Here is a 55,031-nt window from a genome sequence, read left to right on the forward strand (position 1 = left end):
ACATTTTTACAAGAATCAAAGCAGTAATTTCCTTGTATATTAAAGTCTTCTAGCCTTAAGTTTTCACTATGAAAAGCAAAATAATCGCCCCTAACACTAACTTTTTGCAAATTCACATCTTTACAATCCCAAAAACTCTCAAGCGCATTTGGCATATCAACATTAAAAAGCTTTATCTTGCTTGCTTTGCGAAAGCTTTTTGGTGCAGCTATGAAAGAGTTTTTAAGGCTTAAATTCTCTATATACCAAAGTCCGCTTCTTGCATTTTCAAGCAAGCAAATATGCTCAGCCTCAATATCTTTTGCATACCAAAGTGGGTATTTATACGCAAAGCTTGTTCCAGTTAAAACTATGTTTTTAGCATGCTTTAGAGGGGATTCTCCCTTATCAAAAGAGCAGTTTTTAAGCCTTGCATGCTCTAAGCCAAATAAAGCCCGCTCACTTTCAAAATATAAATCCGAAATGACTTTTAACATGATTTTTCCTTGTTTCAAGCCTTTTTAAGGCTTATGTATGCCAAGACTTGCTCTTAGATAAAGCTTGGGATCAAGGCAGATTTTTACTATAAGATCAGCTACGCTTGCTCTTGAGATGTATTTTTCAGGATTGATGAAATCTTGTCCTTTTTGAGTAAGAGCGTAGTTTATGCTGTTTTCATTGCTTAGCCAGCCTGGGCGTATTATGGTGTAATCAAGCTTTGAAGCCTCTATAAGCTCTACGCTTTTTTTATGCTCGCCTAACCAAGGACTTAGCCTTCTTAGCTCGTATTCACTGACTTCATTATACACGCCTACTGAGCTTATCCAGATGAGACGTTTAGTATTTGTATTTTGCATAGCTGTGATGATATTTTGCGCGTAAAGCTCAAGATCGCCACTTAAGTTTGCATAGACTATATCTACTCCTTGCATAGCTTGTTCTAAAGCCTTTTCATCGCTTGCATCGCCTTCAAAGAGTTCTACTCTAGCACTTTTTAGCTCATTTAGCCTAGAGGCTTTGCGTAAAAATAAACGCAAATTTACCTTACTTTCTGTAAGTAAGCGATCACTTACTAGCCTTGCTATGCGTCCATTTGCTCCAAGTATGAGTATGGTTTTTACTTCATTTAAATTTGCAAAAAGTTTTGTGCTTCCTAAGCTAGCAAAAGCGCCTAAGGCTAGCATTTTTCCCAAAAAATTTCTTCTTGAACTATTTTTCATTTTCTTTCCTTATTAAAAATATTTTTAGCATTATAAGGCTAGATACTTAGTATCTGTCAAGAGTGATGATAAAGAATTTGCAAATTTTTTAACTTGCAAATTCTTTTTTTAACTTAAATTTCAATCAAAGCTAAAGCATTTAAGCTTCTTGGATAGCCTATATAAGGAATGAGTGCTGTTATGGTAGCGATTAACACGCTTTTATCATTGCCTATGTTAAGATTGCCTGCAATGTGAGCTTTTACCTGAGCGTCTGCTCCTCCAAGAGCTGTTACAAAAACAAAGGTTAAAAGCTCTCTAAATTTAAGCTCAAGCCCCTTTCTTGTGTAAAAATCCCCAAAACAATGCGCGCTTAAAAAAGTTCTTATGTGTTTTACTTCAGCAGGAGCGGCGGCATTTCCTTTATCAATGGCTTCACCAAAAAATTTTCTTTGAATTTCAAGCCCTTTTTGAGCTCTATTTTCCCTTGTGGTGGTGCTTGCCGCAGCTAAAGGCATAGCGATATTTTCAGCCTTAAAAAGCTCATTTGTAGCAAGGATAAACTCAAGTGCTTTGCCTATACCTACATAAGGTGTGCTTTGATAGAGTATTTCTTTAATCTCAGCTGGGCTTATGCCTTGTTTGAGGCTGGCTTTGAGTATGATTTTGTATTCACTTAAGCCTCCTGAGGCTATTAAAGCACCAAGTATAAGCATGAGCTGTTCTTTTTGGCTAAGTTTAGTGTGAGCTTGCACCTCATCAAAGGCAAAATTGATATAAGCACTAAAAAATTCTGGATCGGTTTTGGCTAGCTCTGGAGTTTCTTTTCCAAAGAGTTTTTCAAAATTTTGTTTTGCAAGTTGTGTTAAGTTCATAAGTTTTCCTTTTAGATTTTGATAAGAGTTGGCTAATAATGAGCCTGAAAAGCTCAAAGCAAAGAGACTTAAGCCAAATTTAGCTGAGTTTGATAAAAATGATCTTCTTTTCATCACAGCACCTTTTTAATACGCACTTTAAAATCGCCCTTTTGAGCCTGAAATTTCTTATAGTCTTTGATTTTTGCTAAAAAGATTAAGCCACTATGAAAGGGCTGTTTTTCATAAAATACCCCCAAATTCCCCCAAGGCGCAAAATAAAAAAAGTCCCCAACACTTGGATCATAACCCTTTAAACCGCTAGTATCTAGCCTTTCTTTAAGAGCAGGGCTAATCTTTTCTTTACCCACATAATCACTAAATTCAAGTTCTAAAGGCAGCATCTCATAAAAATGCCTTGCAGCAACATTATCATCAAGCTCTGTGATGATAAGTTCATCATTAAATTCAAAAGAAATTTTCATATCCTCTCCTTGTGCAAAAACAAACAAGCTACATATTAATAAGCCTATTTGAATGATTTTTTTCATCTTTTCTCCTTTTATAAGCCAACACTTTTAGCCGCATCACTTCCTGGGGCAAAGCGTTCGCCAACTATGACTATCTTTTTTACTTCCTCATCGATTTTTGCAAGCTCATCTTGAGTAAAGCTAAACTCCACTGCTTTTAAATTCTCAATCAAATGCTTAGGATTTGTCGTTTCTGGTATAGGCACTATAAAATCATCTTGAGCCAAAAGCCAAGCAAGGGCAGTTTGAGTGATAGTGGCTCCTTTTTGCTTGCCAATACTGGCTACAAAATTAACTATAGCTTGATTTGCCTTTAAAGCTTGTGGGGTGTATCTTGGAAAGGCTAGACGCATATCCCCAGCTGCAAAGCGGTAGTTTTCATTCATCAGCCCTGTTAAAAGCCCCCTATCAAGTGGAGAATACGCCACAAAGCCTATACCAAGCCTTTTGCAAGTTGGTATCACCCCATCTTCTTCATGCTCTCTAAAACTGATAGAATACTGACTTTGCACGCTTACAGGCGCAAATACCTTGTGTGCTCGCTCTATAGTCTTAGCCCCAGCCTCACTTAAGCCCCAAGCCCTTATTTTTCCTTGCTTGACAAGCTCTTGCATGGTATCAGCCACCTCCTCAATAGGCGTATCAGTATCAACGCGGTGCTGAGTATAAATATCTATATAATCAGTTTGCAAGCGTTTTAAACTCGCGTCAATTGCTCTTATAATAGACTTTTTAGATGAATCTTGCATTTGCTTACCAAAAGGATAATAAAGCCCAAATTTAGTGCCTATAACAACCTTATCCCTAATAGGCTTTAAAGCAGGTCCAACAAGCTCTTCATTAGTATGTGGTCCATAAATTTCAGCCGTATCAAAAAAAGTAACGCCTAAATCATAAGCCTGCCTGATAAGCTTAGTCATCTCTTTAATATCACGAGCCGGACCATGTCCATGACTCATACCCATACAACCAAGCCCCAAAGCAGAAACTTCGATTTTGCCTCCCAAAATGCGTTTAGGCAAGCTTTTTGAAGGATTTTTAATCCTTGCTTGTGAATTTGCTTTCTTATCATTAGCCAAAGCCAAGCTCGCATTTAACATACTCAAAGCCAAGCCAGCCTTTAAACCGCGTTCTAAAAATGCTCTTCTTTGCATCCTAGCTCCTTTTTTAAAATAAAATATTTCATAATTATAAAAGATGATAGCTACTATCAGTCAAGAGTAAATTCAAAGAATTTGCAAATTTTTTGATATAATATGTTTTTTTAAATAATAAATTTAAACAAAAAAGCAAGGAAAAAGCATGTTTCACATAGTCTTTAATGCTGATGAAAATTACATCAAGTATTGTGCTGTTTTAATGACAAGCATAATCAAAAACACTGATACTTCAAAGAAATTTAAAGACTTTTTTGATGAAGAAACTTTAAATTCAGCTATGGGGGGGGGGCTTAATAAAAATTTAAGTTCAAACTATAAACTTTTAGACTACTCCTGCTTAAGTCCTGAAGAAAAAAGCGAGGGCTATGTTTTTCATATACTTACTGACTGCATTTCAACTCCTACCCAGCAAAAGCTTAATCAACTTCAAGATGAGCTTAGTCAAATTTATCCTTGTAAGATAGAAGTTCATTCGGTAAATGCAAAGCTTTTTATCGAAAATTGTAATGTAAAAGCATTTAGAGAAAACCATGCAACTTGTTACCGCCTTTTACTCGCAAGCACTTTGCCAAAAACATTAAAAACTTGTTTGTACTTAGATGTAGATATGCTCTGCTTAAAAGATTTAAGAATGTGTTTTGCGCTAGATACCAAAGACAAAATTATTGTTGCAAGCCTTATTAAATCTTCACCATACTCTTCATCTCTTAAAAGCTCAAAAGGCAAAAAAGATTATGTCTTTAATCCAAATTTTAATCATTTTAATTCTGGTTTTATGCTTATAAATTTGAAAAAATGGCGAAAATTTAAGGTTGAACAAAAAGCTCTTTGGCTGACTCAAAACTATATTATTGATGATATACCAGATGAAATGATATTGAATGCTATTTTACAGCCCAAACACAGATTAAACATGTCGCTTAAATTTAATTTTTATATAGGATTTGCTAAAAAGGAATTGAGAGCTCAAATTACTTGTCTTAATGAGTCAACAAAAAGACCGAGAGATTGGATTCTTCCTTTCACAGAAAATGAAATCGAAGAAGCTGATAAGCAAGCATTCATTTTACATTTCAATTGTGGAGCTACTAAACCTTGGGATAAAATTTTACTTCTTGATTGCAACAAGAAACAGCCACTTTTTATCTACTATCAAGCTTGGTGGAACACTGCCCTAACTACTCCTGTCTTTAAAGATAAACTCTTGCTTTTAAAAATAGAGTTAACAGATAAAAAACTTAAAGAAAATATGGAACAAGACAGGCAAGTTTTATTAAGCCAGATCTTAAATTTAAATCAAACCATTACTAAACTTGAAAATGAAAACAAAACCTTGCAAAATGAGATTACAAGTCTAAAACAAACAAAAGGAGCAGCTTTAAGAGCACAAAATCAACTTGCCTATAAATTAGGAACTACTCTTATGTCATACTCAAAATCAAAATTTTTCTATCTCAATCCTAAATTTTATCTTACTTTGCTCAGTATCAAATCAAGGCATAAAAAGTCTAAAAAAGCTTATGAAAATTTAATCTTTTCAAATCCTAGCTTTAAACTATCCTTGCTTGAAACTTATGCTGATTATGATGAGGCTTTAAAGGTGCAAAATTTCTTTTCTTATAGACTTGGACTTGAATTTATAAAAGCGAGTAAAACTTGGTATAAAGGTGGATATGTGAGATTTTGCTTTGAAGTAAAAAAGCTGAAAAATCAACAAAGCAAAACCAAATTTTCTCTTTAAAGCTATATATTAATTATATTTAGCTTGCTTTACTGCATCAAACGCTCAATCAAAGCTTTTTTATAATTTTCTAATTCAGCCCTATTTACACTCTCAAATACAAGCGGTTCTAAATACTCCATACCACAATGTAAAGCACTTGCTTTCATAGGCAAAAACACATCTTTAAGCTGGGCGCCTATCCTGCCATTTTTACCATAAGTTGAAGCCCCACCTGCTGCAGTTGAAACAACAAGCATTTGCTTGCCCTGCCACAGCCCAGGTCCCACGCTTCCCCAAGCTTCATTAAGATAAGCTTTCATCATAGGCGTGATATTAAACCAATGCGTAGGAAATAAAAATACCACTCTTTCATACTCACGCATGATTTCACGCTCTTTTGTCCCATCAATGGCGCGCGTATCATATCCATAAATGCTTTCTAAATTTCTTACTGCAACGCCTTTTACACTTCTTGCGGCTTGTTCTAAAGCTTTGATAAAAGTTGAGCGTTCAGGGTAAGGATGTGAAGCGATGACTAGAGTTTTAACTTTTGCTTCATTTGCAAAGACATTTACACTAAGCACAAAGGCTAGTAAGATAAGTAATTTTTTCATTTTGCTCCTTTTGATAAATTGGTATTAATATTATAAAAGATGAGAGCAGCTATCAGTCAAGAGTAAATTTAAAGAATTTGCGAATTTTTTGTGATTTAAAAGATAAAAAGGCTAAATCAAACTTACAATTTGATTTAGCAGAAGTTTAAAGTTTAAAAATTTTTTGCGTAGTCAAGATAAGCTTCAAGTGGCAAATTATTTGCATTTGCGCTAAAGATAACAAAAGGTTTTACTATTTTTGCATCTACACCCTCAAAGCTGGTATTTAGTGCAAACATTGTGCGTTCTATCCCACTTTCGCAGGCATTATCAAGTTCTTTAAAATCACTCACCGAGCCACCAGCTGTAACGACAAAGCCCACTTTTTTATCCTTTAAAAAATCAAGTTTTTGCTCGTAAATTGGCGTTAAAACCTCATCTTGCCATTCTTTAAAAATACTTGGTGTGCTATACCAAAAAAGTGGGAATTGCACCAAAATGCGATTAGCGTTTTGAAGCTTTTCAAATTCAGCTTTTATATTAATCTTGTCATTTGGATATACAAGGTTAAGGTTGTGAATTTCAAAGTCTTGTTCCTTGCTTAAAGCCTCTAAAAGTGCTTTATTGACGCTTGATTTGTCATAATAACTATGTGAAAATAGCACCAAAGTTTTCATTTGTTCTCCTTTTTGTTTTTTTATCATTATACAGCTTGACACTTGGTGTTTGTCAAGAGTAAAAAAGTAAAATTTAAATTTTTTCTTTCAAAAGCCTCGCTCTTAGGGCAAAGATGATAAGACTTAGCACCACCAAAGCTACGCTTGCTAAAACTGCAAAGCCTGAGCCTTCAAGCGAGATAAACAGCCCGCAAAGTGCTGTGCCAAGCGTGGTTCCTATATTTGCTGTGGAGATAAAAAGTCCATTTGCAAATTCTTTAGCCTGTGGTATGGGTTGAGTGAGCATAAAATGATCCCCACTATTGACTATACCTGCAAATATACCTAAGATGATTAAGATCAAGCTTGTTAAAAGCACATTTGTCCCAAAAACAAAAAGTAAGATATATAAAACAAGCATGATGAAAAGACTGATCCAAAGTGTAAGATTAGCTGATCTTACAAAGGCTTTTCCGGCGATGAAATTGCCTACAACATTACTGAGTCCATACGCAAGCAAAAGCAAGCTAATAAGAGTGAAGTCAATATGTGTAAAATTCAGCAAAAACTCGCTCATATAGCTATAAAAACCAAACATAGCTCCAGTTGCCACAACAACTAAGGCGATAGACGCCCAAACTACAGGCATTGCAAGCACTTTAAACTGCTCTTTTTGAGATTTTGTTTTCTCGCCTTTTAGACTTGGCACGAAAAAGATAGTCGCCACAAAAGCAAGGGCATTTAAAATCGCAAAAAAGATAAAAGAAAATTCTAAATTAATCTTGCTTGCTAGATAGCTTGCCAGCGGAATTCCAAGCGTCATACCAGCAGAAACTGCTGCAAAAATTTTACTTGTGCCTTTGATCTCCTGCCCTTTTGGCATAGCATTTGCTGCGACGCTAAAGGCTAAAGCGCAGTAGATTGGGTGAAAAAAGGCTGGAATTGCTCTAAGCACTAAAAGCAAGATAAAGCTCGTGCAAAAAGCTGCAAAAAGCGAAGTGATGGCAAATATACTAAGACAGACAAGCATTACTTTTTTGGTATCATACTTAGCCACTAAAAGCGGTAAAATAGGAGCTGAAAAAGCCACTATCAAAGCAAATATACTCACCACCCAGCCCGCATCGCTAACACTGACTTGATAAAAATCAGCGATAAGCGGTAAAAGTCCCATAGCGCCAAGCTCCATACTTAAAAGCGCAAATACTCCAAGCATAAGCGTTGGGATAAGAAAGGTGTTATTTTTTATCATTTTTTTTCCTTTAAATTTCGTTTTCATTCATTTATAAGTCTAGCTTTTAAGATAAAATCTTCCTTTTGCTCTTTTATTTGTAAAGGTGCATAATAGAAAAAATCCCCAATTTCTGGCTCGTAAGCCTTAAATTCTGGTGTTTTTAAAGCTTTTTTCAAGTGGCTTACCTTTTCTGTACGCCCGTGATCATTAAGCTTAAAGCTCATCGGCAAAAGGGCTATAAAATCTTTACTTGTTTCATTTTCTTGCATTTTTACCCTAAAGCTTTGCCCATTTTCAAAGCTAAACTCCACTATAAAATCCTCGCCCCTTAAGCTTAAAAAAGCAAATAATATAAGTGTTATTATCTTTTTCATCATTTAACCTTTGATTTTAAATTTAAAGTAAAAGCAAGGCTTTACTTAGCCCTGCTTGTTTGAAGTTTATTTTAAGTTTTTATTAAAAAATTCGCCAATTTTTGCAAAAGGGATTTTTTGAGTATCATGGTATAAATCCACATGGTTTGCTCCTTTTATATACATAAGCTCTTTTGGCTGGCTTGCTCTTTTATACGCTTCTTCGCTAAATTCTTTTGAATGTGCCTTATCTCCAGTGATGAAAAGCAAAGGACGCGGTGAAATAAGCTCAATATCGTTAAATGGATAGAAATTCATAAATTTCACATTTGAAGTTAAGCTTGGCTTGGTGGTTGTCTCTTTAGTTGCACCTTTTGGGGTAAATTCGCCAGTTGGCGTGCGATAATAGCTATAAAACTCCCTTTGTATAGGATCAGTATCAGCGTTTAGTTCTAAAGTTGTGCCACCGATTAAAGTTCTTTTTCCACCTTTAAACTCGTCCCACCTTGCATTTGCAGCTTCAGCGATGATGGCTTTTCTTGCTTCTAGGCTTAGTGATTTGTTAAGCCCGTCCCTATTTGCTGCGCCCATATCATACATGCTTGCTGTAACTATGGCTTTGATACGAGGATCGATTTTTGCGGCTGAAAGCACAAAGCTTCCACTTCCACAAATGCCTATAGCTCCTATTTTTTCACGATTAACATAGCTTAAAGAGCCTAGATAATCAACTGCTGCACTAAAATCCTCCGCATACACATCAGGTAAAACACTATTTCTTGGCTCGCCCTCACTTGCTCCCCAATAACTAAGATCAATTGCCAAAGCCACATAGCCCAGCTCAGCCATTTTAAAAGCGTAAAGACTAGCAGCTTGTTCTTTTACTGCTCCCATTGGGTGTCCTACGACTATGGCTGGGTAGGCTTTGCTTTTGTCTAAATTTTTTGGCACAAAAAGATTGCCCGCAACTTTCATATTGTATTGGTTTTTAAAGCTTACTTTTTTAAGCTCTATATTAGGGCTTTTTGGAAAAAGTCTTCCCTCGCCTGTATCAGCTGCATGAGCTGCAGCACCTAAAAGTAAAATTCCTAAAAAACAAGCTTTAAGCTTTGTGATTTTACTTAACATTGCTATTCTCCTTTTTTTAAATTTTTGGCGTTTTTGTTTCGCTTTTGAAATTATAAAAGCAGATACTTAGTATCTGTCAAGAGCAAATTTAAAAAATTTGTAATTTTTTTACCCAATGAGCGAAGATAAGCAAAAACTAGCATATTTTGTGCTAGTTTTTGTTAAATTGAAAGATTTTTATTTTGGTTTAGAAAAATCATAACGCAAATTAAGATAATAACTGCGTCCATCGCCTAATATATAATACCTTGAGCCAGATCGGTTTGGGTCAGTTATTTGCGGTCCTTGAAAGACTGTGTATTGTCTATCAAAGAGATTTTTCACTCCTAAAACTATCTTAAGTCCTTGAATTTGATAGCTCATACCTACATCAGTAAGTGAATAGCTTGGCATGTATTCTTGATCTTGAAAGCTTAAAATTTCACTTCCTGATATCCTAACCGTCGTTCCGCCATCAAGTGCTTTAGCTATATAAGTATAATCAGCAAAAAGAGTCAAATTTTTAAGCAGATCATATTCTACACCAAGGCTGACTTTGTTTTTTGGGATATAAGGCATGTGAGTATTATCATATATGCCTTTAGAGATTTTTGCGCTTACATGAGAAAAGCTTTGTCTTAAACGCAAATAACCAAAATCTTGGCGCAATGAAAGCTCAACTCCTAGTCTTTTTGTTTCATCTAAATTTCTATAAAACCACTCAACCGTTTGCGTAGAGCCATTTTCTGAGGCGAAGTGTGGATTACCAGAATTATAAATTTCGCCCTTTGTAATGGTATAAAATCCAGTCGCTTGCACGGATAAAAAGTTAAAAAAATCCTCGCTAAATCCAAGTTCATAGGTATCATAATGCTCTGAGCTAACATTTGAAGGTGAGTAAGGATTTTCTTGTGTATAAGGAGCTCCTGTGCTCCAATCTATAGTTGAGTAAGTATCGCGTCTATCAAAAAGCTGAGTTGGTAAAGGCGTGATGTAGCCTCGTTCAAATTTAACATAAATTTTACCTGTATCTGAGAATTTAAAAGTAGGTGTAAGCTCATAGGCTAAATTTTCTTCTTTGGTATCAATGGTATATCTTGGTGGAATGACATTGATTTGAAGCATAGGATTTGTAGATTCATCAAAAGTATATCTTTGCCCTGAATACAAAGCCACAGCATAACGCAAGCCATAATTTAAAATAAAATTCTCATAAAATAATGCGAATTAAAAGCGTAAAATGAATGACTATTTCTGGTTATATCAAGCATAGTATGGGTAAAACTATCAGCAAACATAGGTCTTTCATAGGTGTGTATGCCATTTCTTTTTGCTGTATGACTTTCAAAATCATATCCTAGCATCAAATAAGAACCAAAAGTAGAGTAATAATACCTACTATCAACTTTGCTTCCAAACATTATATCTTTATAATCACCCACAAGTTTTGGCTTTACGCCCGAATAGCCTTGATTTTTTATAAAATGCTGTTTAAGATGATGATAATACACCAAAGCATTCAGCTCAAGATTATCGCCAAAATAATGACTTAACTTCAAATCAAGTTCAGGACGGTTATACTTTACTATGCGTTCAGTGTCTGAAACTTGAGTCGGATCTTCTTCTATGCGTCGCTTTTCTAGATAACTTGCCTCGCTGTTTAAGGAGCTATACCATTTGTAGCCAAAACTCAGTTTAGTATCCTCGCTTGGCTCATAAAAAATTTTTGATTGGATTTGATAACCTCTTCTATAAATTCCTCTATTATAGCCTCTGATATTGAATTGATTTGCTCCAAAATTAAAGGCTAGCTTATCATCAATGCGTTTGGTTATGCTTGTATAAAGCTCACCGCCTTTTTGGATATTGCAGCTTACTGGGGCTCTTGGATCAATTGAGGTGTAGGGAGGTATGCTTACGCAGTTTGAGACTTTATCATACATTTGTCCATTTACGCCTATAGTAAAAGCATCTTCACTAGGCGTTTTTGTGATAATGTTTAATGCCCCCCCCCCTCGTGCCATCACCATAAAGCACGGCTGAGCCGCCCGGAACGACTTCTATATGATCAACATTTTCAAGCCAAATGGTATCAAAAGGCGTGTTTATATGTCCTGTGTCAAGGGTATTGATAATCTTACCATCAACCATAACTTTTACTGAATTTCCAGCTTTTTCACCTTGTCCTCTCATATCTATTGACTTACCAGAGCCATAATCCACAAAGCTCACACCCGGCGTGCGTTGCAACACTTCAGTAATGCTATCATCACCCCTATCATGGAGCTGTTCTTGCCCCACCACTTCGACATTACGCACATTTGTATCTGCTTCTATAAAACCTGCTTCAATATGTGTTTTCTCAAGCTCAAAGCTTTCTATACCGCCTATTTCATCAGCTTTTAGGCTTAAAACCACACAGCAAAGCAAACTTGAAAATACAAAGCGTTTTTTCATTGCTTTTCTCCTTGTTTTTTTTGTAAAAATAAAAAGTGAAATTATATCATAATAATAATAATTTTTAAAATTTAAATTTGATTAAAATGATGATATGTTTTGTCAATATGTGAAAATATATTAGGCTAGGGTATGTAAAAAGATGAATTTAAAAATAAAAGTAAATTTATCTTTTAAGCTTGTTTATATCACGCTTTGCCTAGATAAACTTAATCCAGCAAAGCGTAATTTAAGATATATTTTAAGCAAAAATTTTCTTTAAATGTGTCTCATAATCGTTGAGGTATTTTTCAACTTGAGGATTTTTCACTACATCAGTGCAGATGAAAGTTGGCAAAGCACTCATAGCACAAAACTCATGAGCTTTATGCAAATGCAAATACACTCCATCAACGCCTACACCACCAAAAAAGCCATCTTTATCTGTAAAGGCTTCAAGTGGAGCATTCCAAGTGAGGCTAAACATGTATTTTTTATCCTTTAAAAGTCCGCCTGTGCCATAGTTTTTGGTAGGATTGTCCCTGTGTCTGCCATCACTTGTGAAAAATTTCCCATATCCTGCAAGATAGACTTTATCGATATACTCCTTAACTATCCAAGGCTCGCCCATCCACCAGCCCGGCATTTGATAGATCAAAGCATCAGCATTGAGAATTTTTTGCACCTCTTCTTCTATATCATAACCTTTATCGATGTGTGTTTGAACTATGTTTAAGCCAAGCTCACTTAAAGTTTTAGCTGCAAGTTCTTGAAGTGTAGCACTTAACCTTGCTTCTGAGTTACCAAATTTTTTGCTTCCATTGATAAGCAAGACATTTTTCATTTTTTCTCCTTTAAATGTGTAAAATTTTCTAGCGTTTTTGTTTCGCTTTTGAAATTATAAACGCAGATACTTAGTATCTGTCAAGAGTAAAATGAAAAAATTTGTAAATTTTTTTAAATCAAGCCTTGACAAACACCAAGTGTAAGGCTTTATAATTCATTTAAGTTTTAAAAATAAGGAAAAAGATATGCAAACAGCACAGCTCAACACCAAAGATAAAGAAAACAAAATCCTCCTTTTTACCCTCACTCTTGGCGTTTTTGCTATCATCAGTTCTTCACTTGGCATTATGGGACTTGTGCCTATTATCGCTTTGAAATTTAGCATTTCAAGCACAAAAGCAGCTCATATAGTAAGTTATTTTGCCTTTGTTGTCATGCTTTTTGCCCCACTTACTCCGCTTATTTGTGAAAAGATCAAGCCTAAGCCTTTAATGCTTCTTATCTTAAGCCTTTTTTGTATAAGTGCTTTTGGAAGTATATTTGCAAGTAGTTTTGAAATTTTGCTCTTTTTTCGCCTCTTGCCAGCTTTTTTACACCCTGTATATATAGCCTTAGCTTTGAGCTTAGCCGCTCATAGCTCAAAAGATAAAAAGCAAAGTGCAAGGGCGATTTCTTTTGTGTTTATGGGTATGAGTATGGGCATGGTTTTAGGGGTGAGTATAGCGACTTTTTTAGGTTCTCATTTTTCTTTTGAATGGGCTATGGGCTTTTTCTTTGCTTTGAATTTGCTGTGTTTTTGCACGACTTTTTTCTTTGTCAAGCCTTTAAGCTTAGCTCAAAGTTCAAGTTTTAAAGCTCAAAGTTCTATACTTTCAAAGCCTCTTTTGTGGATCAGTGTTTTGGCTGTGTTTGTGTGCGTGGCAGCAATTTATGGTTTTTATAGCTTTTTATCTGATTTTTTGCATAATAGTGCTGGTTTTGATTTTGGCTTTATTAGCCTTGCCCTTTTTGTGTATGGGCTTTTTAGTGTCTTGGGAAATTTCTTAGCAGGCAAGGTTTTAAGTTATGAAAAAATGACTTCATTTGCTCTTGCTTTTTTGATGATAGGGCTTTATTTTTTGCTCTTTTTAGGCGAAAAACATAGTGCGTTGATGATTTTTATACTTGCCTTACTTGGCGTTTTATCAGGCATGGCAAACAATCTTACACAATTTCTCATCTCAAGTCCTTTTGAAAAAGCCAAAGAGCTAACAAATGGACTTTTTGTAAGCTTTTCAAATTTAGGTATAAGTTTTGGTGTTTTTGTTTGTGGGCTTTTTATAGAGTATTTTAGCCTTGATTTACTTGTCTTTGTGCCTATGATTTTACTTGGCTTTTTTTGTGTGATTTTATTTGTAAGGATATTTATACAAAAAAGTATGAATTTACCGCTATAAAAGAGCTTTTTTGAAAAAAATTTAAAAAATTTAAAATTTGCTCTTGACAGACACTAAGTGTCTGGTTGTATAATTTCATCATCATTACAAATTTAAAGGAGAAAAAATGCAAAATTACATTAGTGAAGCCCTTAGTGGCAAACGAATTTCAGCAAAAGGTTTTGCTGTGGCTGATAAAAATGCTAAATTTAAGCCTTATGATTTTTCACGTCACGCACTTGGAGAAAAAGATATCTTAATCGAAATCCTTTTTGCAGGCATTTGTCATAGCGACGTGCATAGTGCAAAAAGCGAATGGCATGAGGGAATTTATCCTATGGTGCCAGGACATGAAATCGCTGGTAGAGTGATCGCTGTGGGCTCACAGGTGAGTAAGTTTAAGGTGGGTGATTATGCTGGCGTTGGTTGTATGGTGAATTCTTGTGGAGAATGTGAAGCTTGCAAAAAAAGTCAAGAGCAATTTTGTATGAATGGCAAAACAACTTTTACTTATGATTGCAAAGATAGCTTTCATAATAATGAACCAACTTATGGTGGATATAGTAACAATATAGTCGTTCATGAGCATTTTGCAGTATGTGTGCCAAGTGATGCTCCACTTGAAAAAGTTGCGCCTTTGCTTTGTGCTGGCATTACGACATATTCACCTTTGAAATTTAGCCAAATTAAAGCTGGAGATAAAGTTGGCGTAGCTGGCTTTGGTGGGCTTGGTTCTATGGCAGTAAAATATGCTGTAAAAATGGGCGCAGAAGTATATGTTTTTGCAAGAAATGATAAGAAAAAAGAAGAAGCTTTAAAAATGGGCGCAAAGGCTCTTTATACCTCAACAAAGCCAAGTGAGGTAAAAGAACGTTTTGATCTTATCATCTCAACTATACCAACAGCTTATAAGGTAAGTGAATATATCGATCTTTTAAAATACGGCGGCGAACTTGCAATAGTAGGCTTACCACCAGCTGAAGTAATGCCACAAATCAGCATAGATACACTTGTATTTAAGGCTGGTAAAAAAGTGTATGGCTCTTTAATCGGCGGTATGAAAGAAACTCAAGAAATGCTTGATTTTTCTTTGCAGCATAAAATTTATCCAGAAACTGAGATCATCACAGCAGATAAGATAGATGAAGCTTATGACAATCTTACAAGTGGCAAGGCTAAATTCCGCTATGTGATTGATATGAAAAAATCTTTTAGTTAAGATAATTTCATAAAAGTTTTGTTATGAATTTGCAAATACCATTTAATATTTTTAAAATATTTTTTAAATGGTATTTGCTCTTTGATTTGCTTTTAACCGATACAATCCCCTCAAATAGACTTCGCTAAAATGTGTAAATTCCACTCAAAACATTGTCGCAGTCTTGATTATCAAAATGGCTTAATTAACTTTTAAGAAAATAAATAGTATCCTAAACGGCATAACACAAAAACAACCCTACAAAAAAGAAAGGAATTCATTATGGCTAAAAAAATGAAAACTATGGACGGCAACGAAGCAGCCGCATATGCTTCTTATGCTTTTACTGAAGTTGCCGGGATTTATCCTATCACGCCAAGTTCGCCTATGGCCGATCATGTCGATGCTTGGGCAGCAGCTGGGAAAAAGAATCTTTTTGGAACACCGGTTAAAGTTGTAGAAATGCAAAGTGAAGCAGGAGCTGCTGGAACCGTGCATGGCTCGCTTCAAGCTGGAGCACTAACCACTACTTTTACAGCTTCTCAAGGACTTTTGCTTAAAATTCCAAATATGTATAAAATCGCCGGACAACTCCTCCCCTGTGTAATCCATGTCGCAGCACGATCAATTGCTTCTCAAGCCTTGTCTATCTTTGGGGATCATCAAGATGTATATGCAGCTAGACAAACCGGCTTTGCTATGCTTTGCTCGCATTCTGTGCAAGAAACTATGGATTTAGCAGGCTTGGCTCATCTTGCAGCTATCAAAGGTCGTGTGCCATTTATGCACTTTTTTGACGGCTTTAGAACAAGCCATGAAATTCAAAAAATCGAGCTTATGGATTATGCTGATTTTGATCGCTTGCTTGATAAAGACGCGGTGCGTGAATTTAAAAACTCCTGTCTTACACCTGAAAATCCAAAGACAAGAGGAACAGCACAAAATGATGATATTTACTTTCAAACTAGAGAATTATCAAACCGCTTTTATGATGCCTTGCCTGATGTTGTAAATGAATATATGGTCGAGTTTTCAAAGATTACCGGTAGAGAGTATAAACCTTTTGTGTATTATGGTGCGCCTGATGCTGAAAGGATAGTTATTGCTATGGGTTCTGTGACTCAAACTTTAGAGCAAGTTGTGGATTATCTTAACAAAAAAGGCGAAAAAGTAGGGCTTTTAAAAGTCTATCTTTACCGCCCATTTAGCCTAAAATACTTCTTTAATGTTATGCCAAAATCAGTGAAAAAAATCGCTGTTTTAGATCGCACAAAAGAGCCAGGTTCTCTTGGTGAGCCACTTTATCTTGATGTGCGCGCAGCTTTTTATGATAAAGAAAACGCTCCTTTAATCGTAGGTGGAAGATATGGACTTAGCTCAAAAGATGTCAATCCTGCTCAAATGTTTGCTGTGTTTGAGAATTTAAACCAAAAAGAGCCAAAAAATAACTTCACTGTTGGTATAGTTGATGATGTAACTCATACTTCACTTGAGGTAAAAGATAATATCTCTTTAAGCAATGACAGCACTACAGAATGTTTGTTTTATGGACTTGGAGCAGACGGCACCGTTGGAGCAAACAAAAACTCCATTAAAATTATCGGCGATAATACAGACTTTTACGCACAAGCGTATTTTGCATACGATAGTAAAAAATCAGGTGGTTATACAAGAAGCCATTTAAGATTTTCTAAAAAGCCTATACGCTCAACCTATCTTGTGACAACGCCTCACTTTGTGGCTTGCTCGGTAGCTGCGTATCTTGAGACTTATGAAGTGCTTGAGGGTATTAGAGAAAATGGAACTTTCTTGCTTAATAGTATTTGGAGCGAAAAAGAAACCATAGAACATATCCCAAATAAAGTCAAGAAAATTCTTGCTGAGAAAAAAATCAACTTCTATATCATCAACGCTACCAAACTTGCGCGCGATATAGGCTTAGGTAATCGCACAAATACCATTATGCAGTCAGCTTTCTTTAAGCTTACTAATATCATTCCTTTCGAACAAGCTCAAAAGCATATGAAAGAACTTGCTTATAAGACTTATGGCAAAAAAGGCGATGCTATCGTTGAGATGAACTATAAAGCTATTGATGTAGGTGCTGATGGTCTTGTAAAAGTAAATGTCGATCCAGCTTGGGCGAATTTACAAGATGAGAGCAAAGAGCTTGTGCATGCGTATAAAGGCACAGAATTTGTTGAAAAAATCGCTCGTCCTATGGAAAGAGCAAGGGGAAATGATCTGCCTGTTTCAGCCTTTTTAGGTTATGAAGACGCGCACTTTGAAAGTGGGACAACTGAATTTGAAAAACGTGGTGTAGGTGTTATGGTGCCTCGTTGGATAGAAAAAAACTGCATTCAGTGTAATCAATGTGCTTCAGTTTGTCCTCATGCGGTTATTCGTCCATTTTTGATTAATGATAATGAGCTTTCTTTAGCTCCACAAGGCGTTAAAGATCATCATCTTGAAGCTAAAGGGACAAAGGGCGAGAAATTGCAGTTTAAAATTCAAGTCTCTCCACTTGACTGCACCGGTTGTGAGCTTTGCGTGCATGAATGTCCTTCTAAAGAAAAGTCTTTAGTTATGGTGCCTTTAGAAGAAGAGATTGACTTTGGCGAGCAAGAAAATGCGGATTATTTATTCAAACAAATCACTTACAAAGATGAAGTTATGGCAAAAGAAAATGTCAAAGGCGCACAATTTTCTCAGCCTTTATTTGAATTCCACGGAGCTTGCCCAGGGTGTGGAGAAACGCCTTATATCACTCTTGTAACAAGGCTTTTTGGCGAGAGAATGATTATTGCCAATGCTACAGGTTGTAGCTCGATTTATGGCGGTTCAGCTCCTTCAACTCCTTATAGAAAAAGTGTAAAAAATGGACATGGACCGGCTTGGGGAAATTCGCTTTTTGAAGATAATGCTGAATTTGGCTTTGGTATGAAAGTGGCTACTGAAGCTGTTCGCCACCGCATAGAAACGATTATGAATGACAATATGTCAAGTGTGCCAAATGCACTTTCAGCTTTATTTAAAGAGTGGATTGCCAACAAAGACAGCAGTGCAAAAACCCTAGAAATTCGCGATAAGCTCGTGCCTATCTTAGAACAAAATAAAGACAACAAAGTTGCTGCTGAAATTTTAGATATTAAACACTTCTTAACCAAAAAATCACACTGGATTTTTGGTGGCGATGGTTGGGCGTATGATATAGGCTATGGTGGGCTTGATCATGTTTTAGCAAGTGGAGAAAATGTCAATGTTTTAGTGCTTGATACTGAAGTGTATTCAAATACAGGCGGACAAAGTTCTAAATCAACGCATACCGGAGCTGTAGCTCAATTTGCTGCTGCTGGAAAACCAGTGCAGAAAAAAGACTTAGGGCAAATTGCTATGACTTATGGTTATATTTTTGTCGCTCAGGTTAATTCAAACGCTAATTATAACCACCTCATTAGAGCCTTAATGGCGGCTGAAGCGTATGATGGTCCTTCTTTGGTGATTTGTTATTCACCTTGTATAGCTCATGGTATTAAAGGTGGGCTAGGAAATTCAGGCGATCAAGGCGAACTTGCTACAAAATGTGGATATTGGCCTTTATATACCTTTGATCCTCGCTTGCAAGATGAGGGTAAAAATCCACTTAAGCTTGAGGGCAAGGCTCCGGATTGGGATCTTTATGAAAGCTTCTTGCTTAATGAAGTGCGTTATAACTCACTTAAAAAGTCAAGTCCAGAGCATGCAGCCGAACTATATGCAAAAAATAAAGCTGATGCACAAAGAAGATATCGCCAGCTTAAACGTTTTGCAGCGGCTGACTTTAGTGATGAGTTAGGACAAAATCACGGCAAGGATTAGACTTGAAAAAATGGATTTTTTGCTTTGGTATAGCTTTTTTAACTTCTATTCAAGCTATGCCTTTGCAAAAATCCATTGACATCATGCAATTTAAAAATCCTTTTTATGATGAAGATATAAAGATTGATACAAATTTAAAACTTCAAGCAATTTTTAATCAAAAAGCCAAAATAAATGGAATTTGGTATCAAGTAAATGAAGCATTAGATAATGCTCGCTTGCTTGAAATTTCAAATGACTCTGTGCTTTTGCAAAGAGATCAAGAGCTTTTTTATCTTAAGTTAAAAAGGATAAACCATAAAGTTTTTATTGATTAGCTGCTTTTTGCTTGTAATGTTGCAAAGCCACTTAAATGCGTGCTCTAAACGCCTTTTTGACTTAAGTGTGCTTGAAGAAGTAAGCACTGAAGAAATTTTAGAAGAACTTGCTTTAGAATGCTCTTTTAGCATTATTTTTGCTGATGAAAGCGCAAGAGACAAGATCAATCTTTTGCAAAAAAATATCTATATCAAGCAAATGAGCTTAGATGAGATTTTTCATACTCTTATTAAAGAGCAGAATTTGCATTTTGATTTTAATGGCAAAATTCTTAAAATTTCAAGCTTTAAAACCCAAACCTTTAAACTCAGTTATATCACTTCTATCCGTGAGGGACAAAGCGTAACTAAAGCTTCTGTTGATTCGCGTTCAAAGCAAAATGATTTTGGTGGTATTGAAGCAAATACTGAAGATAATGTTGTAAAAAGCTTAGAACGTTTTGATTTTTGGCAAGATATAGAGGTCCAACTTGCAAATTTACTTGAACTTGAAAAAGAAAATAAAGCCATCATCATCAACGCAAACACCGGACTTATAACCATTACAGGCACACCAAGCCAGCTTTTAAGAGCTAAACAATACATCGATACACTTAGAGCCAGACTTAAAAAGCAAGTCATCATTGATGTTTCAATCATCGCAGTAAGCCTTAATGAAACGCATTCAAGTGGGATTAATTGGCAAAATTTCAGCCTTGATTTTAACAGCCAAAACAAAGACGGCACAAACTCAAATTTAAGCTTTCAATCAGATCAAAGCGGAAGCTTATTTGTAAGGAATTTGGGTTTAAATGCTAATGTAAATTTAAGCTCAGTGCTTAATTTTCTCTCACAAAATGGACAAACAAAAGTGCTTTCAAATCCAAAGCTTGTCGCCCTAAACAATCAACAAGCCATCATCTCAGTAGGTGATACTATAAATTATCAAGTCAAAGAAAGCTCAAAAAGCACAGAAAGTGGGACAACTGTGAGCGAGGTTTTTAACAATTACTCCATTTTTGTAGGCATACTGCTTAATATACTGCCAGAAATTTCAGATGATAATAAAATCATGCTAAGGATAAATCCTAGTCTAAGCAGTTTTAAATACCCTCAAGATAGCCGCAGACAAGACACGCCACGAAGCATAGCCCCTGATACCATACAAAAAAAACTCTCCACAGTCGTGCAAATGGATAATAATCAAACCCTTATTTTAGGCGGACTCATCAGCCATGATGAACTAAGCGATGAAAACTCAGTTAGCTTTTTGTCCTCAATCCCTCTTTTAGGAGCTTTGTTTCGCAGTGAAAATCAAGGCAGACAAACAAGTGAGATCGTTTTTATCATCACACCTCGCATTATTGAAAGCTCAAGCTCGCCAAGCCTTAAGGACTTAGGATATTCGCTATGAGTGAAGTTTTTGTGCCACTTTATTCACAACTTTGCGTTTTAAATGAAATTTTAAACGCCTTGAAACTCAAGCAAAATTTGATCTTGCTTGTGGGAAAAAGTGGGAGTGGAAAAAGCATTTTGCTTCATCAGCTTCAAAAAGAACATAAACTCATACTTTTTAATGAACCTTTTAGTGATGAAAATGCTTTTTTAAAAGCTTTAAGTAGAAGCATTTTTAAACAAGAGTTTGAATTTAAAGAGCTTTGCTTAAGATTAAAAGAGCAAAAGCAGCTCATCATCGCCCTTGATGAGCTTGGAATGTATGAAAAAAAGGTGCTTGAAAGATTGCGTGTGCTTAGCGATATAGGCAATATAAGCTTTATTTTAAGCACGCATAAACTGCTTGATGATTTTCATAAAGAACATTTTAAAAGCCGAATTTCAGGTATTTTTGAGCTTTCAAATTTAAGTTTAACTGAGCTTGAAGCTTATCTTGAGCTTAAATTTGAACTTAAGCTTAAATCCTCAAATGCAAAATGGCTTTTAAAGCTTGCAAAATACAATCTAAGAACCCTTGATAAGCTTATTTTGAGTTTTAAAGACTTGCAAATTCATTATAAAAATAAGCCAAAAAGTGAAAAAACTTTGCTTGAGCTGAGTGCTTTGTATCACAATATTTTAGGATAGCTTATGACTGAATACCAACTTCAAGAACTCGAGCAAAAATACAAGGCTTATAAATTCAAACATTTTGCTTTAAAATTTGCCTATCTTGCTTTGTGTGCGGGCTCTTTGGCTGGGGTATTTTTCTTTTTACAAGAACAAAATTTACAAAAAGAGCGGATTAAAATCGCTTTGCATGAGAAAAATAAAATGCTTCAAAGACTAGAGCTTGCAAAAGCTAAACTTGCAAAAGAAGAACTTTTAGCAAAAATAAATGCAAAAGATCAGGCTTTGAATTTAGCCCCTTTAAGCCCACAAAAGAAAGTCATTCTTAAATCCTACCCCATAAATCCAGCCAAATTAAAAGCTGAGTTTTACGCCAAAGAAAATACGCAAAGTGCTTTAAAGCTTGCTTCTTTTCATCTTGAAAATAAAGACTATGAAAAAGCTATATTTTGGGCTTTAAAGGCGAATTCTTTAGATGCAAAAGAGCCAAATTCATGGCTTATTTTTGCAAGGGCTAAAAATTTGCAAGGTAAAAAAGAAGAAGGCTTAAAAGCCCTTGAAAACTATCTTAGCTTTTATGGAAGTGATGATATGCAAAATTTTATCTTAGACTAATTTTTTATCCTTTAAAATCACATACATTTTTATCGTCGAGATGAAAAAGGTTAAAATCGCAGGTCCTAGTATAATGCCCCAAAAACCAAAGCTTGAAATTCCAGCAAGCATGGATAAAAAGATGAGAAGCTCATTGATCTGCGTTGGAGTTTTTACAAGCTTTTCATTAATCCACTTGATAATCAAAGGCTTGATGAAAGTATCAGCAATAAGTGAAATGATGATAATAGAAGCTAAAAATATCCAAGCTGCGTTTTGCCAGCCATTTAAAGCAAATTCATATAAGCTTAAAGGCACATATACCAAAGCTCCACCAACTGCTGGTATAAGTGAAGAAAAAGCAAAGATAATGCCAAAAAGCACGCCATCATAACCAAAAAAAGCAATGATAAGGGCAAATAAAATCCCCTCAAGTATAGAAATAACAGCAGTTGAGTAAAACACCACCGCCATGACATTACCTACCTCGCTTAAAATTTCATTTAATTCTTCTTTGCTGATAGGAATGACTGATTTTAAGTAGATGATAAGCTGGGTGCCATAAAGATTAGCAAAGAAGTAAAAAACGATGATTAAAACCATATCAGTAAGAAATTTCGCCCCGATTTTTGTGAAATTTCCAAGCTGAGTAAAAGCATTTTTTGAAAGGCTGTTTAAATCAATACTAGCGATAAATTCCCTTATCTTTGGCTCTAAAAAGGCTAAGGACTCGGGCAAATTAAACTGATAGTTTTTAAAATAAAGCAAAGTAGCATTTAAATGACTGATATCAAAATTTTTTAACGCTACGCCCATTTTTGTAATGGCATAAAAAAATGGCACAAAAAAAAGCAGAAGCATAAGCGTAGTCGTAGAACTTGCCGCAAGCACTTTTTTACCATGAAAAAGGCTTAAAAATTTAGCATTGATATTTGAGGTAGCAACTGCCATCAAAGAAGCAATAGCTATAACCATCAAAAAGCTTTTAAACAAATACAAAAGCAAGCACAGCACCACTAAAATCAAGCCTATGAAAAAAAACTTCCCATTCATGAGTTTTGTCCTTAAATTTAAAAAAGCATTATAACACAAATGTGTTGAAAGAAAAAATTACAAAATAAGTCAAAAAATTTTGATCTTATATCTTGCCTTGAAATAGTTTTTTCAGTGATTGTGAAAACAGATTGTCATATTTTACTTGTTTTGCTCGTAATATTTTTTTTCTTGCTTATTTTTAATCAAACAAGCCCTTCTCATACCCAAGCTTTAAAATTTCATAGCTTTTAAGGCTAGCAACTCGTCCTTTTGCGGTGCGTTCTATGTAGCCATTGGCGAGCAAATAAGGCTCTATCACATCTTCTATGGTATTTTCATCTTCACTTAGTGCTGCTGCTATGCTAGCAAGCCCTATAGGACGCCTTTTGGCTGCTGTTAAAAGCTCTAAATACCGCAAATCCATAGTATCAAAGCCAAGTTCATTTACCCCAAGTGAGTTTAAAGCCTGCACGGCTCTTGCTTCGCTTATGTTTGTTTCGTCATTTACCTCAGCAAAGTCCCTTACTCTTTTAAGCAAACGCAAGGCTATTCTAGGCGTTGAGCGGCTGCGTTTTGCTATCTCTAAAGAAGCGGCTTTTTCACACTCTTTATCAAGCTTCAAGCTTGCTTTTTGTATGATTAAGGCTAGTTCTTCATCGCTATAAAATTCAAGGCGAAACTGCATACCAAAGCGATCTCGTAAAGGATTGCTAAGCATTCCAGCCCTTGTTGTAGCCCCAATGAGCGTAAATTTAGGCAGATCTATCTTGATAGTTTGAGCCGCAGGTCCGCTTCCTATGATAATATCAAGCCTAAAATCCTCCATAGCAGAGTATAAAACCTCTTCAATAGCCGGACTTAAGCGATGAATCTCATCGATAAAAAGCACATCGCCTTCACTTAAATTTGTCAAAATCGCTGCTAAATCCCCACTTTTTTCTATCATAGGTGCGGCTGTGGTTTTGATATTTGCCCCCATTTCACTAGCGATAATATTTGCAAGCGTAGTTTTACCAAGCCCAGCAGGTCCACTAAAGAGGCTATGATCAAGGCATTCACCCCTTTTTTTAGCCGCTTGTATAAAAACACTTAGGTTTTTTTTAATTGTTTCTTGTCCTATGTAGCCTTCAAAATTTGAAGGACGTAAAGAGCTTTCATAAGCTTCATCTGGGGAAAATTTTTCTATTTCTACTATTCGATCCATTTTTGCACTTGTGATAAATTTATTACGAGATTTTAGCTAAAATTTGCTAGAATTAGGTTAAAAATAAAAAGACTTAGCGGAAATTATGGGGATATTACAAAATTTAGAGCAAGATTTTGAGCATGATGATATAGAAAAATTTTTGCAATTTTTTCGCACTATGTGTGATCGGTTTGAACCTCTTATCATCAAGCTTGCAAGCGATACAGACAAATACAAGCAGGCTATTGATGAGCTTGAAACCCTCGCACACAACACAGCTTGGGCTTCAAGAAGGCTTGAGCTTGTTGAGGTTACTGATCTGTGTGTGTTTTGCGAGGAGCTTATGAGTCAAGCAAAACGTTTTACTGGTCCAGCAAGTGATGAATTTACGGATTGGCTTTTGCTTTTAAGCGATCAATTTGAGAAGTATTGCAGGAGCTATGAAAACGATGATGCGGTTTTAGCTGTTTTTAATCCAAGTTTGGTTAAAATGCCAAATTCCATATCCAAGTAAGGGGGCGACTTGGCTTCGACAGGAGCAGGGTGGCTTAGGTGGCATACCGCTTTGGACAAAGCGTTAAAAGTCCGACCAAATTTAAACGCAAACAACGTTAAATTCGCTCCTGCTTACGCTAAAGTAGCCTAAGTTCAGTTGAGCCTTGCTTTTTGATGATACTATCTAGTTAAAACAGCGAGTAATCCTTTGATAGCGTAGTTTCAAGTTTGACGATCTTGAGATGAAGTTTAGTCTTAGCTGTGCTTAAAAGTTTTGGAAGATGAGCTTGGTGCAGTGAAGTTTTCATCTTTACTAAGTATGTAGAGGCTTAAGTTGTTTTGTTTTTGGACAGGGGTTCGATCCCCCTCGCCTCCACCATTTTGAGTTTTTACTCATATCCTTATCTTATAGAAATACCAAATAAATTAATCGTTGTTTTTATCACAAGTTGGAAAAAAGGCAGAGTAAGAATGCAAATAAATCAAAAAGGCTAAAAAAGGTAAAAATTGAGTTTTCAAGGAGCTTAAAAGATAAAGCCCCTTGAATTTCGTTATGCTTGAGTGTTTTGATTTTTGCTTATCGCGTCAATCATTTCTTTGTGTCGTTTTTGGTTTATTTTTTGGTTGATTGCCATGATCGCCCAAATAGTAGCTGGTAGCCAACCTATCATGGTGCATTGCAAAATAAGGCAAAAGATACCTTGTATCCAAAAACCCTTGATCATTAAAGCAAGCCAAGGGAAAAATATAGCCAAAGCATAGATCATTTTCTCCTCCTAAAATAAAATAAAAGAAAAATTGTACCCCCCCCCCCCCCTGAAAAAATGCTTAAATTTAAGGATATTTTTATAAAATTTTTGTGTTTTGTTTATCATTTTTCAAAATTAATATGATACAATTCTTATTAAAAGAGAATTTTTATTATCTAAGGTTTTTTTATTTATGGATATAAGTTCAAGTCAAGTTTTATTTGCATTTTTGCTTGCCGCTTTGGCTGGTTTTTCAACGGCTATTGGTGCGATTATCGCCTTTTTTTCAAGACAAGATAATCTAAAAGTCCTTTCTATAGGGCTTGGGTTTTCAGCTGGAGTGATGATTTATATCTCTTTTATGGAGATTTTGCCTCAAGCTTTTAAGGATTTTTCTCGCGTATATGAGGGGTTTTGGGGCGAATTTATCGCTATAGTGTGCTTTTTTCTTGGCATTGTGTTATCAGCTTTTGTAGATAAACTTATCCCTGAAAATTTACACCTTGATGAAAAAGGGCAGTATGATGAGCTTAAGATTTGCCCTCTTGTTGAACGCAAAACAAATGCGAGGGCTGAATTTAACAACTCAAAGCAAAAAGCACTTAAACGCACTGGAATTTTAACCGCCATAGCCATAGCCATACATAATTTTCCAGAAGGTTTTGCGACTTTTGTTTCCTCGCTTGATAATCTTTCTTTTGGCATAGCCATAGCCATAGCTGTTGCTATTCACAATATCCCAGAAGGTATGGCGGTTTCTTTGCCGATTTATCACGCTACTGGAGATAAGAAAAAAGCCTTTATCTACTCAGCGCTTTCAGGGCTTACTGAGCCAATCGGTGCTTTGGTGGGTGTGTTTTTGCTCCTACCTTTTGTGGGGGATTTGACTTTGGCTTTTACCTTTGCGATTATTGCTGGGATTATGGTGTATATCTCTTTTGATGAGCTTTTACCAGCAGCTAGGGTGTATGGGGAGGCTCATCACTGCTTGTATGGCTTGCTTGCGGGTATGGGTGTAATGGCTTTAAGTCTTGCTTTGCTGAATAATGCTTGAAATTTATTTTGAAAGTAAAAGATAAAGACAATATGCTTTTATAAGCTTTGCTTTTTGTTTGAAATTTATCTTTTAAGTTGAGCCGATCTTTTAAACGCTATCACTAGCATAAACTACCCCAGAATAATTAAGCTAGGGTAGTTTTAGGAGATTTTAGAAAGTTAAGTTTTGTATCACACTTTGAAAGCTTTCAAACAAGTCTATAAAAAGACTTATTTGAGTAAATTCCAGCTTTTTAAGTAAAACTTTTCTAGCTAGAATTTAATGAATTTCTATAAAATTAGAAATTGAAAGTATAGCGAAGTCCTACAGCATAAGGTTGTTTAAGTTTGTCACCATCCTCATTATCATCAACTTTAGGACCAACTAAACCAAATCTACTCCAAAGCTCAAAGCCATGAGTTTGAGTGTAGTTTGCTCTTAAACCAAGATTGATACCAAGATCAAAACCATTTGCTTTTATATCGCTTACATTTTTTATTTTTACTTTATTGTTTGCATAATCAAGGCTCAAACCACCAAAAGCACCATATTCAAGATCACCACTTTGTAAGAAGTTATAAAGCACATCAGCATTTACGCCTATGTCAAATCTGTCAATTTGAGGATTATTACCACCTTTAGTCGCTTTAGTTCCATAAGTAAGATTTGCATAACCTCTAAAACCTAAATTGTCATCAAGGAAGTATTTATAACCACCAACTAAACCATAACGAAAGCCGTTGTATCCACTTTCACTACCTGCTTTATGTGAAGCATAGCCTCCGTCAATACCGACAAAAGCACCTGATTGTTCTGCTAAAGCTGCTGAAGAAGCTAGAGCTGAAACGAGAGCAAAGCTTGTTAAAACTTTTTTCATGTTAAGCCTTTCATAAAAAATAAAATGAAAGAAAATTGTATCCCCCCCCCCCCTTAATATAAACTTAAATAGCTCTAAAAATTACAAAAAAATGGGAATTTTTTAAAAAAAGATTAAGTTTTTTGAAAAAATGAGTAAAATTTTAAGAAATTTGCAAATTTTTTAAATATTTTTATTTTTTGGCTTATCAAAATTTAATTTTTAGCTTTTATTGCAAATTATTTAATGAAAAGTTCTTGAATGATGAGCTGTGGTGTTAAAAGCCCTCTGAAAGTGTTTTTAGAAATGCTTGCTATGCAAGTGATCTTTTCGCCTATCATTGGTTCTTTATCAAAGTTAAAAAATAAGGCTTCAATGTTGGCATTGTCCTTGCAAAGTATGAGCTTTAGGTGTTTTTCATCTTTGCCAAGTCTTTTTTTGTTTTTAACAACAAGTTCTTTAAATTCAAACAAAGGACGAGGGTTTTTGTGCCCGAAAGGCTCAAAATGTTCTAAAATTTCAAGCATTTCAAAATCCACTTCATTAATGTCTAAACTTCCTAAAAGCTCTTCTGAATTTACAAAATCTTCGCTTGGAAGTTCTTGACAAAGTTTTTCGAGATTGTTTTTAAAAAGTTCGAGATTTTTACATTCTAGCAACGCTCCAGCCGCCCCTTTGTGCCCTCCATACGCCAAAAGCAGATTTCTTTGACTTTCAATGAGTTTTAAAATATTTATTTTACCGACACTTCTAGCACTTCCTTTTGCCTTGTTTTCAAATTCACAAAACACAAAGGCTGGCTTGTTAAAATGTCTTGCTAGGCGACTTGCAACTATGCCTAAAACCCCTTCATGCCAATCTTTACCACTGACTAAGATAAAAGGTTTGCTTTCATCAACTTGTTTAAGACTCTCTTCAAAAAGCTGTCTTTCTTCTTCTTTTCTGGTGTTGTTGCATTCTACGATCTGTTTTAAAAGCTCTAAAGCCTTATCATAGTCTTTGGTGTGTAAAAACTCATAACTAAGCATCGCATCGTCCATTCTGCCAGCTGAGTTAATCAAAGGAGCGATTAAAAAGCCTATGTGATCAAGTTCAAATTTATCCTTTTGACAACAATGCTTGATCGCCTTAAAAGCAGGGCGTTTGGACGCATTTATCTTTTCTATGCCTTTTTTTACTAAAGCCCTGTTTAAGTCTCTAAGCTCCATCATATCGCCCATTATGGCTATGGCTAAAAGTTCGATAAATTTACACATATCGTATTTGAGTTTGCATACTTCTTTTAAAGCAGCGATTAAATACCAAGCCACTTGAGCCCCACAAATTTCAATATCTGGAAAATCACAACCTTTTTGCTTAGGATTAATGATAGCATAAGCTTTTGGTAGCATGGCTGGGGGCATGTGATGATCAGTGATGATAAGATCAATGCCTTTTTGCTCGCACAATCTTGCAGCTTCAGTTGCAGCTATGCCATTATCAACCGTGATGATAAGATCAACATTAAGCTCTTTAACGATGTCTTCATTTAAGCCGTATCCATCCTTAAAGCGGTTTGGGATTTTTACCACATAATCAAAGCCTATATCATCAAAAAACTCAGCCATAATCACACAGCTTATTACCCCATCAACATCATAATCACCAACAATAGCTACTTTTTCATTTTTTTCTATAGCTTCTTTGATGCGTCCAGCACCTTTATAAATATCTTTTAGGCGACTTGGTAGGGGTAAATCACATAAGTTTTTATGCAAGTCTTTTTCAAAACGAAGGGCTAAAATGCGTTTAATTTCTTCTTTACTAAGCGTGTTCATGATTTAGTGCTGCTTTGATAAAGGCTAAGATGACAGGATTGACACTCACAAGCCTTGAGGTAAATTCAGGATGAAACTGCACGCCGATGAAAAAAGGATGATCTTTAAGCTCCACAGCTTCGATCAAGCCCTTGCTTTCTCCACTTATAATCAGTCCTTTTTCTTCAAAATCTTTTCTATACTTAGGATTGGCTTCATAGCGGTGGCGGTGTCGTTCTTTGATACTTTTTTTACCAGCATAAATTTGACTTAAAAGGCTATTTTCTTTGATCTTGCATTCATACTCGCCAAGTCTCATTGTGCCGCCAAGTGGGGTTTGGTGGGTGCGGATTTGCTTGGTGCCATTTTTATCTATAAATTCATCGATTAAGAAAATCACAGGATTTTTACACTTGCTTTCAAACTCGCTAGAATTGGCATCTTTTAAGCCTAAAACATGCCTTGCAAACTCGATTAAGGCAAGCTGCATACCAAGACAAATACCTAAAAATGGGATTTTATGTACTCTTGCAAACTCAATAGCTTTGATTTTACCTTCAACGCCTCTATTTCCAAAGCCTCCAGCAACTAAAATTCCACTTACTCCCTTAAGTTGCTCGTTGATATCTTGACTCTCAAGTTTTTCACTATCAATCCACTTGATATTTACCCTTGTATCAAGTGCAGCTCCAGCGTGAATTAAGGCTTCAGTAAGGCTTTTATAGCTTTCTTTTAAATCTATGTATTTGCCTACAAAGGCAATTTGCACCTCATCACTTGGAGCGATTACTCTTTTAACAAGGCTGTCGTATTCTTTCATATCAGGCTTAAGATTTTTAAGCTCTAAAAGCGAGGCTATGGCGTTTAAAATGTCTTGTTTTAAGAAATTTAAAGGGATTTGATAAATACTTGGAGCATCTATGCTTTCTATGACGCAGTTTTTAGCTACCCCACAAGCTATGGCTATCTTTTCTTTAAGTTCACTTTCAAGGCTAAACTCGCTTCTACAGATAATCATATCAGGGCTTATACCTATACGGCGAAGTTCATTGACGCTGTGTTGGGTTGGCTTGGTTTTAAGCTCGCCTGCTGCTTTGATGAAAGGCACTAGGGTAAGGTGGATATTCATAGCGTTATTTTTACCTACTTCAAGTTTTAAAGCGCGTATGGCTTCTAAAAAAGGTAAGCCTTCTATGTCCCCAACTGTTCCGCCAATCTCAACTATAAGTATATCTTTACCAGATGCAGCTTGCTTGATACGTTCTTTAATCTCGCCTACTATATGAGGGATAACTTGTATGGTTTTGCCAAGATATTCACCCCTTCTTTCCTTTTCTATCACGCTTTGATAGACGCGTCCTGTGGTGAAGTTATTAAGCTGGCTTAAATTTTCATCTAAAAAACGTTCATAATGCCCCAAATCAAGATCAGTTTCAGCCCCATCAGCTGTTACAAACACTTCTCCATGTTCAAAAGGACTCATGGTGCCTGGATCAACATTGATATAAGGATCAGCCTTTAAAATGCTTACTTTTAAACCGCAGTTTTTAAGTATGGTAGCAATTGAAGCTGCGGCTATACCCTTGCCAAGCGAGCTTAGCACCCCTCCTGTTACGAAAATATACTTGGTTTGCTTTTCTTTCATTTGCTTGCTCTTTTTTTAAATTTGGCTAATTATAGCACAAGGAAGTTTTTATATTTCTAAAACTTTTTAAAAATATATCCCCCCTAGGGGCTTACGAAAAAATTTTTTTTAAGCTACAATGGGCTTTATTAATTCACTTGAGGATAAAAGATGAAATTTTTTATAAGCTTGTTTTTGCTAAGTTTTAGTCTTGTTTTTGCAAAAGATTTAACTATTGCCTATCCAGTAAATGTTGGAGCTTTAAATCCGCATTTGTATTCACCAAATCAAATGTTTGCTCAAGTTTTAGCCTATGAAAGCTTGGTAAGATACGGCGAAGATGGCAAGATAGAACCTTTAATCGCAAGTTCTTGGGAAGTAAGTAAAGATGGTAAAACCTATACTTTTTTTATCCCAAAGGGGCAAAAATTTGCAGATGGAACAAAGCTTGATGCTTATGCTGTAGAAAAAAATTTCAAAGCCATAATGCTAAACAAAGAAAGGCATTCTTGGCTAGGACTTACTCAAAAAATTCGTGCTTTTAAAGCCCTTGATGAGACGCATTTTGAGTTAAAGCTTGATAGTGCGTATTCAGCAACCCTAGCAGAATTAAGCCTGCCTCGTCCTTACCGCATACTTGCTCCTTCAGCCTTTCAAAGCGAGGATACTTCAAAGGGCATTAAAAAAGCCATTGGTTCTGGAGCCTTTGTTCTTAAACAAACTCGTTTGGGCGAATATGATATTTTTGAGCTTAATCCTTATTATAGAGGCAAAAAGCCAAATTTTGACCGCCTTATCATCAAGGTTTTACCTGATCCAAACTCACGCGTTTTAGCACTTCAAAGCAAGGGCATTGATCTTTTGGTGGGCGAGGATATTATTAGTTATGAAAATTTTAAACGTTTAAGCACAGATAAAAATTTTGTGACTAAACAATCAGGCGTTCAAGGCACAACTATGCTGACTATAAATGCTTCAAAAGATCATGCCACAAATGATATGAAGCTGAGAAAAACCATCATTCAAGCCTTTTGTAAGGATGTTGTGATGAAAGGGATTTTGCTCAATTTAAATCAAAAGGCAAATCAACTTTTCCACCCAAGTTTGCCTTATGCTGATCATGTAAGGCTTGAAAAAGAAGTGGATTGTAAAAGTGTAAAAGCTTATGATAAAAAAGTAAGTTTAGATCTTGTTTATATAGGCACAAATCCTATACAAAAGGCTATTGCAGAGGCTTTACAAGGGGACTTAGCAAGGGTAAATATACATTTGAATTTGCTTGCAAGTGAAGAAGTGAGCTTTTATCAAAGGCAAAGGAGTGGGGATTTTGACTTGATTTTTAATTCAACTTGGGGCAATCCTTTTGATCCTCACTCTTTCTTAGGTTCTATGCTTGAGCCTTCTCATGCAGATTTTATGGCTCAAAAGGATTTAGCCAATAAAGCAGAGATTGATAAAAGCATAAGAGCTATTTTAAACACTGCTGATGAGCAAATTTTAAGAAAGAATTATGATTTTGTCCTAAACGCCTTGCAAGAAAGCTATATATATTTACCTATAAATTATGAAAGCATTTTTGCAGTCTATGATAAAGCTAAGATCAAGCATTTTGAGTTTGGAGCTATGGCAACTGAGTTTATGCTCCACAAAATAGAGCTTCAAGAATAAATATGAACTTAAAAATGTATCAAGTTAAAAACTTCACAAGGCTAGCGTATGCTTAAATTTATACTTAAACGTCTTTTATATGTGCCTTTGATTTTGCTTTTGGTTTCTTTTGTGGTATTTGCCTTGCTTCGTTTAAGTCCGGTTGATCCTGCTTTTTCATATCTGGTGCAATCTCAAATTCCACCCACTGATGAAGCCTTAAATACTGCTCGCATAGAGCTTGGTTTAAACAAACCCTTTTTAGAACAATACTTCCTTTGGCTTAAAAATGCCCTAAGTCTTGATTTTGGCATTTCTTATGTAACTAAACGCGAGGTTTTGGGGGATTTGCTGTATTATTTGCCAACGACTTTGTGTTTAACCTTGCTTTCTATGCTTTTTTTGATCTGCGTAAGCATTCCTTTAGGTATAATTGCAGCTTTGAAGAAAAATTCTTTGTTTGATAAATGTATCTTGCTTTTTTCTTTTGCTGGGGTTTCAATCCCTAGTTTTTGGTTTGGTTTTTTACTCATTCTTGTTTTTACACTTGGTTTTGGTGTGCTTTCTCCTTTTAGTGAGCTTGGTTTTACTCGTTATATACTGCCTGTTTTGACCTTGTCTTTAATGTCTTTGTGTATAAATGTGCGTTTAATGAGAGCAAGTTTTTTAGCACGTTTAAAAGCTCCTTTTTTGCTTTATGCAAGGGCAAGAGCTTTAAGTGAGGCTAAAATTGCACGTACGCACTTGCTTAAAAACTCACTTGTTCCTGTTAGTACCTCACTTGGTATGCACTTTGGCGAGCTTTTAGGTGGGGCTGTGGTGGTTGAGATACTTTTTGCTCTGCCTGGACTTGGAAGGTATGCTGTGGGAGCTATTTATAGTCATGATTATCCTGTGGTGCAGTGTTTTGTCCTGCTTGTAACTTTGGTTTTTATCGTGATGAATTTATTTATTGATATACTTTATGTGTATTTAAATCCAAAAATAGCTTATGAGGATTAGCGATGAAAAAGAGGAATTTTAAGCTTTATTGTTCTTTAGCACTTATTGTTTTAATCGTGCTTTTGGCTTTATTTGCTCCGCTTTTACCTTATGATCCAAATGCTATAGATATAAGCAATAAATTTGCTCCTTCATCTTTAACTCATTTACTTGGCACAGATCATTTAGGAAGAGATGTTTTTAAAAGGCTTATTTATGGAGCTAGACTTTCTTTGTTTGCTGTTGTTTTAATCTTTGCTTGTATTTTAAGCTTTTCTTTTGTGGTGGGCTTTGTAGCTGGCTATAAAGGTGGGCTTTGGGATAAGATTTTAATGCGAGTGTGCGATGTGTTTTTTGCCTTTCCTACTTTTATCTTGGCTTTATTTTTCATCGCCATTTTTGGCATAGGGCTTGTTAATGTTATCTTAGCCATAGCCTTAACACATTGGGCTTGGTATGCAAGAATGATACGTTCTTTGGTGTTAGAGCAAAAAAATCAAGGCTTTGTTTTAGCCAGTAAGGCTTTAGGCACAAGTGATATAAAAGTGATTTGTAGGCATATACTGCCCTTTGTCTTAAGTCAAATTTCAGTTTTAATCACCCTTGATATAGGGCATATGCTTTTACACATCGCTGGACTTTCATTTTTAGGGCTTGGCGTGCAAGCTCCAAATGCTGAATGGGGCGTGATGATCAGCGATGCAGCCCCTTTTGTGATGAGTGAGCCTCAACTCATGCTTTATGCTGGACTTGCCATTTTTATCAGCGTAGCCGCCTTTAATTTGCTTGGTGAAGCCTTGCAAGAAAGAGGACAAAGATGAATTTATTAGAATGTAAAAACTTAAGCGTATGTGATGAAAAGCAAAATCATCTCTTAAAAAATATCAATTTTAAGCTTAAAAAAGATGAATACCTTGCTATCATTGGTTCAAGTGGGGCTGGAAAAAGCACGCTTATAAAGGCTTTAATGAACTTAAATAGTTCAAATTTAACAAGCAAAGGCGAGCTTTTTTGGCATGAAAAAGCAAACTTTGGCGTGATCTTGCAAAATCCTGCTTCTTGTTTTGATCATGTTTTTAGCATAAAATTTCATTTTAAAGAAACTTTTTTGGCTAAAAATTTAAAACCAGATGAACAAGAATACAAAAGACTTTTAGCTGAGGTTGGGCTTGATGAAAAGGTGTTAAATGCTTATCCTTTCGAGCTTAGCGGAGGTATGCTTCAAAGAGTGATGATCGCTCTTGCGTTGTGCGCGCCTTTAAATTTGCTTATTGCTGATGAGGCAAGTAGTGATTTGGATTCAAGTGGAGAAAAAGAACTTTTTGAGCTTATCTTTAGGCTAAAAGCTAAATTTCATTTTGCTTTTTTGCTTGTTACGCATAGCCTAAAGCTTGCTCAAAATGCTGATACAATCATCATCTTAGATCAAGGACAAATCATAGATCAAGGAAATGCCAAGTACATCTTTACCCAAAGTAAATGCAAAAAAACCAAAGCTTTTTTAGAAGCCTTTCATCTTTTAGAGCAAAATAGTTTTAAGCCAAAACCAAAGCCAAAAACCAAAGCCTTACTTCTTGCAAAAAATATCAATCTTTCTTATAAACAAGGTGGCTTTTTTTCAAGGCAAAAGCCTAAAATCGTGCTTAACAAGCTTGATTTAAAACTTTATGAGGGCGTAAATTTAGCTATAGTAGGTAAAAATGGAAGCGGGAAAAGCTCGCTTGTGCGTGTTTTGCTTGGACTTGAAAAGGCTAAAAATGCAAGTTTGAATTTAAATGGCTTTGATTTTTGCACCCAAAAATTAGAATACAAAAAAAGCTTAGGCATAATCTTTCAAAACCCACCAGCCACGCTTAATCCAAACTTTAGCGCAAAAGAGGCTATACTTGAGCCTTTGTGGAATTTAAACATTGATAAACAAAGCCAAGAACAAGAGCTAAAAAAGCTAGCAAAAGCTTTAAATTTAAGCGAGCTTGATAAAAAAGTGCCTTATTTTAGCGGAGGAGAGCTTCAAAGAATAGCCCTAGCTAGAGCTTTAATCACAAAACCAAGTCTTTTAATCCTTGATGAAGCCCTAAGCAATCTTGATGTGCTCTTACAAGTGCAAATCATCAAACTCCTAAAAGCCTTGCAAGCTGAGTTTAAGCTCACACTTTTATGTATAAGCCACGATCAAAACATACTCAATGCTCTATGTGATGAGCTTTTAGAGCTTAAAGATGGAGTGCTTAATGAGCTTTGAAATTTAAAAATATTACCGAACAGGATTAAAAAGCTTTTTTCTAGCTTATAAAAAATTCGCTTAAATGCTCTTTGTTTTCAAAAGGACTTTGGGTAAAAAGTTCATCTTTAAAGCTTAATTCATAGTTTTTATTTGGATCTGCTTTAGTATAAGTTAAAGCTATTTTTAAGGCTAAATTTAAATCTTCTTTGCTGATATTTTGATCCACTAAAGAATACGCTCCAATAAGCTCGCCAAGCTTTATTTCTTCGTATTTGTCTGTTTTTAGTCCTCTTAAAAGTTGATTTTCTAGCTCATTTCGCCCCACTATCATCTTGGCTCCATTTGGCAAGCGTAAATGTCTGCCGTATTTTAAAAGTTGAGCGTCATTAACTTGCATATTTTGATCAAATTCTTTAAAGTCTTTCATCTTCTTTGCAAAGCTATCAAGTGTAAGCAAACAGCCTCCACCCGGACTTTCAAAGTCTTCTAAGCCAAATTGAGCAGCAAGTTCAAGTTGTCTTTTTCTGCTTCTGCCACTTATGCCCTCAAGCTTGTTTCTATCCACCCAGCCAAGTCGTTCCGGCTTTGTCTCAGGCAAGTTTTTTGCACACATAGGACGCAAGATCAAGTCCTCTTCATCATCTGCAAGACGTTTAACCTTGGCCATAGCGTCACTTCTTTGACTCATAGGACGTTGTCCTAATACCTCTCCAGTGATGATAAAATCAGCCTTTTCAGCCTCTAACATAGAAAGAGCGGTTTTAAACATAAAAGCATGGCAATCAATACAGGGATTAAAATGCTTGCCATAGCCATATTGTGGGTTAAAAAGCACCTTTTGAAGATAAGCATTTCTTACATCAATCATCTCAAAATCAGCCCCAACCAAAGCCGCACGTCTTTTCATATCCTCGCTTTTATCAGACCTTGAGCCAAAGCCTATGTTGATATTTAAAGCTTTTACTTCTATGCCTTGACTTGTGATAAGCTTCATCGCTAGCATAGAATCAAGCCCACCGCTAAAAAGTGCTAATGCTTTCATAATTTATCCCTTTTTATCTTTAGTATTTGCTTTTTTAAACGATATAGAATGTATAAAATCCTAATTATAGCAAAAAAATTATATTTTCTAAGGATAAAAAGTGCAAATAACTCACTCTACACAAACTCCGCTTAAAGATAAAGGCTTAGGCGATTTGATTAAAGAAAAGATCGATGAAAAAAAGCTTGTAAAGCTTGATAAAGAACAAGACTCTGGAGTGCGTGTCATCTTTGAAGACGCTAAAAGTGGTAAGCTTGTTTCAACAAGTTTAAGTGATGAAAATTTTGCTCGCTTGCGTGAAAATATCAATGATTATGCAAATTTTTATACCAGAGATGATGGCTCTGTAAGGCTAAATGGCAGGGCTGAACGTTTTGTATCTTCTTGGTATGAAAAAGTAAGCTCTGGGCAGTCTTTGCAAGTAAGCTCTTTAAGCAGCTCTGTGAGCTTTTCAAACTCAAATGCAAATGCCCTTGAAAAACTTGCCTCGCTTCGATCCTATGAAAGTGCCATAAGTGCTGATGCCAATGAAAATGAAAAGCTTAATTACGCACTTTCAAAGGATAAAAACCTTGATGGTGAGATTAAACAAGGTGAAAAAGATACTAAAGAGCAAAGAATTTCTTTTATCAAAGAGCTTAAAGAAGCTGGGGAGAATTTCTTTAAAAAACTTGTTGGAGCAACTGAGATTGCAAGCTCAAAGTCAAAAAACTCAAAAGATAAAGATGAGGAAGAAAATCTCAAGCAAAAGGCTTTAGAAGAGGGTTTGAGCTCTTTAAGCACTCTTGAACAAACGCGTTTAAAGCAAGAATACCCAAGCGAGTATAAAGAACTTGAGAATTTAAGTAAGCTTGAAGAAAATTTAAGCAAAGACTTTTATCAAAAACTTGAAAATGATGAGCTCAAAATACTTGAACTTCGTGCTTAGAAATTTTTGCTTCAATGACTTTGAGTAAATTTTCATCTTTACTAAACTTAGAAAAGTGTTGTAAATTTTTGAGTATAAAAATAAGCTCGTTTTCATCTTGTTCTTGATTTAAAAAACGCAGTAAATTCTCTAAAAAAAGATCAAAGCCTGTTTCTAATCGTTTTTTGATTTTAAGTAAATCCCTATCAAGAAAGGCTAAAATCTGTTTGATAAGAGCGGCTTTTTGGCTTAGTGTTTTGCTTGAGTTTAGCACGCTAAAATGCAGTTTATATATGCTACATAAAAACTCAATTTTATCATTTAAGCCTTTTAAATTTAGCTCTAAAAGCTCTCTAATGCTGGCTTCTTCTATGCCTTTTTGAGCCAAAATAGCTTTTAAGATAACTTGGTGTTTAAAATACCTTTCATCGCTGATCTCATAAAAAAGGCTGTGAAACTGGGGGTTTTCAAATAAAAATTTACATATTTCAAGCTCGGCGATATTGATTTGTAAGCCAGTATTACTTGCTTTTGCAAAACTTGCTTCATTTTGAAGTTTGGGTGGCCTTCTTGTTTTGCTAAGCTTAATAAATTCTTCTTTTACGCCAAGAAGCCGTGCGACTAAGGGTTCATAACTTTGAGCGATTAAGGGTTCAAGCTCAAAGCAGTATTTTTGCACTGCTTCTAAGGCAAGTTGTTTATCAAGGGCTGAGCTCAGGCTATGTGTGTTAATCAGCTCTTTGATATAAAACTCGCCAAGCTCAACCCCAGCTTCAAGAAGTTCTATAAGTTTAGCCTTATCTCCATTTGCAACTAAGTCCGCTGGGTCTTTTCCGCCCTCAAGTATGATGACTTTGCCATCTATCTTGTGTGTGCTTAAAAGCAAGGCTGAGCGAATGGCAGCTTTTAGCCCAGCTTCATCGCTATCAAAGCACAATATAACCTTAGCTTCAAAACGTTTGATTAGGGGTAAATGATTTTCACTTAAGGCTGTGCCAAGCACGGCTACAGCGTTTTTAATTCCAGCTTTATGAAAGGCAATAGCGTCCATATAGCCCTCACAAATAATCATTTCTTTGCTTTTAACGATGGCGTCTTTGGCTAAATTTAAAGCATAAAATACACGCGATTTATCAAAAAGCTTGCTTTGGGGTGAATTAACATATTTGGCTGGATTTTTTGCATCAAGGCTTCTTCCTCCAAAGCCTATAAGCAAGCCCTTGTGATCATAGATTGGAAAAGTGATCCTTTGAATAAAGCTTGCATAATAGCTTTTTTGTTCTGGATGAAATTTGATCGCTCCAGCTTCTAAGGCATCTTGCAAGTCTATATTTTCATTTTGCAAAAGTCTTAAACTTTCATTTGAATTTGGAGCAAATCCAAGCTCAAATTCGCGTATATCCTCATCACTTAGCTTTCTTTCATAAAGATAATGTAAAGCCACTTTTTCTTTGCTTAAATTTTGTTTGTAAAAGGCATTTAAAGTAGGCAGTATATGCATTAAGCTCTTGGTATTTTCTTGTTTTTCATGAGTGTAACTTAGGGCAAAATTACTCCAAGACGCTACTTTTTCAACCGCTGCTTGAAAGTCTATGTGCTCAAAATCTTGCACAAATTTAAACACATCTCCACCAGCCTTACACGCAAAGCAGTGATAAAAGCCTTTAAGTGAGTTTATATGCATACTTGGACTTTTATCATCATGAAAAGGGCATACGCACACAAAGCTTGCGCCTTGTTTTTTTACCTCGACATAATGAGCGATAATATCAACGATATCAGCCCTTGCTTTGAGTTGCTCTAAACTTTGTTTTTCTATCATAAAGCCTAACCTAAAAGAAGCACTTTAGCCAAATCCCCTTTTTTAAGCTCCTTTGCTTCTAAGGGTGCGATGAGTAAGGCTGCGTTGTGATTAAGATTAGCTAAAATCGCACTTGAGCCAGCTTTTTTGCCCTCTAAATCCACATAAACCTTACCTTCTTCAAAGCTAAGATTGCATGCTACGCATTCTAAAAGAGAGGATTTTTTTACATAATCTTGTTTTAAAAAGGCTTTGATAGTCTTTAGCTCGCCTTGTAAAAGCCAATGATTTAAAATCACTCTTGCAAAAAGATGAAAAGTTACCATAGCCGAATACGCAAAGCCGGGTAAAGCAAGGATAAACTTATCCTCAAAAACAGCGATTTTAATGTGCCTTCCGGGTTTTATGCTGACTTTATCAACAAGAAGTTCATAGTTTAAAAGCTCTTGTTTTAAAAAGTCAAAATCCCCCATTGAAACCCCACCTGTAGTGATTAAAAGATCACAGCTTTTAAGGGCGTTTTTAAGCCTTAAGCTTACTTCTTTTGCCTCATCTTTTAAAAGAGGAAAGATAAGAGGCTCACCGCCAAATTTTTTAACCAAGCTTGCAAGGGCAAGGTGATTGCTTGAATAAATTTGAGCTGGATTTTCCAAACTTTCGCCTAAGTCCTTAAGCTCATCGCCACTACTTAAAATGCCAATTTTAGGCTTGATAAAAACGCTGATATGAAAAAAACCAAGCTCAGCTAAAAGGGCTAATTCACTATAATCCAGCCTTGTGCCTTTAGCAAGTAAAAGTTCATCTTTGTGATAGCTTTCACCAACTTGTCTTACTGCAAAGCCTTTTGTAACTTGTTTTTCAACAAAGAGCAAATCCCCCTCAACACGGACATTTTCAACCGGCACAAGCGTATCAGCTCCTTCACAAAGCAAAGAGCCAGTAAAGGTTTTTACGCATTCTTTGCTTTTAAGTTTAAAGCTAGGCATTTGTCCGGCTGCAGTTTTGCCAAGTATTTTTAAGGGCTTATCTTGTTCGCTAAATTTAACCCCGTAGCCGTCCATACTCGCTGTTTTAAAGGCTGGAAAATCAGCCTTTGCTCGTATATCCTCGGCTAAAATGCGTCCTAGACATTCAGTTATCGCCACTTTTTCTATACGTTCATAAGGTAAAATTCGTTTTTTAAGCACTTCTAAGGCTTTAAGATATTCTAGCATTGTTATCCTTTATCGCTTAAAAGCCCAGCGCCTAAAAGCTTGATTGAGCGATCTTTAGCATAAATTCTTTGTCCTTTTATAAGATCGTATTTCCAAATAGGCGCATTTGCTTTAAAATCCTCTACAAAGTCATTGATAAGTGCTAAGCCAAGCTTTCTTTGCTTGCTAAATACTCCAGCCAAATAAGAACTTTCATGCACCCCTACATCGCCTATAGAATGAGCAAAACACAGCTTCACGCCTTCTTTTTCCACTCTTTCTTGCCAAGTGCTAAACCAAGAGCGAAGCAAGTTTTCATAAATATCAAAGCTTAAGCCCTCAAGCATATCTTCAGCACGAACTATACCGCAAAAACTTACAAAAGCTCCTAAATTTGCACCCTTATAAGCTTCATACCATTTTGCATATAAAAGTGGCACATTTAAACTCCCCTTATAAAGCTCAAACACACTTAGCCTCCACTTACTGGGGGTAAAAGAGCGATTTTATCGCCGTGTTTTAGGGGCGTGTTAATATCGGTGATGATTTTTTCATTGATGCTAATAGCACAAAGTTCAAGCCAATCCTTAAGCTCTTCATCTTTTTGCAAAAATTCTTTAAGTTCTTTTAAGGTGCTGATTTCAAGCTCTAATTTTGGCTTTTGAATGGGTCCTAAAAACTCAAGTTCTATCATTTTTATCCTTCATATAAGCAATACATTATATAATAACACAAATAAAATTAAAAAGGCTTGATATGCAAATTTTAGATCATCTTGATAAACTAGAGTTTAGCCCTGCTTATGTGATAGAAGAAAGGGCATTGCGTAAAAACTGCGAACTTTTAGCAAATATTAGCAAGCAAAGTGGGGCAAAGATTTTGCTTGCTTTAAAGGGTTATGCTGTTTCAAGCACGCTTAAAATAGTTGGTGAATACCTCAGCGGAGCTACTTGTAGTGGGCTTTTTGAAGCTAAATTTGCAAAAGAATATATGGATAAAGAAATTCACACTTATAGCCCAGCCTTTAAAGATGATGAGATAGATGAGATCATCGCTCTTTCAGGGCATATAGTGTTTAATTCACTTTTTCAGTTTGAGCGTTACAAACACAAAGCCTTAGAGGCAAAAAAAGAACTTGGTTTGCGTTGCAATCTTGAGTTTAGCCTTGCTCCAAAAGAGCTTTACAATCCTTGTGGGCGTTTTTCAAGGCTTGGTATAAGAGCAAAAGACTTAGAAAATGTGGATTTAAGCGGAGTAAGCGGGCTTCATTTTCATGCCTTATGTGAGGAAAGTGCTGCAAGCTTAGAGCTTGTTTTAAAGGAGTTTGAGGCTAAATTTAAGCCCTTTATTGCAAAGATGAAATGGGTGAATTTTGGAGGCGGTCATCATATCACAAAAAAGGGTTATGATACGCAAAAGCTAATTAATCTGTGTAAAAAATTTAGCGATACTTATGGGGTGCAAGTGTATTTAGAGCCGGGCGAAGCAGTGGGCTGGGAAGTAGGCACCTTAGTAGCAAGTGTGATTGATATCATTAAAAATGAAAAAAACATAGCCATTTTAGACACCTCAAGTGAAGCACATATGCCTGATACCATTATCATGCCTTATACAAGCGAGCTAGCAAATGCAAGAGTGCTTGCTACAAGAGAGGGCGAGCAAGTAAGCGAGCTTAAAAATGATGAATTTGCTTATCTTTTAGCTGGAAATACTTGCTTAGCTGGCGATGTGATGGGCGAATACGCCTTTAAACAGCCCTTAAACAGAGGCGATAAGGTGGTTTTTTTGGATCAGGCTCATTATAGCATAGTCAAAAACACGACTTTTAACGGCGTGAAACTGCCAAATTTGATCTTTTTAAATGCTAAGGGTAAATTAGAGCTTATAAGAAAATTTGAGTATGAGGAGTATAAAAGGCGAAATTAATAAAAATAAAGTAATTTTTGATAAAAAAGTTACATTTTGTTACACTCTATCTGTTTTTTTTTTTTTTGAAAATTCAAGGCGCGCTTAAGAAAAGTTGATATACGATTAGCGAAACATTCTTAAAGAGCAAATTCAAAAAAAGGAAAGATAATGTCGTTAAAAAACATCAAAATCAACATAAAAATGTTTTTGATTGTGCTTATCCCAGTATCAGCGCTGATTGCTATTTCTCTTTTTGTTATCAGCGAACGTTATGATGAATTTGAGCAAGCCAAGTTTTTAAAAGCCAAAATCATAGTTTCTGATAAACTCACTGATTTGATGCACGAGCTACAAAAAGAAAGAGGTTTGACTTCTGGTTTTATAGGTTCAAATGCAGATGAGGGTTTTAAAGTAAATTTACAAAAACAAAGAATTATGAGTGATGAGAGCGCAAAACAGCTTACTGAGGTTTTAAATTCTGTAGATAAGAGTAAATTTTCTGTGCTTATGCAAGATGATTTTAATGCAATTTCAAATTTTCTTTATGAGCTTCCAACGATGAGAGCAAAGATTGATAAGCTTGATATCAAAGCAAATGAAGCCATAAACTTTTACACACAAAGCATTCAAAGAGCTATTCAAATCATCACTGAAGTATCAAATTCAAGCGCAGATAACAAGCTTATAAAATCCTTAATCGCTTATGTAAATTTCATCAGCCTAAAAGAGCTTGCCGGACAAGAAAGAGCAGCACTTTCAAACGCTTTTAGTGCTAATAAATTTAATGATGGAGTATATAGCAGATTTTTATCTTTGGTTGCAACTCAAGATGTGTATTTAGGTCTTTTTAAACGTTATGCTGATGGTAAATTTATCGTTAAATATCAAGATTTTACTCAAGATAAAAGCTTTATTGAGGTAGAAAAAATAAGAAAAATCGCTAATGAGCATTTTATAGATGGAAATTTTGGCGTAGATGCAATGTATTGGTTTGGTGTCATAACTGATAAGATTAGCTTGTTAAGAGTCCTTGAAGATGAGCTTTCTTCGGATTTGATTACTAAAATCGAGCAGATTGAAAATTCGCATTTTTTTAGTTTTGTTTTTGTGCTTGCTAGCCTTGTTGTTGTGATTTTGCTGACTTTATGTATAGGGCATTTTTTCATTCATGATATTACGCATAGGATTAAGGCTTTAAGGGATTATTTTATCCGCCTTAAAGATACTAAAAACCTCAGCGAGACAAATATTTTGAATAAGTATGGCAATGATGAACTTGGCGTTACTTCCAGAGCTATGGCTGAGTTTTTGGGTGTATTAAAAGAGCTTTTCATCGATCTGAATAAACAAAGCAAATTCAACCTTGACACTTCTAAAAATCTTTTGCTTAACGCTAGTAAAGCTTTAGAAAGCACTAAAGAAGGTTTTAAGCTTTCTAATTTTTCTGAAAATATAAGCAAAGATGTGGAAAAAGAACTTGAAGACAATACCTTAAAAACAAATGCAACGCTTGAAGATATGCTTAGCGCTCAAAGTGATTTGGAGCAAAGTGTTGTAAGAATCGCTGAATTTACAGGTAGCGTGCAAGAAAATGCAAAGGCTCAAGAAGAGCTTGCTAATAATGTGTATTTGCTTAATGATGAAGCTCAAAATATCAAAAGCATACTCACAACCATAGCTGTAATCGCCGAGCAAACCAATCTTTTAGCTTTAAATGCTGCTATAGAAGCAGCTAGAGCCGGTGAATACGGACGAGGTTTTGCTGTGGTGGCTGATGAGGTAAGAAAATTAGCTGAAAGGACGCAAAGCTCGCTTGCGCAGATTAATGTTACGATCAATACTATCATTCAATCCATCGATCAAGTCAGCTCACAAATCACAAATAATGCCAAAAAATTCTTTAGCATCGCTGATCGTTCCCAAGAAATCGAGAGTTTTATAGAAGAAAGTAGCAACAAAATCAAAGCTGTAAGTTCAATCGCAGAGGAAAGCTTAAGCAGTGCTAAAAAACTCAGTCTTGATACGCAAGCCTTGCTTGAAAACAACAAAACCCTTAATCATAACTTACAAATCATCGATGAAGAGATGAATACCATATCTTCAAGCTCAAAAGACCTTGATCAAAAAGCCCTTGAAATAGAAAACAAAATCCACGAATTCAAGCTTTAAACACAAAAAGCTTGAAAATAGGCTTTTTAAAAAAAGTTAAAAATCTTTATAAAGCTGTGTTTGATAAGATAAAATTCAAAAACACAGCTTCTTATCGCCTCAAGAAGGAAAAAATCGCTAAAAAAAGTAATTTGTTTTTTACATCAGTTTTAAAATTTTCATTCTTGTTTGTGTTTGTTATCTTACTTATAATGAAAGTATAAAAATTTAATATATCTTGATAAAAGAACTTGATAAAAAATTATACAAAAAAGTAAGGCTCAATTAAAGCCTTACTTTGAGTTTTTAAAGATTTACAGCACTAAGAGTTTGGTATTTATTCATATAAATTTGAGCTTCTATTTTTCTCATCGTATCAAGAGCAACTTGAACAACGATAAGCACAGAAGTGCCACCAAAATAAAATGGCACGCCCAAAAACTTCACCAAAAGCCAAGGTAAGGTTGTAATCAAGCCAAGATAAATTGAGCCTGAAAGCGTAAGCCTTGAAGCGACTTCATTTAAGTAGTTTGAAGTGCCCTCACCCGGTCTAATCCCCGGTATAAAGCCACCTTGTTTTTTGAGATTTTCCGCTATATCCTTAGCATTAAAAACTATGCTTGCATAAAAATACGCAAAGAAAATCACAAACAAGAAAGTAAGCAGATGAAACAAATAACCTTGAGGATTAAGATAATCATTAAGTATTCTTATGTATTCATTTGTGCTAGCTTGCAAAATAGTTGCTGGAAAAGTCAAAATCGCCCCAGCAAAAATAGGCGGTATAACCCCACTTAAATTCACTTTAATAGGGATATAATTCATAATGCGTTTATTTTGATTTTGCATAACTACTTTTCTTGAGTAAGAAATAGGTATGCGTCTTTCTCCAAGTTCAACATAAATGATCGCCCAAATGGTAAGCAAAATGATAGCAAGTATAGCCACTGCCACAAGTATATTCATCTCGCCTGTATTGATTAATCCTACTGAACTGCTAATAGCTGAAGGTATGCTTGAAACTATACCAGCAAAGATGATGAGTGAAATTCCATTTCCCACGCCTCTTTGAGTGATTTGCTCGCCAAGCCACATTAAAAGCATAGTTCCAGCTAGCATAGAAACAGCTGAAAGTGCGATGAAGGTATTTAAATCCTCGATCATAATCGCGCTTTTACCACCTGTGCCACTTAGGCTTTGAAGCCCTATACTTACGCCTATGCTTTGCACTAAGGTTATAGCTATGGTTGCGTAGCGTATGATTTGCATGTATTTTTGCATACCATCGCGTTCTTTTTTCATCTTGCCTATATTAGGAAAAGTAGCTGCTAAAAGCTCCATGATAATAGAAGCTGTAATGTAAGGCATAATGCCAAGCGAGATGATAGAAAATCGTTCAGCTGCCCCACCGCTAAACATATTAAAAAGCCCAAGTGCATTTTGGCTGTTTTGGTTAAAAAACTCAGCAATCACTTCTGCATTTACCCCCGGAACTGGCACAAAGGCTAGAACGCGGTAGGCAAATAAAAAAGCAAGTGTGATGAGAATTTTATTGATTAAACTTTTACTCATTCTTTGCTTCCGCTTACGCTGATTTTTTCATCTTTGATTTTGCTTGCAAGAGCCTTGGCTGATTTACCGATGAGTTTGATCTTTTCAACTGACTTTGCAAATTTATGCACGCTTTTAATGCTCTCAAAGCTGATTTCACTAAGCTCTGCAACAGCTTTTACCTTTTCAACATTAATCACATAAGGTTTTTGTATCTTTGAAGTAAAACCTACCTTTGGCAAACGTCTTTGTAAAGGTTGTTGTCCGCCTTCAAAGCCTCTTTTTTCATTATAACCTTTTCTTGCAGTTTGTCCTTTACCACCTTTGGTTGCTGTTTTTCCGTGTCCGCTACCTTGTCCGCGTCCTATTCTTTTGATCTTTCGTGTCGATCCGTCTGCTTTTGTTAAATTCATCTCTTATCCTTTAAGCATAGTAAGCGCTTTAATCGTTGCACGAACGACATTGGCTGAATTGTTTGATCCTAAGGACTTAGTTAAGATGTCCTTAATGCCTGCTAGTTCAACTATAGGACGCGTTGAGCCACCTGCGATAACACCTGTTCCTTCACTGGCTGGCTTGAGTAAAATTCTACTTGAATTATATTTTACTTCCACATCATGAGCTATAGTTGAACCTTTGGTTTTGACTTCAACTATATTTTTAAACGCATCATCAACCCCTTTGCGAATCGCATCTGGAACTTCTTTTGCCTTACCATAACCAACGCCTACAAGTCCTTTTTTATTGCCAACAACTACAAGAGCAGTAAAGCGGAAGCGACGTCCGCCTTTAACGACTTTGGTTACTCTGCCTATATCAACGATGATTTCTTCGAATTCTTCTTTATTATACTTTTGCATTTACTCTCCCTTATAGCTTTATGCCATTTTCTCTTAAGGCATTTGCTAGTTCAGCGATAACGCCGTGATACACAAAGCCATTTCTATCAAATACACCATTTTCAAGCTTTTTAGCCTTTAAAGCCTTTGCAAATTCAGCCCCTACTTTTTTAGCGCCTTCTTTGTTAGCTTTTACCCCAAGTTTGCGTCCATCAACAGCAGCTAAAGTTACAGCCTTAACATCATCAATAGCTTGCACATATAAGGTGCGATTTGATTTAAATACTGAAATTCTAGGCAAAGTCTGTGTGCCTGAAATTTTAGCTCTAATGCGTTTTTTTCTTTTGATTCTAAGACTTAATTTTCTTTTTAATACATTTGCTCTCATCTTAGTCCCTTATTTCTTAGAAGTTTTTCCGGCTTTGCGGATTATGCGTTCATCAGCATATTTTACACCCTTACCTTTGTAAGGCTCTGGCGGTCTAAACTCACGAATTTGAGCAGCAACTTGTCCTACGACTTGTTTGTCGCTTCCTTTGATGATGATATTATTTTTATCAACAGTGATTTCAATACCTTCTGGTATAGCATAGTTGATAGGGTGAGAAAAACCAAGTGCGAGTTCAAGCACCTTGCCTTTCAAGGCTGCTTTATAACCAACGCCGTTGATTTCTAGGGTTTTGCTAAAGCCCTCATTTAAGCCTATAACGACATTATTTGCTAAGGCTCTATAAGTTCCCCAATACGCCCTGCTTTGTCTATCTTCGCCCTTTGGAGCAAAAACTATGGTATTATCTTTAAGCTCGACAAGCACATTTGCTTTTGTATCAAGCTCTTTACTTAAATTTCCTTTTTTAAACTTAAGTATATTTCCCTCAAGTTTTACTTCCACTCCGTTTGGAATGGTGATTGGTTGTTTGCCTATACGAGACATATTTTTTTCCTTTTATTTGTCTAAGGTAAGAAACTTACCAAATGCCATAAAAGCTAAGCGAGTTTTTCACCAAATGGTGCATAAAACCTCGCCACCTACGCCGATTTTATAAGCTTCATCATTAGCTAAAACGCCTTTGCTTGTGCTTACAACTATGGTTCCATATCCATTTTTAAAACGTTTGATCTCATCTTTGCCCTTATACACACGACGACCAGGCTTTGAAACCCTTTTGATCTCATTGATCACGCTTGAGCCTCTTTCATCGTATTTAAGCACAACTGAGATGAATTTTTTCTTATCTTCTTCAATAACGCTAAAACTTTCTATATAACCCTTTGCTTGAAAAATTCCCACCAAGGCTTCAATCACCTTTGAGTGAAGTAATTTAGTGCTTTCAAGCTTTCTCATGCCTGCATTTCTGATACGAGTGAGTGAATCTGAAATTATATCATTGATCATTATTTGTCCTTACCAACTTGATTTTTTAAGTCCGGGAATCAAACCTTCATTTGCCATTTTTCTAAGGCAAACTCTACAAATTCCAAAGTCTCTATATACTGAATGCGGACGCCCACAAATTTGACATCTTGTATAAGCTCTTACGCTAAATTTTGCTTTTCTAGCCGCTTTTGCTATCATTGATTTTTTAGCCATTTACTCTCCCTTTTGCGAAAGGCACACCAAACAATTCTAAAAGCTTTTGCGCCTCAATATCTTTTTGTGCTGTTGTAACTATGCTAATATTCATGCCGTGTGTGCGTAGGATTTTATCATACTCTACTTCTGGGAACATAAGCTGTTCATCAAGCCCAAAATTATAATTTCCCCTTCCATCAAAGCCATCTCTACTTAAGCCTCTAAAGTCTTTTACTCTAGGTAAAGCTATAGAGATGAGTTTGTCTAAAAAGGCAAACATATTGTCTTTTCTTAAAGTTACCATAACGCCTACTGGGAAGCCTTCGCGCACCTTAAAACCAGCCACTGATTTTCTTGCTTTAGTAATCAAAGCTTTTTGTCCAGCGATCAAAGAGATGGTATCAGCGATATTTTGCAAAACCTTTTGATCCTTTGCTAATTCGCCAGCGCCTACGCTAATAACGATTTTTTCAAGGGCTGGGATAAGCATAGGGTTTTTAATGTCAAATTCTTTTACTAAGGCTGGCTTAATTTGTTCTTTATATCTATCTTTAAGTCTCATTTTAAACCTTTGCTACATTAGAAATATGTATTGGCATTTCTTTGTTGATAAAGCCACCATTTGGGATTTTATCACTTGGTTTTACAGCTTTTTTAGCAAGCTTACAACCCTCAACCAAAACTTGATTTTTCTTAGGATATACAGCTAAAACTTTGCCTGTTTTACCCTTATCATCACCAGCAATGATCTTAACTTCATCGTTTTTCTTAATCTTAAGCTTCATTATAAAACCTCCGGTGCTAAAGAAACGATTTTCATGAAATTTGCATATCTTACTTCTCTACCAACTGGTCCAAAGATACGCGTTCCTATCGGTTCTCTTTTATTGTCTAAAATCACCGCAGCATTTTCATCAAAGCGGATAAGTGAGCCATTGTCTCTATGAATTTCTTTTTTGGTGCGAACAATAACTGCTTTTACCACTTGTCCTTTTTTTACCTTACCATTTGGTAAAGCCTTTTTTACTGATGCAACGATAACATCACCTATGGTAGCATAGCGTCTTTTACTACCGCCTAAAACCTTTATACACATTAGCTCTTTTGCGCCGCTGTTATCAGCAACAGCTAGCCTTGTAAAACTTTGTATCATTACTCAACTCCTGTTGCCAATACAGATTTTAAACGAAAAGCCTTTCTTTTTGAAAGTGGGCGGCATTCTACAGCAACTATAGTATCGCCTACCTTAGCCTCGTTTTTCTCATCGTGTATGAGGTATTTTTTAAAGCGTTTAACGATTTTTCTATATCTTGGATGAACCACTTTTCTTTCAACCAAGACACTTGCGGTTTTATCACCACTGATTTGGACAATAACGCCTTGAATTTCTCTTTTAAATGCCATAATCTTATCCTTTTAAAGCGTTGATTGCAGTGCTTATTCTAGCAATGTCTTTTCTGATCTGTCCTACGAGCTTAGGATTAGTAAGCTGCATAGTTCTAAGCCTTTGTTTTTCAGTAAACAAAAGCAACTTTTGCTCTTTAAGCATGGTGTTTAGTTCTTCTTTAGTTTTATCTTTAAGCTCAATATATTTCATTTTGGCTCTCTCTTGTAACAAATTTAGTTTTAAAAGGAAGTTTATGCATAGCAAGAGTTAAAGCTTGTCTTGCCATAGCCTCATCAACTCCAGCCATTTCATATATGATTCTACCCGGTTTGATATTCATTACCCATTCTTCAACCCCAGCTTTACCCTTACCCATACGAGTTTGTAAAGGTTTTTTAGTAAGCGGTTTGTCTGGAAAAACGCGTATCCAAGTTTTGCCTTGTCTTTTCACAAAACGAGTAAGAGCGATACGAGCTGCTTCTATTTGACGTGAATTAATGCGTCCAGCCTCAACAGCCTTTAAAGCAAAATCCCCAAAAGTAAGCTCAGTGCCACGACTAGCATAGCCGCGGTTTCTGCCCTTCATTTGCTTTTTGTATTTTGTTCTTTTTGGTAGTAACATTATTTACTCCTTCTTGTGCGTCTTGGCTTTTTAGTTTCAGCTGTTGCTTCCTCACTTTTATCAGCCTGAACGCCTTTTTGTAAAATTTCACCTTTAAAAATCCACACCTTAACGCCTATATTTCCATAAGTCGTTCTTGCTTCAGCAAAACCATAATCAATCTTTGCTCTTAAGGTATGAAGTGGAACACGTCCTTCAAGATACCATTCAGTTCTTGCCATTTCAGCTCCGCCTAAACGTCCTGAAACACTGACTTTTATACCTTTAGCACCAGCTTTTTGAGCCCCTTGTATAACTTTTTTCATCGCTCTTCTAAAGGCTATTCTTTTTTCAAGCTGAGTGGCTACACTTTCAGCAGCAAGTTGAGCTGAAGCACCTGCTTTTCTTTCTTCTTTGATGTTGATATTTACATCTTTGTGGATTAAGTCTTGAAGCTCTTTGCGAAGATTATCAACATCACTTCCTTTTTTACCGATAATGATGCCTGGTCTTGCTGCCACAACAGTTACACGAAGCTTTTTGGCTGTTCTTTCAACAAGAATTTGAGAAATTCCAGCATAATAAAGCTTTCTTTTCAAAAAGGCTCTTATTTTGTAATCCTCGCCTATATTTTCGACAAAGTTTGCTTTGGTTGGAAACCATCTTGACTCCCAATTTCTGTTAATACCTAGTCTTAAACCAATCGGATTTACTTTTTGTCCCATTTAATCTTCCTTCTTTGCTGTGGCTTTTTTCGCTGGTGCTTTGCTTGCTTTTGGCTTAGCTGTGGCTGAAGTTTTAGCCTTTGGTGCTGTTTTTTTAGCCTCTACTTTTTGAGCTTCTTTTTCAACTTGTTTAGCAACTTCTACCAAGATATGAGAAGTAGGCTTTCTAATACGACTTGCACTCCCTCTTGCTCTTGGTCTAAATCTTTTAAGCACAGAGCCAGCATCTACTCTGCATGAGCTTACTATGACTTCATTAGCTTCAAAATTTCCATTTGCAACTGCTGTTTTAATCGCATTTGCTATGTATCTTGCACCCTTATTTGGGGTAAATTGAAGGCTTGCTAATGCAAGTTCAGCATTCATACCTTGCACTTCTTTAGCGATAAGTCTTGCCTTAGTAGGCGATAATCTGATATATTTAATCAATGCTTTACTCATCATCAACCTCACTTACCGATTTTCTTTTGCACAGAGCCTTTATGCCCTCTAAATGTGCGTGTTGGTGCAAACTCACCAAGCTTATAGCCTATGTGATTTTCAGTGATATACACTGGAATGAAGCTTTTGCCGTTATGAACATTAAAGGTTAATCCTATCATATCTGGGATTATGGTTGAACGTCTGCTCCATGTTTTTATAGGCTTATTATCATTTGCCTTTTTTGCTGCGATGACTTTTTTCATTACATGATCATCGACAAAAGGACCTTTTTTCAGTGATCTAGCCATCTTATTTTCCTTTTCTTCTTGAGATTATAAGCTTATCGCTTGCTTTTTTACGACGCGTTTTTGCACCCTTAGTTGGTTTGCCCCAAGGTGTAACTGGGTGACGACCTGAATTTTTCTTGCCTTCACCACCACCATGTGGGTGATCAACTGGGTTCATTGCCGAACCTCTTGTTTGAGGGCGAATTCCTCTGTGGCGATTGCGTCCTGCTTTACCTATAGTGATATTTGCCCAATCTTCATTGCCAACCTCACCAATACTTGCCATACATTCAGCTAAAACCTGACGCATTTCTCCGCTGGCTAAACGCAAGATAACATATTTTTCTTCCTTACCCATAAGCTGCGCATAAGCTCCAGCACTGCGTATCATTTGTCCGCCTTTGCCCGGTTTAAGCTCTACATTATGCACTATGGTTCCAACTGGGATATTTTTAAGCTTCATAGCATTGCCCGGTTTTATATCAAGTCCGCTTTCAGCTGCTGCTATAATATCGCCTACCTTTAAGCCTCTTGGTTGAAGTATATAACGTTTATCACCATCTTTATAAGCAATAAGTGCTATACGGCAAGTTCTGTATGGATCGTATTCTATAGCTTCTACCTTGCCTTCAACGCCAAATTTACGACGTTTAAAATCGATGATTCTATAAAGCTTTTTCGCACCTGCTTCTTTGTGGCGACTTGTAATGCGTCCGTAACTATTGCGTCCAGCATGAGTAGAAAGCTTTACAAGTAAAGACCTTACACTTGGCTTTGCTGTGATGTCTTCAGAGCTTAAGCCAGTGATATAACGCCTACTTGGAGTATATGGTTTATAAGTTTTAATCGCCATCTTAAGCCTCCTTACTTTCTAAGCTTACCCCTTCAGGAAGCTTTACATAAAATTTCTTATAATCATTTCTTTGTCCTATACGTCCTCTAAAACGTTTGACTTTGCCGTCCATTCTTAAAGAATTGATCTTTTCAGCACTCACGCCAAAATACTCTTTAAGCACTGCTTTAAGGCTATTTTTTGTCATCTTAGGACTTGTTTGGATCACTACCACACCTCGTTCTTGTAAATTCAAGCTTTTTTCAGTGTAGAGTATGCTTTTTATATCTGTAATATCTGCCATTTTACGCCTCTTTCGTGAGTGTTTTTAAAGCTTGCTCTTCTATGATCACTGCTTTAAATACAGCGATTAAATAAGCATTGACTTCGCTAAGATCAACCACATAACAATGTGCTAAATTTCTAAACGCTAAAAAAGTCTTTTCATCAACGAAATCTTTAACTATAAGCACATCTTTAAGATTAAGCTTTTTAATGATAGCTTGAGCATCTTTACTCTTGCCACTTTCTACAATCAAACTTGGCACGGCAAATAAAGCACCTTTTTCAGCCTTTTCAGCCAAAGCTCTTTCTAGGGCTAATCTTTTTTGCTTTTTATTCACTTTTTGGAAGTAATTTTTGTTATTTGTAGGACCAAAGGCTACGCCACCGCCTACCCAAACATTTGTTCGTGTTGAACCAGCTCTAGCTCCGCCTCTTCCTTTTTGTCTCCAAGGTTTTTTGCCCCCACCACTTACTTCACTTCTGTTTTTAGTGTGAGCGTTGTTTGCTCTTAAGCTTGCAAGATATGATTTTACATACAAATAAAGATTATGCGGATTGATTTGTGCATAGCTTTGTGGTAAATCAAGCTCACTTGCTTTTTCAAATTTATCATTTAAAACTACTACTTTACTCATTTGGCTATCCTTATTCTACCCATTGCACCATTATATCCTGGAACTGCTCCTTTAAGCACAAGGATTTTATTCTCAGCATCATATGAAATGAGTTCATTTTTAACAGTGATCTTTTCATTGCCATAATGTCCAGCCATTTTCATACCCGGTTGCACACGACCTGGCCACTCTCTATTACCAATAGAACCATGTCTTCTGTGAAATCTTGAACCATGACTTGCCGGACCGCCTGAAAAGCCGTGTCTTTTAATCACACCGCTATAGCCTCGACCTTTTGAATTAAAGCTTACTTTTAAAATTTTAGCCTCTTTTAGTGGGCTTTCATCGATATCGCCAGCTTCAGTATTGGCTACTTCTAGGCTTGCAAAGCGGTTAAATTCAGCTGAAAGATTGTATTTTTTTTGTTGTCCAGCTATGCTTTTGTTTTTTGCTTTACCTTTTACAAAAGCGACTAAGGCTTTGCCATTTTCTACCTCACATACTTTAGTATTGACTAATTTAAGCAAGGTTACAGCTATACTTGGATTAGAAATGGTTCTGCTCATACCTATTTTTTCTACGATATATTCCATCTTTTATCCTTTTACTTACCCATAGCCCTAACTTCGACATTTACCTCTGGGGCTAAGTCAAGTTTGGTTAAAGAATCCACTGTATCAGGTGTAGCTGCTACTATATCAAGCATTCTTGCGTGAATTCTAAGCTCGAATTGTTCTCTTGAATCTTTATTGATATGTGGAGATTTCAAAACGGTGTAACGTTTGATTTTTGTTGGCATTGGCACAGGACCACGAATGTCCGCACCAGTCCTTTTAACAGCCTCAACTATGGCTGCAACTGTTCTATCAAGAACCCGGTGATCATAAGCTTTAAGCTTAAGCCTAATCCTTTCCATAATTTTCCTTTACAAAGAACTTGTTAGCACAAAGCTAACGAAAATAAAAAGGTGATTGTATAAAAACTTCATTCTTTTGTCAAGCTTTTAGCATTAAATTTTAAAGTTTTTTTCCTTATAAAAAGGATAAAAATGTAAATTTGCAAAAAGTGATTTAAGAATTTAAAAGTCTTATTTGGTGGAATTTTTAAAGTAAAGCTTATAGATAAAAATAATATTTTTTTAATATGGCTTATTGTTTTTTTAATGTTTAGCTTTATAATATTAAAAATTAAATACTCAATTTTTCACTTTTTCAAGTCTTAATCAAAGCCAAAGTTTGCACGACTTGCTTT

At 36.0% G+C, this 55,031-nt stretch carries 63 protein-coding genes, 1 other RNA gene and 2 pseudogenes (2 of these 66 cut by a window edge); 19 read left to right on the plus strand and 47 right to left on the minus strand.

Annotated elements, in window-relative coordinates; all coding sequences use genetic code 11:
* From DMB95_RS04335 to DMB95_RS04355, 5 genes are all read right to left on the minus strand, one after another.
* A protein-coding gene (locus DMB95_RS04335) for a DUF3737 family protein (RefSeq protein ID WP_142931077.1) crosses the window boundary here: on the minus strand, nt 1-476 show its 5' portion. The gene continues 397 nt to the left of window position 1, outside the view; only the first 476 of its 873 coding nucleotides appear in the window; it begins with the start codon at nt 474-476; its stop codon lies off the left edge, out of view.
* 24 nt (nt 477-500) lie between these two features.
* A complete protein-coding gene (locus DMB95_RS04340) occupies nt 501-1,199 on the minus strand; it encodes an NAD(P)H-binding protein (RefSeq protein WP_202922029.1) in 699 nt (232 codons plus the stop codon).
* A gap of 113 nt (nt 1,200-1,312) precedes the next feature.
* The gene (locus tag DMB95_RS04345; RefSeq protein WP_238386897.1) at nt 1,313-2,167 is read right to left on the minus strand and encodes a carboxymuconolactone decarboxylase family protein; all 855 of its coding nucleotides are present in this window, start codon (nt 2,165-2,167) and stop codon (nt 1,313-1,315) included.
* Nucleotides 2,167-2,517, minus strand: a complete 351-nt coding sequence (locus DMB95_RS04350) for a cyclophilin-like fold protein (protein WP_238386895.1) — start codon at nt 2,515-2,517, stop codon at nt 2,167-2,169. The genes DMB95_RS04345 and DMB95_RS04350 overlap by 1 nt, the downstream gene beginning before the upstream one ends.
* A 77-nt stretch (nt 2,518-2,594) precedes the next feature.
* A complete protein-coding gene (locus DMB95_RS04355) occupies nt 2,595-3,716 on the minus strand; it encodes an aldo/keto reductase (protein ID WP_238386894.1) in 1,122 nt (373 codons plus the stop codon).
* Between the two features lie 148 nt (nt 3,717-3,864).
* On the opposite strand from DMB95_RS04355, the gene DMB95_RS04360 reads away from it, so the two are divergent.
* The gene (locus DMB95_RS04360) at nt 3,865-5,463 is read left to right on the plus strand and encodes a glycosyltransferase family 8 protein (RefSeq protein ID WP_142931079.1); all 1,599 of its coding nucleotides are present in this window, start codon (nt 3,865-3,867) and stop codon (nt 5,461-5,463) included.
* 29 nt (nt 5,464-5,492) lie between these two features.
* Here the strand turns inward: DMB95_RS04360 and DMB95_RS04365 are convergent, their stop codons facing one another.
* The 9 genes from DMB95_RS04365 to DMB95_RS04405 all read right to left on the minus strand — a co-directional run bounded on the left by DMB95_RS04365 (nt 5,493) and on the right by DMB95_RS04405 (nt 12,668).
* Complete coding sequence (locus tag DMB95_RS04365) at nt 5,493-6,059, minus strand: NAD(P)H-dependent oxidoreductase (RefSeq protein ID WP_142931080.1); 567 nt, start codon at nt 6,057-6,059, stop codon at nt 5,493-5,495.
* Nucleotides 6,060-6,211: 152 nt separating this feature from the next.
* The gene (locus DMB95_RS04370; protein WP_185906679.1) at nt 6,212-6,715 is read right to left on the minus strand and encodes an NAD(P)H-dependent oxidoreductase; all 504 of its coding nucleotides are present in this window, start codon (nt 6,713-6,715) and stop codon (nt 6,212-6,214) included.
* A 73-nt stretch (nt 6,716-6,788) separates the two neighbouring features.
* Entirely contained in the window at nt 6,789-7,946 is a 1,158-nt protein-coding gene (locus DMB95_RS04375) for an MFS transporter (RefSeq protein WP_142931082.1), read from the minus strand.
* Between the two features lie 23 nt (nt 7,947-7,969).
* Nucleotides 7,970-8,302, minus strand: a complete 333-nt coding sequence (locus tag DMB95_RS04380) for a cyclophilin-like fold protein (RefSeq protein ID WP_142931083.1) — start codon at nt 8,300-8,302, stop codon at nt 7,970-7,972.
* Nucleotides 8,303-8,368: 66 nt separating this feature from the next.
* Entirely contained in the window at nt 8,369-9,409 is a 1,041-nt protein-coding gene (locus tag DMB95_RS04385; protein ID WP_142931084.1) for an alpha/beta hydrolase, read from the minus strand.
* A 177-nt stretch (nt 9,410-9,586) separates the two neighbouring features.
* Entirely contained in the window at nt 9,587-10,564 is a 978-nt protein-coding gene (locus DMB95_RS04390) for a TonB-dependent receptor domain-containing protein (RefSeq protein ID WP_142931085.1), read from the minus strand.
* A gap of 20 nt (nt 10,565-10,584) precedes the next feature.
* Nucleotides 10,585-11,412: a TonB-dependent receptor gene (locus tag DMB95_RS04395; protein WP_142931086.1), complete on the minus strand. Its 828-nt coding sequence runs from the start codon at nt 11,410-11,412 to the stop codon at nt 10,585-10,587.
* Nucleotides 11,366-11,845: a TonB-dependent receptor gene (locus DMB95_RS04400; RefSeq protein WP_142931087.1), complete on the minus strand. Its 480-nt coding sequence runs from the start codon at nt 11,843-11,845 to the stop codon at nt 11,366-11,368. Before DMB95_RS04400 ends, DMB95_RS04395 begins: the two co-directional genes overlap by 47 nt.
* Nucleotides 11,846-12,086: 241 nt before the next feature.
* Nucleotides 12,087-12,668 (minus strand): NAD(P)H-dependent oxidoreductase, encoded by a 582-nt coding sequence (locus DMB95_RS04405; RefSeq protein WP_142931088.1) that lies wholly within the window; start codon nt 12,666-12,668, stop codon nt 12,087-12,089.
* Nucleotides 12,669-12,855: 187 nt separating this feature from the next.
* Here DMB95_RS04405 and DMB95_RS04410 point away from each other — a divergent pair, with 187 nt between their 5' ends.
* The 7 genes from DMB95_RS04410 to DMB95_RS04440 all read left to right on the plus strand — a co-directional run bounded on the left by DMB95_RS04410 (nt 12,856) and on the right by DMB95_RS04440 (nt 22,056).
* The gene (locus tag DMB95_RS04410; RefSeq protein ID WP_142931089.1) at nt 12,856-14,046 is read left to right on the plus strand and encodes an MFS transporter; all 1,191 of its coding nucleotides are present in this window, start codon (nt 12,856-12,858) and stop codon (nt 14,044-14,046) included.
* Nucleotides 14,047-14,152: 106 nt separating this feature from the next.
* Nucleotides 14,153-15,244, plus strand: a complete 1,092-nt coding sequence (locus DMB95_RS04415) for an NAD(P)-dependent alcohol dehydrogenase (RefSeq protein WP_142931090.1) — start codon at nt 14,153-14,155, stop codon at nt 15,242-15,244.
* A 261-nt stretch (nt 15,245-15,505) separates the two neighbouring features.
* On the plus strand, nt 15,506-19,081 hold the full coding sequence (gene nifJ, locus DMB95_RS04420) for a pyruvate:ferredoxin (flavodoxin) oxidoreductase (RefSeq protein ID WP_142931091.1): 3,576 nt from the start codon (nt 15,506-15,508) through the stop codon (nt 19,079-19,081).
* A gap of 2 nt (nt 19,082-19,083) precedes the next feature.
* A complete protein-coding gene (locus DMB95_RS04425; protein ID WP_142931092.1) occupies nt 19,084-19,398 on the plus strand; it encodes a hypothetical protein in 315 nt (104 codons plus the stop codon).
* Between the two features lie 16 nt (nt 19,399-19,414).
* Nucleotides 19,415-20,791: a pilus (MSHA type) biogenesis protein MshL gene (gene mshL / locus DMB95_RS04430; RefSeq protein ID WP_142931144.1), complete on the plus strand. Its 1,377-nt coding sequence runs from the start codon at nt 19,415-19,417 to the stop codon at nt 20,789-20,791.
* Nucleotides 20,788-21,459, plus strand: coding sequence for an ATP-binding protein (locus DMB95_RS04435; protein WP_142931093.1), 672 nt, complete (start codon nt 20,788-20,790; stop codon nt 21,457-21,459). Before mshL ends, DMB95_RS04435 begins: the two co-directional genes overlap by 4 nt.
* Nucleotides 21,460-21,462: 3 nt before the next feature.
* Nucleotides 21,463-22,056, plus strand: coding sequence for a CDC27 family protein (locus tag DMB95_RS04440; RefSeq protein WP_142931094.1), 594 nt, complete (start codon nt 21,463-21,465; stop codon nt 22,054-22,056).
* Here the strand turns inward: DMB95_RS04440 and DMB95_RS04445 are convergent.
* Both DMB95_RS04445 and ruvB read right to left on the minus strand, forming a co-directional pair.
* Complete coding sequence (locus DMB95_RS04445) at nt 22,048-23,088, minus strand: AI-2E family transporter (protein WP_137632436.1); 1,041 nt, start codon at nt 23,086-23,088, stop codon at nt 22,048-22,050. The two genes, DMB95_RS04440 and DMB95_RS04445, sit on opposite strands and share 9 nt — an antisense overlap.
* A gap of 181 nt (nt 23,089-23,269) precedes the next feature.
* Nucleotides 23,270-24,274: a Holliday junction branch migration DNA helicase RuvB gene (gene ruvB, locus DMB95_RS04450; RefSeq protein WP_142931095.1), complete on the minus strand. Its 1,005-nt coding sequence runs from the start codon at nt 24,272-24,274 to the stop codon at nt 23,270-23,272.
* A gap of 85 nt (nt 24,275-24,359) precedes the next feature.
* Between ruvB and DMB95_RS04455 the strand changes: the two genes are divergently transcribed.
* The gene (locus tag DMB95_RS04455) at nt 24,360-24,770 is read left to right on the plus strand and encodes a histidine phosphotransferase (RefSeq protein WP_137632439.1); all 411 of its coding nucleotides are present in this window, start codon (nt 24,360-24,362) and stop codon (nt 24,768-24,770) included.
* Nucleotides 24,771-25,130: a transfer-messenger RNA gene (gene ssrA / locus DMB95_RS04460) on the plus strand.
* 172 nt (nt 25,131-25,302) lie between these two features.
* Here ssrA and DMB95_RS04465 read toward each other — a convergent pair.
* The gene (locus DMB95_RS04465) at nt 25,303-25,518 is read right to left on the minus strand and encodes a YqaE/Pmp3 family membrane protein (RefSeq protein WP_142931096.1); all 216 of its coding nucleotides are present in this window, start codon (nt 25,516-25,518) and stop codon (nt 25,303-25,305) included.
* A 175-nt stretch (nt 25,519-25,693) separates the two neighbouring features.
* Between DMB95_RS04465 and zupT the strand changes: the two genes are divergently transcribed.
* Nucleotides 25,694-26,554: a zinc transporter ZupT gene (zupT, locus tag DMB95_RS04470; protein ID WP_142931097.1), complete on the plus strand. Its 861-nt coding sequence runs from the start codon at nt 25,694-25,696 to the stop codon at nt 26,552-26,554.
* A 280-nt stretch (nt 26,555-26,834) separates the two neighbouring features.
* Here zupT and DMB95_RS04475 read toward each other — a convergent pair whose 3' ends face one another.
* The 3 genes from DMB95_RS04475 to DMB95_RS04485 form a co-directional block, all read right to left on the minus strand.
* On the minus strand, nt 26,835-27,413 hold the full coding sequence (locus DMB95_RS04475; protein ID WP_142931098.1) for an outer membrane beta-barrel protein: 579 nt from the start codon (nt 27,411-27,413) through the stop codon (nt 26,835-26,837).
* 218 nt (nt 27,414-27,631) lie between these two features.
* On the minus strand, nt 27,632-29,209 hold the full coding sequence (recJ, locus tag DMB95_RS04480; RefSeq protein WP_142931099.1) for a single-stranded-DNA-specific exonuclease RecJ: 1,578 nt from the start codon (nt 29,207-29,209) through the stop codon (nt 27,632-27,634).
* Nucleotides 29,196-30,833 carry a CTP synthase gene (locus tag DMB95_RS04485; RefSeq protein WP_142931100.1) on the minus strand — a complete coding sequence of 546 codons (1,638 nt, stop codon included), beginning with the start codon at nt 30,831-30,833 and terminating at the stop codon, nt 29,196-29,198. Before DMB95_RS04485 ends, recJ begins: the two co-directional genes overlap by 14 nt.
* A 150-nt stretch (nt 30,834-30,983) precedes the next feature.
* Here DMB95_RS04485 and nikA point away from each other — a divergent pair, with 150 nt between their 5' ends.
* The 4 genes from nikA to DMB95_RS04505 are packed head-to-tail and all read left to right on the plus strand — an operon-like array spanning nt 30,984 to nt 35,682.
* Nucleotides 30,984-32,480, plus strand: coding sequence for a nickel ABC transporter substrate-binding protein (gene nikA / locus DMB95_RS04490; RefSeq protein WP_142931101.1), 1,497 nt, complete (start codon nt 30,984-30,986; stop codon nt 32,478-32,480).
* A gap of 48 nt (nt 32,481-32,528) precedes the next feature.
* On the plus strand, nt 32,529-33,461 hold the full coding sequence (locus DMB95_RS04495) for an ABC transporter permease subunit (protein WP_137632446.1): 933 nt from the start codon (nt 32,529-32,531) through the stop codon (nt 33,459-33,461).
* A gap of 2 nt (nt 33,462-33,463) precedes the next feature.
* On the plus strand, nt 33,464-34,261 hold the full coding sequence (nikC, locus tag DMB95_RS04500) for a nickel ABC transporter permease subunit NikC (protein ID WP_142931102.1): 798 nt from the start codon (nt 33,464-33,466) through the stop codon (nt 34,259-34,261).
* Complete coding sequence (locus DMB95_RS04505; protein WP_142931103.1) at nt 34,258-35,682, plus strand: ABC transporter ATP-binding protein; 1,425 nt, start codon at nt 34,258-34,260, stop codon at nt 35,680-35,682. Before nikC ends, DMB95_RS04505 begins: the two co-directional genes overlap by 4 nt.
* Nucleotides 35,683-35,722: 40 nt before the next feature.
* Here DMB95_RS04505 and DMB95_RS04510 read toward each other — a convergent pair whose 3' ends face one another.
* Nucleotides 35,723-36,706, minus strand: coding sequence for an MnmA/TRMU family protein (locus DMB95_RS04510; RefSeq protein WP_142931104.1), 984 nt, complete (start codon nt 36,704-36,706; stop codon nt 35,723-35,725).
* Between the two features lie 100 nt (nt 36,707-36,806).
* On the opposite strand from DMB95_RS04510, the gene DMB95_RS04515 reads away from it, so the two are divergent.
* Entirely contained in the window at nt 36,807-37,634 is an 828-nt protein-coding gene (locus DMB95_RS04515) for a hypothetical protein (RefSeq protein ID WP_142931105.1), read from the plus strand.
* On the opposite strand, the gene dnaG is transcribed toward DMB95_RS04515, so the two are convergent.
* From dnaG to DMB95_RS04535, 4 genes are read right to left on the minus strand one after another with little or no spacing between them, the layout of a single operon-like run.
* Nucleotides 37,609-39,435: a DNA primase gene (gene dnaG, locus DMB95_RS04520; protein ID WP_142931106.1), complete on the minus strand. Its 1,827-nt coding sequence runs from the start codon at nt 39,433-39,435 to the stop codon at nt 37,609-37,611. The two genes, DMB95_RS04515 and dnaG, sit on opposite strands and share 26 nt — an antisense overlap.
* Before the next feature lie 5 nt (nt 39,436-39,440).
* Complete coding sequence (locus DMB95_RS04525) at nt 39,441-40,628, minus strand: molybdopterin molybdotransferase MoeA (protein WP_142931107.1); 1,188 nt, start codon at nt 40,626-40,628, stop codon at nt 39,441-39,443.
* A gap of 2 nt (nt 40,629-40,630) precedes the next feature.
* Nucleotides 40,631-41,077 (minus strand): molybdopterin synthase catalytic subunit, encoded by a 447-nt coding sequence (locus DMB95_RS04530; protein ID WP_142931108.1) that lies wholly within the window; start codon nt 41,075-41,077, stop codon nt 40,631-40,633.
* A gap of 2 nt (nt 41,078-41,079) precedes the next feature.
* Complete coding sequence (locus tag DMB95_RS04535) at nt 41,080-41,301, minus strand: MoaD/ThiS family protein (RefSeq protein ID WP_034905639.1); 222 nt, start codon at nt 41,299-41,301, stop codon at nt 41,080-41,082.
* 62 nt (nt 41,302-41,363) lie between these two features.
* Between DMB95_RS04535 and nspC the strand changes: the two genes are divergently transcribed.
* From nspC to DMB95_RS09865, 3 genes and pseudogenes are all read left to right on the plus strand, one after another.
* Nucleotides 41,364-42,533 (plus strand): carboxynorspermidine decarboxylase, encoded by a 1,170-nt coding sequence (gene nspC, locus DMB95_RS04540; RefSeq protein WP_142931109.1) that lies wholly within the window; start codon nt 41,364-41,366, stop codon nt 42,531-42,533.
* Between the two features lie 321 nt (nt 42,534-42,854).
* Nucleotides 42,855-43,559 (plus strand): annotated as a pseudogene (locus DMB95_RS09860) (nitrate- and nitrite sensing domain-containing protein); the annotation flags it as partial.
* Nucleotides 43,560-44,204: 645 nt separating this feature from the next.
* Nucleotides 44,205-44,684, plus strand: a pseudogene (locus DMB95_RS09865) (methyl-accepting chemotaxis protein); the annotation flags it as partial.
* Between the two features lie 285 nt (nt 44,685-44,969).
* Here the strand turns inward: DMB95_RS09865 and secY are convergent.
* The 22 genes from secY to DMB95_RS04655 all read right to left on the minus strand — a co-directional run.
* Complete coding sequence (gene secY / locus DMB95_RS04550) at nt 44,970-46,235, minus strand: preprotein translocase subunit SecY (protein ID WP_137632457.1); 1,266 nt, start codon at nt 46,233-46,235, stop codon at nt 44,970-44,972.
* Nucleotides 46,232-46,627, minus strand: a complete 396-nt coding sequence (gene rplO / locus DMB95_RS04555; protein ID WP_137632458.1) for a 50S ribosomal protein L15 — start codon at nt 46,625-46,627, stop codon at nt 46,232-46,234. The genes secY and rplO overlap by 4 nt, the downstream gene beginning before the upstream one ends.
* A gap of 3 nt (nt 46,628-46,630) precedes the next feature.
* On the minus strand, nt 46,631-47,074 hold the full coding sequence (rpsE, locus tag DMB95_RS04560) for a 30S ribosomal protein S5 (protein WP_034905528.1): 444 nt from the start codon (nt 47,072-47,074) through the stop codon (nt 46,631-46,633).
* Between the two features lie 10 nt (nt 47,075-47,084).
* Nucleotides 47,085-47,441 (minus strand): 50S ribosomal protein L18, encoded by a 357-nt coding sequence (gene rplR / locus DMB95_RS04565; protein WP_034905526.1) that lies wholly within the window; start codon nt 47,439-47,441, stop codon nt 47,085-47,087.
* A 9-nt stretch (nt 47,442-47,450) separates the two neighbouring features.
* Entirely contained in the window at nt 47,451-47,987 is a 537-nt protein-coding gene (gene rplF, locus DMB95_RS04570; protein ID WP_137632459.1) for a 50S ribosomal protein L6, read from the minus strand.
* 66 nt (nt 47,988-48,053) lie between these two features.
* Entirely contained in the window at nt 48,054-48,449 is a 396-nt protein-coding gene (gene rpsH, locus DMB95_RS04575; RefSeq protein WP_137632460.1) for a 30S ribosomal protein S8, read from the minus strand.
* Nucleotides 48,450-48,458: 9 nt separating this feature from the next.
* On the minus strand, nt 48,459-48,644 hold the full coding sequence (locus DMB95_RS04580; protein WP_034905521.1) for a type Z 30S ribosomal protein S14: 186 nt from the start codon (nt 48,642-48,644) through the stop codon (nt 48,459-48,461).
* Nucleotides 48,637-49,188 carry a 50S ribosomal protein L5 gene (gene rplE / locus DMB95_RS04585; protein ID WP_137632461.1) on the minus strand — a complete coding sequence of 184 codons (552 nt, stop codon included), beginning with the start codon at nt 49,186-49,188 and terminating at the stop codon, nt 48,637-48,639. Before rplE ends, DMB95_RS04580 begins: the two co-directional genes overlap by 8 nt.
* Before the next feature lies 1 nt (nt 49,189).
* Entirely contained in the window at nt 49,190-49,411 is a 222-nt protein-coding gene (gene rplX / locus DMB95_RS04590; RefSeq protein ID WP_034905518.1) for a 50S ribosomal protein L24, read from the minus strand.
* Nucleotides 49,411-49,779, minus strand: coding sequence for a 50S ribosomal protein L14 (rplN, locus tag DMB95_RS04595; protein ID WP_137632462.1), 369 nt, complete (start codon nt 49,777-49,779; stop codon nt 49,411-49,413). The genes rplX and rplN overlap by 1 nt, the downstream gene beginning before the upstream one ends.
* Nucleotides 49,779-50,030 carry a 30S ribosomal protein S17 gene (rpsQ, locus tag DMB95_RS04600; RefSeq protein WP_137632463.1) on the minus strand — a complete coding sequence of 84 codons (252 nt, stop codon included), beginning with the start codon at nt 50,028-50,030 and terminating at the stop codon, nt 49,779-49,781. Before rpsQ ends, rplN begins: the two co-directional genes overlap by 1 nt.
* A gap of 4 nt (nt 50,031-50,034) precedes the next feature.
* The gene (rpmC, locus tag DMB95_RS04605; protein WP_137632464.1) at nt 50,035-50,223 is read right to left on the minus strand and encodes a 50S ribosomal protein L29; all 189 of its coding nucleotides are present in this window, start codon (nt 50,221-50,223) and stop codon (nt 50,035-50,037) included.
* Nucleotides 50,210-50,635 carry a 50S ribosomal protein L16 gene (rplP, locus tag DMB95_RS04610; RefSeq protein ID WP_137632465.1) on the minus strand — a complete coding sequence of 142 codons (426 nt, stop codon included), beginning with the start codon at nt 50,633-50,635 and terminating at the stop codon, nt 50,210-50,212. The genes rpmC and rplP overlap by 14 nt, the downstream gene beginning before the upstream one ends.
* On the minus strand, nt 50,635-51,339 hold the full coding sequence (gene rpsC, locus DMB95_RS04615; RefSeq protein WP_034905509.1) for a 30S ribosomal protein S3: 705 nt from the start codon (nt 51,337-51,339) through the stop codon (nt 50,635-50,637). The genes rplP and rpsC overlap by 1 nt, the downstream gene beginning before the upstream one ends.
* Nucleotides 51,340-51,780 (minus strand): 50S ribosomal protein L22, encoded by a 441-nt coding sequence (rplV, locus tag DMB95_RS04620; RefSeq protein WP_142931111.1) that lies wholly within the window; start codon nt 51,778-51,780, stop codon nt 51,340-51,342.
* Between the two features lie 8 nt (nt 51,781-51,788).
* The gene (gene rpsS / locus DMB95_RS04625; RefSeq protein WP_137632467.1) at nt 51,789-52,070 is read right to left on the minus strand and encodes a 30S ribosomal protein S19; all 282 of its coding nucleotides are present in this window, start codon (nt 52,068-52,070) and stop codon (nt 51,789-51,791) included.
* 1 nt (nt 52,071) lies between these two features.
* The gene (gene rplB / locus DMB95_RS04630; protein WP_137632468.1) at nt 52,072-52,902 is read right to left on the minus strand and encodes a 50S ribosomal protein L2; all 831 of its coding nucleotides are present in this window, start codon (nt 52,900-52,902) and stop codon (nt 52,072-52,074) included.
* 1 nt (nt 52,903) lies between these two features.
* Nucleotides 52,904-53,185 carry a 50S ribosomal protein L23 gene (locus tag DMB95_RS04635; protein WP_137632469.1) on the minus strand — a complete coding sequence of 94 codons (282 nt, stop codon included), beginning with the start codon at nt 53,183-53,185 and terminating at the stop codon, nt 52,904-52,906.
* 1 nt (nt 53,186) lies between these two features.
* Entirely contained in the window at nt 53,187-53,801 is a 615-nt protein-coding gene (rplD, locus tag DMB95_RS04640; RefSeq protein ID WP_142931112.1) for a 50S ribosomal protein L4, read from the minus strand.
* The gene (gene rplC, locus DMB95_RS04645; RefSeq protein WP_137632471.1) at nt 53,798-54,373 is read right to left on the minus strand and encodes a 50S ribosomal protein L3; all 576 of its coding nucleotides are present in this window, start codon (nt 54,371-54,373) and stop codon (nt 53,798-53,800) included. The genes rplD and rplC overlap by 4 nt, the downstream gene beginning before the upstream one ends.
* A gap of 11 nt (nt 54,374-54,384) precedes the next feature.
* The gene (rpsJ, locus tag DMB95_RS04650; protein WP_137632472.1) at nt 54,385-54,696 is read right to left on the minus strand and encodes a 30S ribosomal protein S10; all 312 of its coding nucleotides are present in this window, start codon (nt 54,694-54,696) and stop codon (nt 54,385-54,387) included.
* Nucleotides 54,697-54,991: 295 nt separating this feature from the next.
* On the minus strand, nt 54,992-55,031 hold the end of the coding sequence (locus DMB95_RS04655; protein WP_142931113.1) for a TfoX/Sxy family protein. The gene runs 278 nt beyond the window's last position; the window shows 40 of its 318 coding nt (coding positions 279-318); its start codon lies off the right edge, out of view; its stop codon occupies nt 54,992-54,994.

The sequence above is a fragment of the Campylobacter sp. MIT 12-8780 genome, assembly GCF_006864535.1.
Classification (GTDB): Bacteria; Campylobacterota; Campylobacteria; order Campylobacterales; family Campylobacteraceae; genus Campylobacter_D.

Excerpts from the sequence above, each read along its gene's own strand:
- DMB95_RS04340 (WP_202922029.1), bottom strand. The coding sequence starts at position 1,199 with ATGAAAAATAGTTCAAGAAGAAATTTTTTGGGAAAAATGCTAGCCTTA.
- DMB95_RS04345 (WP_238386897.1), bottom strand. The coding sequence starts at position 2,167 with ATGAAAAGAAGATCATTTTTATCAAACTCAGCTAAATTTGGCTTAAGT.
- DMB95_RS04350 (WP_238386895.1), bottom strand. The coding sequence starts at position 2,517 with ATGAAAATTTCTTTTGAATTTAATGATGAACTTATCATCACAGAGCTT.
- DMB95_RS04355 (WP_238386894.1), bottom strand. The coding sequence starts at position 3,716 with ATGCAAAGAAGAGCATTTTTAGAACGCGGTTTAAAGGCTGGCTTGGCT.
- DMB95_RS04360 (WP_142931079.1), top strand. The coding sequence starts at position 3,865 with ATGTTTCACATAGTCTTTAATGCTGATGAAAATTACATCAAGTATTGT.
- DMB95_RS04365 (WP_142931080.1), bottom strand. The coding sequence starts at position 6,059 with ATGAAAAAATTACTTATCTTACTAGCCTTTGTGCTTAGTGTAAATGTC.
- DMB95_RS04370 (WP_185906679.1), bottom strand. The coding sequence starts at position 6,715 with ATGAAAACTTTGGTGCTATTTTCACATAGTTATTATGACAAATCAAGC.
- DMB95_RS04375 (WP_142931082.1), bottom strand. The coding sequence starts at position 7,946 with ATGATAAAAAATAACACCTTTCTTATCCCAACGCTTATGCTTGGAGTA.
- DMB95_RS04380 (WP_142931083.1), bottom strand. The coding sequence starts at position 8,302 with ATGAAAAAGATAATAACACTTATATTATTTGCTTTTTTAAGCTTAAGG.
- DMB95_RS04385 (WP_142931084.1), bottom strand. The coding sequence starts at position 9,409 with ATGTTAAGTAAAATCACAAAGCTTAAAGCTTGTTTTTTAGGAATTTTA.
- DMB95_RS04395 (WP_142931086.1), bottom strand. The coding sequence starts at position 11,412 with ATGGCACGAGGGGGGGGGGCATTAAACATTATCACAAAAACGCCTAGT.
- DMB95_RS04400 (WP_142931087.1), bottom strand. The coding sequence starts at position 11,845 with ATGAAAAAACGCTTTGTATTTTCAAGTTTGCTTTGCTGTGTGGTTTTA.
- DMB95_RS04405 (WP_142931088.1), bottom strand. The coding sequence starts at position 12,668 with ATGAAAAATGTCTTGCTTATCAATGGAAGCAAAAAATTTGGTAACTCA.
- DMB95_RS04410 (WP_142931089.1), top strand. The coding sequence starts at position 12,856 with ATGCAAACAGCACAGCTCAACACCAAAGATAAAGAAAACAAAATCCTC.
- DMB95_RS04415 (WP_142931090.1), top strand. The coding sequence starts at position 14,153 with ATGCAAAATTACATTAGTGAAGCCCTTAGTGGCAAACGAATTTCAGCA.
- nifJ (WP_142931091.1), top strand. The coding sequence starts at position 15,506 with ATGGCTAAAAAAATGAAAACTATGGACGGCAACGAAGCAGCCGCATAT.
- mshL (WP_142931144.1), top strand. The coding sequence starts at position 19,415 with ATGTTGCAAAGCCACTTAAATGCGTGCTCTAAACGCCTTTTTGACTTA.
- DMB95_RS04435 (WP_142931093.1), top strand. The coding sequence starts at position 20,788 with ATGAGTGAAGTTTTTGTGCCACTTTATTCACAACTTTGCGTTTTAAAT.
- DMB95_RS04440 (WP_142931094.1), top strand. The coding sequence starts at position 21,463 with ATGACTGAATACCAACTTCAAGAACTCGAGCAAAAATACAAGGCTTAT.
- DMB95_RS04445 (WP_137632436.1), bottom strand. The coding sequence starts at position 23,088 with ATGAATGGGAAGTTTTTTTTCATAGGCTTGATTTTAGTGGTGCTGTGC.
- ruvB (WP_142931095.1), bottom strand. The coding sequence starts at position 24,274 with ATGGATCGAATAGTAGAAATAGAAAAATTTTCCCCAGATGAAGCTTAT.
- DMB95_RS04455 (WP_137632439.1), top strand. The coding sequence starts at position 24,360 with ATGGGGATATTACAAAATTTAGAGCAAGATTTTGAGCATGATGATATA.
- DMB95_RS04465 (WP_142931096.1), bottom strand. The coding sequence starts at position 25,518 with ATGATCTATGCTTTGGCTATATTTTTCCCTTGGCTTGCTTTAATGATC.
- zupT (WP_142931097.1), top strand. The coding sequence starts at position 25,694 with ATGGATATAAGTTCAAGTCAAGTTTTATTTGCATTTTTGCTTGCCGCT.
- DMB95_RS04475 (WP_142931098.1), bottom strand. The coding sequence starts at position 27,413 with ATGAAAAAAGTTTTAACAAGCTTTGCTCTCGTTTCAGCTCTAGCTTCT.
- recJ (WP_142931099.1), bottom strand. The coding sequence starts at position 29,209 with ATGAACACGCTTAGTAAAGAAGAAATTAAACGCATTTTAGCCCTTCGT.
- DMB95_RS04485 (WP_142931100.1), bottom strand. The coding sequence starts at position 30,833 with ATGAAAGAAAAGCAAACCAAGTATATTTTCGTAACAGGAGGGGTGCTA.
- nikA (WP_142931101.1), top strand. The coding sequence starts at position 30,984 with ATGAAATTTTTTATAAGCTTGTTTTTGCTAAGTTTTAGTCTTGTTTTT.
- DMB95_RS04495 (WP_137632446.1), top strand. The coding sequence starts at position 32,529 with ATGCTTAAATTTATACTTAAACGTCTTTTATATGTGCCTTTGATTTTG.
- nikC (WP_142931102.1), top strand. The coding sequence starts at position 33,464 with ATGAAAAAGAGGAATTTTAAGCTTTATTGTTCTTTAGCACTTATTGTT.
- DMB95_RS04505 (WP_142931103.1), top strand. The coding sequence starts at position 34,258 with ATGAATTTATTAGAATGTAAAAACTTAAGCGTATGTGATGAAAAGCAA.
- DMB95_RS04510 (WP_142931104.1), bottom strand. The coding sequence starts at position 36,706 with ATGAAAGCATTAGCACTTTTTAGCGGTGGGCTTGATTCTATGCTAGCG.
- dnaG (WP_142931106.1), bottom strand. The coding sequence starts at position 39,435 with ATGATAGAAAAACAAAGTTTAGAGCAACTCAAAGCAAGGGCTGATATC.
- DMB95_RS04525 (WP_142931107.1), bottom strand. The coding sequence starts at position 40,628 with ATGCTAGAATATCTTAAAGCCTTAGAAGTGCTTAAAAAACGAATTTTA.
- DMB95_RS04535 (WP_034905639.1), bottom strand. The coding sequence starts at position 41,301 with ATGATAGAACTTGAGTTTTTAGGACCCATTCAAAAGCCAAAATTAGAG.
- nspC (WP_142931109.1), top strand. The coding sequence starts at position 41,364 with ATGCAAATTTTAGATCATCTTGATAAACTAGAGTTTAGCCCTGCTTAT.
- secY (WP_137632457.1), bottom strand. The coding sequence starts at position 46,235 with ATGAGTAAAAGTTTAATCAATAAAATTCTCATCACACTTGCTTTTTTA.
- rplO (WP_137632458.1), bottom strand. The coding sequence starts at position 46,627 with ATGAATTTAACAAAAGCAGACGGATCGACACGAAAGATCAAAAGAATA.
- rpsE (WP_034905528.1), bottom strand. The coding sequence starts at position 47,074 with ATGCAAAAGTATAATAAAGAAGAATTCGAAGAAATCATCGTTGATATA.
- rplR (WP_034905526.1), bottom strand. The coding sequence starts at position 47,441 with ATGAGAGCAAATGTATTAAAAAGAAAATTAAGTCTTAGAATCAAAAGA.
- rplF (WP_137632459.1), bottom strand. The coding sequence starts at position 47,987 with ATGTCTCGTATAGGCAAACAACCAATCACCATTCCAAACGGAGTGGAA.
- rpsH (WP_137632460.1), bottom strand. The coding sequence starts at position 48,449 with ATGATCAATGATATAATTTCAGATTCACTCACTCGTATCAGAAATGCA.
- DMB95_RS04580 (WP_034905521.1), bottom strand. The coding sequence starts at position 48,644 with ATGGCTAAAAAATCAATGATAGCAAAAGCGGCTAGAAAAGCAAAATTT.
- rplE (WP_137632461.1), bottom strand. The coding sequence starts at position 49,188 with ATGAGACTTAAAGATAGATATAAAGAACAAATTAAGCCAGCCTTAGTA.
- rplX (WP_034905518.1), bottom strand. The coding sequence starts at position 49,411 with ATGAAGCTTAAGATTAAGAAAAACGATGAAGTTAAGATCATTGCTGGT.
- rplN (WP_137632462.1), bottom strand. The coding sequence starts at position 49,779 with ATGATACAAAGTTTTACAAGGCTAGCTGTTGCTGATAACAGCGGCGCA.
- rpsQ (WP_137632463.1), bottom strand. The coding sequence starts at position 50,030 with ATGGCATTTAAAAGAGAAATTCAAGGCGTTATTGTCCAAATCAGTGGT.
- rpmC (WP_137632464.1), bottom strand. The coding sequence starts at position 50,223 with ATGAAATATATTGAGCTTAAAGATAAAACTAAAGAAGAACTAAACACC.
- rplP (WP_137632465.1), bottom strand. The coding sequence starts at position 50,635 with ATGTTACTACCAAAAAGAACAAAATACAAAAAGCAAATGAAGGGCAGA.
- rpsC (WP_034905509.1), bottom strand. The coding sequence starts at position 51,339 with ATGGGACAAAAAGTAAATCCGATTGGTTTAAGACTAGGTATTAACAGA.
- rplV (WP_142931111.1), bottom strand. The coding sequence starts at position 51,780 with ATGAGTAAAGCATTGATTAAATATATCAGATTATCGCCTACTAAGGCA.
- rpsS (WP_137632467.1), bottom strand. The coding sequence starts at position 52,070 with ATGGCTAGATCACTGAAAAAAGGTCCTTTTGTCGATGATCATGTAATG.
- rplB (WP_137632468.1), bottom strand. The coding sequence starts at position 52,902 with ATGGCGATTAAAACTTATAAACCATATACTCCAAGTAGGCGTTATATC.
- DMB95_RS04635 (WP_137632469.1), bottom strand. The coding sequence starts at position 53,185 with ATGGCAGATATTACAGATATAAAAAGCATACTCTACACTGAAAAAAGC.
- rplD (WP_142931112.1), bottom strand. The coding sequence starts at position 53,801 with ATGAGTAAAGTAGTAGTTTTAAATGATAAATTTGAAAAAGCAAGTGAG.
- rplC (WP_137632471.1), bottom strand. The coding sequence starts at position 54,373 with ATGGAATATATCGTAGAAAAAATAGGTATGAGCAGAACCATTTCTAAT.
- rpsJ (WP_137632472.1), bottom strand. The coding sequence starts at position 54,696 with ATGGAAAGGATTAGGCTTAAGCTTAAAGCTTATGATCACCGGGTTCTT.